Raw genomic sequence first — 57,671 nt, 5'->3', positions numbered from 1 at the left:
TGGGGACTCTGCGAGCCAGGCGCTCGAGGATCTTCGCAAGCTGGTGGCTGTCCTTAAAGCCGAGAAAAATGACTCACTGAACGGCGAGCTACCCAGCGCTCCCCAGTCGGAAGAGAATTTGCTGCTGGGCGACATCTCTCTTTCAGGGGAAACCACATCGTCTCTAGCCCTGACTCACGATTTACATAAAATATCTGATGCCCTAGAAAATGCAGGCTTTACGGTTACGCTGACCGTTGATGGGGATGTAAGCCTTATTCCTTTGGCATCTCGCCAGGCGCTAAGACGTACAGCTCGCGAGATAGGGACCAACATTCTCAAGCATGGCTCCCCTGAGGGACCTGTAAAAATAGACCTCACAGTGGATCAGCGTAACGTCACGCTATCCTCAGAGAACGTCATCTCTCATAACAAACCCGTTTCTTCATCTTTGACCGGGTTAGAATCAATGAAGGCTAGGTTTCATGATTTGGGTGGAACATCGTCTTATCAAAATGACCACGGTGTGTGGAAGATTCAGGTGAGCCTTCCCCTGCCTGAAACAGTGACCAAAGCTTTTTAAGCTGCCGCTCTAGCTCGTACAGACAGTGAAGGAACCATTCATGGTTAAAGTCCTCCTCGTAGATGATGAATCCCTTATTCGTAATATTTTGAAGGATTATCTTTCCTCCGATGAAAGCCTGGAAGTGGTGGGGGAAGCTTCAAATGGCAAGCTGGCAATTTCACAGGCAAGGGCCCTACAGCCAGATGTAATTTTGATGGATATGCAGATGCCTCTGATGGACGGTGTCGAGGCAACCCAGTATATTCATCATTCTTTCCCCGACATAAGAATATTGGGGCTGAGCACCTTTGCGACTGATCGCTATGTTGTTGAACTCTTGCGGGCAGGTGCCTCGGGGTACTTGGTAAAGGACTCCCGCCCCGAAGAGGTCACCAGCGCAATCCACACCGTCCATGACGGAGGATCAGTACTGTCCCCCGAGGTTACCCGCTATGTGGTGCAAGGGCTTGAGCAGTCAGTTCCTGCCGAAATTTCTCCCGACGAAGAACTCATGTCAGTTCTTACCGCGAAAGAAATAGAAGTCATTGAGCTTCTCGCGCGCGGTCTAAATAATAAAGAGATGGCCGCAGAACTTTTCGTTACTGAATCCACAATTAAAGCGCGTTTTATGAAAATTATGGAAAAAATGCAGGTGCGCGATAGGGTTCAGATTCTAGTTAAAGCTATTGAATACAATCTAATCAACCTAAAAACCTGGTAAACCCCATAGCTTTGCTATTTTTAGCCGAGATCGATTCCTAGCACAGCCCCGATAGGGTAGACGAGCCCAGCAAAGGCTGGGGCAAGATCTTCCAAGCTAAGGCTGTCGATGCGGTGTATATCTAGCAAAGCGTCAACACCCCAACCCATCACGCTGTACTGCGCTAAGAATCTCGCTAAATCATCGGGTGCCAGATGCGAGCGGCTAAGATTACTGAACGCAAATTTTTTGACCTGCTCAAATTCCGTCTCGCTATAAGTTTCAGGAATATTGACGATAGCTTGCGCCACGCTCCCTAGAATTTCTAATGTCTCTTTGCTTTCACCGTTGTCTCCGCTGAAGCTCCAGATGATGTGTGGTTTGCCTTCAATCAATGCGCGCATCGGCTGAAGGTTAATCCCGGCAGGTAGCCATGATGCTACGAGAGGATTCGCTGGGTTCATAAGCAAACACATGGCCACAAAGGTCTCAAGGCTCCCCGCCTTGGTTGCTGGCTCAGGGCCTGTGATAATGATGCGCTCTGTTGAGCCCTGCTGGTAGCGCTGGAGGTTAGCGGTCACTTCCACTGCCTGAAATGCAGAGGGTGCAGCAGGCTCGGGAAAGCTCTGGACCACAGTTTCAGGAGCAACAATAGCCACTGTAGCTTGAGCACTGGCAGTTTCAGCCTTTTCATCAAGAGCTTGCATAAAGTACTGCACCCAAGCCTGTGCATTTGCTGGGCTGAGCACAAAGGACGCTGACCCCGCCTGCTGATCGTTGTCCTGTTTAGTCAGTAGCGGCTGGTTACCAACACTTTGGTTGGTCTGCTCTGTCACTGCTGTCACGGTTTCTGCATAGTTTTTGCTAACGGCAGCAGGCCAGCCGATAGTTATAAAAGTATGCTCTGACCTGTGATCGATAGTAGCAACGAGAGTGTAATTATTTGGGGTAAACATAGTGGTGTTCCTCTTAGAGGTTAGTGCCAATTACTAAGGACGCGAAGGCCTGGTTTTCAAGGGTAACGGCAGCCTTGTTGGCTAGCTGTCGTACAGCGTCCAGCTGTTCTTCTATGCCACGGAGGCGCTCTGTCAAGGCAGGGATGTAGTGGGGGTCTCGTCGAATAACAGCATCACGAGCCATCACGCGCGAGGCCTTCTGATCGTTAGAAGTGTTGCTTTCTAGTCGAAGTATTGCCCGCTGGACAGCAAGTTTCATAGCACTATCCGGGGCTGTTTTGACTGAACTAAACCGATCGGCAGGGTCAAGCGGGACGTTGGTATCATCAACCAGAACAAACAGGTCATCGTAAGGGATATCAGCAACCCCAAAGATACCTGCGCTGGCATCCAAGGCTCGCACACCCGACAGGGTTTCTGTCACCAGCAAGGTACCTAGCAAGAGGGAGCTGATTGTGTCTGTATCGACAGTGCGGGTCACTGAAATCCTTCGTGAACCCCACTCTACAGGCTGCTCCAAATAGTTGGTGACACTCTGTTGAATAGACTGCCCAGCACCTTTTCGCTGACTTATTTTTACCAAAGAACCACTGTTTTCTGGGCGAGCCAACCCTAGGTTACCTAGAGCGCTTTCAACATAGCTGAATACTTGTTCAGCAGGCAGGGGACTAAGAATGACTAGAGCAGATTCATGCAGCTGGTAATAACGCCGATGGATGTCGATGAGGACGGTAGTGGTGGCTCGGTCTCGGAGATCCAGGTCGCCGCTACCATCATGCCCGTTGGCATAATCGGACCAGAACTGTCTGGTAAGGTGCGGCCATGGGAGGACTCCGCCGGGTGCTTTAGCTAACCGGTTAGAACGTTCGGTGGCTACCGCTTGAATCTGGTCGTCAAGCTGATGGAGCTTGAATGCAGGAAAAAATACCTGTTCCAGGAGTCGTTGTAGCGAGGTTTCCAGGTAAAACGGGCTACCTGTCTCGTAGAACTCAGTGTAGTCCATATGCGTATTACCGCCGAGAATACCTCCCTCACCTGAAATAGCGGCCGCCCTCTGAACGGCGGTTGAACCATGAGAATCCTGATAAATCATATGTTCAATGAGGTGGAAGAACCCTTCTTGACCAGGTTCCTCATCCCGCATACCAGCTGGTACCGCCAAACTGATGGAAAAGTTAGCTGCTTTTTGATCGTGGATAGCGATAACGCGTAATCCTTCGATTGTAAGCTCTTCGCACCCGTGGCTATCCAGGGATGTCCGGCTAAAACTCATAAGAAGTTACCTTCCTTTCGTACCTATCGATCAAGGTAGTTAGTGGCCAAGTCGATGAGAAGCTGGGCGGCTTGAAGATTTGCCCCCGCATAATGGTGCCAGTCATAAGCGTGATGAATGAGACGGAAGGCGATAGCCGAATTTAAATTATTTTCCGAAAAGTCCCCATACCCAGTAAGAAATCCTTGCTGAAGATCGGTTAGTTTCAGTCGTAGGTTGGGGTAGAAAGCGTATAGTTCAGCGAACTCCCCTAGAACCCACCCAATGTCATATTCTGGCAGGGCGTAACCAACATCTTCACCGGTTAGTAGGACTCCGGTGACCTGGTCAGCAGAAATAAGCCAGTTAATAAAGCCGGCATTTCCGTGGGAGACTGCTAGGTTTTCCCCCCTTGTGACGGCTTCGATCCACTGCCTCAGCTTTTCAAAATGTTCGGTAGCTAGAACTTTTGTGAGATATTCCCAGCCTTTTAGAAAAAGAGGGTTACTACCGCATAGCCTACTCCGCCGCCAACCAAGGCCAGCGCCAGGCTACGAGTCCAACGGCCAACCGCTGAGGTACCCTTTGAGGTAGTGGGGTAGGTAGTCTCGTTCTTGTAAGCAGTCATGTTATTTTTCCTTTCAATGATGATGGGCTAGTAGCCCTTGACGATGAATCAGGCAGAAAGCCCGATGTTAAGCCCCATTGTCTGAGGCAAATGATTGTTGCAGCGAAACCTTAGAGCCGGTTCGTAAAGCGTTGTTGCTGTATACACGGGTTGCCACCCAGAACAGCAGCGGAATAGTTACCCCAGCGATACTGGCAGCGGTCACCATTTCCCAGGTCTGCACGCCGTCCAGACCAAAGCGAATAGGCATCAGGTAGGAAGAGAAAAGCGGGACGAATGACAGCCCCCTAAGCCAAGCCTCTTCAAGATAGGTGGGTGTCAGGTACAGGGTGACCACCAGCAGCACCATCTGCAAAACCGACAGCGGCATCACTGCGGCACTCAGGTCCTCCTGTCGGGAGACCGTTGACGCCAGAATCGTGTTCATGGTTGCGAAGATGATGTAGCCCAGCAAAAACCATACAAGGAACCACAAGAGGGCTGCGCCTACTTCAAGCTCCAGCAGTGACCACCCGTCCACGAGGGTGAAACCCAGCAGACCAGTGCCGCCAATAAGAAGTAGCTGAACCAGCGTTATCGCGCCGATACCAATCATCTTTCCTGCCAACAGAGGTACAACACCGATTTTGGTGAGGAGGATTTCGACAACCCTCGATGACTTCTCTTCAACAACACCAGAGGTCAGGCTCTGGGATGAGTACACAAGAGAGCTGAGCAAAGCACTCACCATCGCTGTAGCAAAGAGCAGGCGGGTATCCAGCTGGAAGCTAGCATCCCCCATTTTCTCCCGCAAGAACCAACCGCCAACACCTGCTCCAATACCCACAGTCAGGGCAAGCAGCCCGGTAGCTAGCAGGATGGTCTTATTCTTGGTGCGGGTAAGAACCTCACGTCGAATGACGATTAACATTTCACGGTAAGCAGTGCTCACTGATTTTTCACCTACTTCATGCTGGGTAGTCTGCTGGGTCATGCCTTTAGCTTTCATCGTGTCTGACCTGCCGATTCAAGCTCTGCCTCACGGGCAGGGGTGATACTGCGGCCCGACGAAATATAATCCTGCGATAGGAGTGCGCCCAAGGACTGTTGCACAGGCTCAATACTGCGCAGCCCTCCAAATCGTGTGGCAGTTTCTAGTACGCTCTGGGGAACGGTTGCACCCCGTCCATCAACTGTGATGAAAACTGATGATTGGTTGCTCATCTTGAATTCGATATGGAAGGAAGCGACCAACGATAGTTCGGCAACGAATTCTCCGGCCGGGCGATCAAACTTTAGTTCCCACCGGGTCTGATCAGTACCTTGCAGCTCAGAGACAGCACCATCTGCCATCACTCTGCCTCGATCAAGTACGCAGACACGGTCGCATAGGCGCTCAACAAGCTCCAACTGATGCGATGAAAACAGGATGCCCACGCCCTGGGCTGCCTGTTGTTGGATAAGACCAGCCATTGTATCTACGGCTAGGGGGTCAAGCCCCGAGAAAGGTTCATCAAGTACCAGTAGTTCTGGGTTACCAACCAGGGAAACAGCTAGCTGAACTCGCTGCTGGTTACCTAGCGACAAATCTTGGATAAGGGTTTTCTCTCGACCCGATAGGCCCAGTGTAGCGATAAGTTCGTCAGCTTTTTCCTTCGCCTGCCCCAGGGTTTTCCCTTCAAGTAGAGCAAAGTGAACAATCTGATCTTTGACACTCATCTGGGGGTACAGGCCCCGCTCTTCCGGCATGTAACCGATTGACCTGCGGTTCTCGGTTGAGATGGGCTTCCCGTCCCAGGTGATATGCCCGCCGGTGGGGTTAAGCATTCCTAAAATGAGTCGCATGGTGGTGGTTTTACCTGCGCCGTTGCCACCGATGAAACCAACAATTTCACCGCGACGGACGCCGAAATCTACATCCTGCAGCACCTTGTGGTCACCGAAGCTGCGGCTAATCCCGTGGAGTTTGAGACCGTTCATTGCGCACCTCGCTTTTCTTTCTCTTGCGCCTTCACTAAAAACTCTAGTGAGGCGTTAGAGCTTGCCACATATACTTTCGTACAGTTCTGGGGTAGACGATAGTTCATGCATTTGTATGTTCGCTACCACACCTGCAACAATTGTTGAACAATCTGAGGTGGTCTCGCCCGGGTTGGCTTTCTTTTACAGTCGCTACCGTAAAGGAGGCGCATGCACTTGCTTTCCTGCCCCTCCCCCATGAACAAATGCTTCGATGCACTCGCAGTGCTGGTCGATTGCACTAACCTTGAAGTTGCACTGCACGTGTGCGCCCATCTGGTTGAACACCCTGCCACCAGACAGGTAGAACTAGTACCCGATGCGCGAACCGTCCTGGTCCACCTTGCCAGCATCAAACAGGCGCATGCCTTCATGTCCGCCCTCAGCCGGCCTCAGCGGCGATGTGCGTGCCCACAGGCAAACCATCACAATCGATGCAATCTATGACGGTCAGGATTTTATCGATGTTGCATCTCTGCTAAGCATTAGCCAGGATGCTGTGGTCATGCCCATACCACCGGGCATTGGTCGGCAACTTTTGTAGTCTTTGCCCAGGGCTTCTTCTACTTGCACCACCACGACGAAGCTCTGGAGGCGCCCCGCTAGCACTGGGGTCGGAGGCTAGTTCAACAACACGAAGAAGCAGGGCCTTTTGCTATAGATTTACTGTTCCCAGCTGCTGCCAGCTACCTGAGTGATAGCGGTAGACCGTCAGCTGGTCGATGGTGAAATTCGAAAGCTCAGGCGGAAGGCTCGCAAAGTCCTGCAAGGACGCCGCCAGGGCAGGGGCCGGTGCATGGTTGGCTAGGGTGAGGTGCGGCTCGTAGGGAAAAGGGGACACGGACTCCCCTACCGCCCTCTGGCAGGTTGCATGAATCAGGGTGAGCCTATCTGCCCCGGCAACAACGGGGAGGTAGGTTACGGGGGTAACAGGCTCAAAGGTTGCGGCCGGGCCCAGGCCCACCTGCACGGGGCCGATGCTGGCCACCACCTGCTCAATGGAGCGCCGGGGGTCGCCGCCGGCGTCCTCGCTAATCAAAATCGTAATGTGGCAGCTTTCTGCAACGGGGCCTACCATGCCCTGGCTCGCCCGCCAGCTGACCAGGCGCGCAGACACCGCCGCAGGTACCTCAGCAACAATGCTGAGGTACCTGCGGTCGGGGTCTATGGTCGGTGAAGAAGCCACCAGGCTAGGTCGTCTAACTCTTAGAGGGCGGGCAGGAAGCCTACCGCGTCATACACTTTCTTCACGGTCACAGAGGCAATCTCACGGGCCTTACCCGCACCGATAGCCAGCAGGCGGTCTAGCTCCGCCGGGTCGTCCATGAGTTCCAGAGCGCGCTCACGAATGGGCGATAGCTCCTCAACCACAATCTCGGCCAGGTCAACCTTGAGGTGGCCGTACATCTTGCCCTCATACTCAGCTACGATTTGGTCAATCGGCTTACCTGTCACTGCCGAGTAAATAGAAAGCAGATTCGAAACACCCGGCTTATTCTCCCGGTCATAACTAATCTCGCTTCCCGCATCGGTCACCGCCGACTTAATCTTCTTAGCGGTCTTCTTGGGGTCATCGAGCAACCAGATAATGCCCTTATCGGTGGTTGCCGACTTACTCATCTTGGAATCTGGAGTCTGCAAGTCATAAATCTTGGCAGTCTCCTTGAGAATCACAGGCTCAGGCACCACAAAGGTATCGCCAAAACGAGAGTTAAACCGCTGAGCCAGGTTACGGGTCAGCTCAAGATGCTGGCGCTGGTCCTCACCCACCGGCACAACATCGGACTGGTACAGCAAAATATCTGCAGCCATCAGAACCGGGTAAGTAAAGAGACCCACAGAGGCGTTATCGGTGCCCTGTTTAGCGGCCTTATCCTTAAACTGAGTCATACGAGCCGCCTCACCGTAACCGGTAATACAGTTCAAAACCCAAGCCAGTTGAGCGTGCTCAGGAACATGCGACTGCACAAACAAGGGGGTCTTGGCCGGATCAATCCCAGCCGCAATATACTGGGCTGCCGTCTTGCGGGTGCGCTCTAAGAGCACAGCAGGATCCTGCGGAACAGTAATAGAGTGCATATCCGGAATAAAGTACAGGCACTCGTGGTCCTTCTGCAGACCCACCCAGTTATTCACCGCACCAATATAGTTACCCAGGTGCATGGAATCAGCCGAAGGCTGCGCCCCCGAAAAAGCGCGAGGCACCCCCCTTGAAGCATTTGGGATAGCGGCTTTAGGATCACGGTCGGGTGTCTGTGAAGTAGTCACGGGTTCGTCCTTTGCTAGGAATACATCTGCGGGGCAGGCCTCTGCTGAAGTGACCCACCGGCCCACACTCAGCGGGCACAAAAATGAGGGAGAGATTAGGAGCCTTCGCGGGCCAGCTCCATACCGTTCTTCGCGGTGAAATTAATGGTGTCCAAGGCACGATTGATCATGTCACGAGAATTTTCATCGTTCACATCCAACTGCTCAGCAATCACCTTGGACTGCACCAAACAAATCTGGAAAGAATGCGCCAGTTTCTCGGTATGCACATCAGCCTCATATTCAGCGCGCTGGACAGCATGACCCTCATAGGCGCGGCGCTGAGCAGCAAGCGTACGGTTAACATTCACCAGTAGATAAACAGCAATACCGAGCCAGGCAGCGATAATACCGGCCAGAATCCAACCCAGCGCCGAAGTCTCATGAGCAGACTGAATAATCGCCCACACCAGCAGGACAACTAAAATACCCATACCGATAGCAGCACCAATCAAGACGGTCTTGGTGTTCTGTTCTTGAGCTGTTTTTTCTAAGCCGTTATATTGCATGGTTCCCATTATGTCAAAGGAATGCGGTCGCAGTGAACCTTAGACTAGTCCCACCGCGTAAAGTGGTGAGCATGATGGTAAGTGCCAGAGAAACCAAATACCAGGCAGTGGCCCGTCATATCTGCGACCGCTACCTCACCGATACTCAGCCACACTCCCCTCTTCCCACAGAAAGAGAGCTTCAAGACCGCCTCGGTGTCTCCCGCGATACCGTACGCCGAGCTATCCGAGAGCTCATCGACCGGCAACTGGTCTACAACATTCAGGGATCAGGTACCTTTGTCGCCCCCCAAGAATCACCATCACGAGCGCCATTGCTACGCCCCTTCACCCAAGACATGCTCACCAGAGGGCATACCCCGCACTCACTGACCCTCTCCTGCCACCTGGTCATAGCTCCCCTGCACGTCCAAAGAGACCTAGCCCTCGACCCAGACAGCAAAGTCATCGAAATTAGCAGGCTCCGGCAAGCTGACGGATCGCCCATCGCCCTCGAAACAGCCTACTTCCTGCCCGAAGCCTTTTCCCAAATGCAACCCGAAGCCTCCACTTCGCTCGATGCCCAAATGCGGGCCAGCGGCTACCAAGTAGAAACAGCCCAGGTCAAAGTCACCGCCACCAACCTCACCCAGGCAGAAGCCCACCACCTAGGTGTACCCCAGGGAGCGGCAGCCCTGCGAGTAGACAAGGTAGGCTACACCGCCCGAGGCCTGGCCGTTGAGAGCACCCACACCCTCTACCGGGGTGACCGCTACGACTACGAGTTCCAGCTCCACCGCAGGCAAACCCACCGCTGAGGCATCCTAACTCATCCCCCGATAAAAGAACCGGGGCCGCTCCTCCCCTCCAGGAAGTAACGGCCCCGTTTTGCTTGGTGACCCCTAAGCGGTTTCAGCCAAACGCTCAGCGGTCTCTACCACATTCACCAGCAACATAGCGCGGGTCATAGGACCAACACCACCGGGATTAGGCGAATACCAGCTCGACTTAGCGGTGGCCTCGGGAGAGATATCACCGGTCAGCTTCTTCTTACCGGTTTCGGTATCTTCTACGCGGGAAACACCAACGTCCAGGAGGACAGCACCCTCCTTGACCTGGTCCGCTGTCACCACATGAGCAAGACCCACGGCCGCCACAATAATGTCAGCCTGGCGCAGGGCCTCACTCACATCCTCGGTACCGGTGTGAACCAGGGTAGCCGTGGAGTTTACATCCTTGCGTGTCAGGAGCAGACTCAGGGGGCGGCCCACAGTAATACCGCGCCCCAGCACAGCGACCTTCTTGCCCTTCCAGGAGATACCGTGACGCTCTACCAACTCAATCACGCCGTTGGGAGTGCAGGGCAAAGGCGAGTTCAGAGGCTCACCCACATTCAAAACCAGGCGACCCAGGTTCATGGGGTGCAGGCCGTCGGCGTCCTTCTCGGGAGCAATTTTCTCAAGAACCCGGTTGGTATCTAGGTGCCGGGGCAGGGGTAGCTGCACGATATAGCCGGTACAAGCCGGGTCGGCATTGAGCTTATCCAGCTCGGCCTCTAGCTCATCCTGGCTGATATCCTCGGGGAGTTCAACACGGATAGAGGCAATACCCACCTCGGCACAGTCGCGGTGCTTACCGCCCACATAGGAACGGGAGGCCGGGTCATCGCCTACCAAAACGGTGGCAAGCCCCGGGGTAATCCCCTCTTCCTTGAGCTTGGCAACGCGCTGGGCCAGCTCACTCTTAATCTGGGCCGCTGTGGCAACCCCGTCAAGAATCTGAGGCACTCCTACCACTCCTCAATACCGGAGTAGAGCGGGAACTTCTCGCACAGAGCGGTCACGCGAGCACGCTGGGAGGCCACATCGACACCGGGCTTAAGAGTCTCAGCAATAATATCGGCGACTTCAGTAAAGGCCTCGGAATTAAAGCCACGAGTTGCCAGCGCGGGAGTACCGATGCGCAGGCCGGAGGTCACCATGGGCGGGCGGGGGTCATTGGGCACAGCGTTACGGTTGACAGTAATACCGGCTTCGTGGAGCAGATCTTCAGCTTCACGACCGTTAATCTGGGCATCGCGCAGGTCCACCAGAACCAGGTGAACGTCGGTGCCACCGGAGATAACCTTTACACCGGCTTCGGCCATATCTGACTGGTTGAGGCGGTCAGCCAGAATCTTTGCACCCTCTAAGGTACGAGCCTGACGGTCCTTAAAATCATCGGAGGAAGCAATCTTGAAAGCTGTTGCCTTACCGGCAATAGCGTGCATGAGCGGACCGCCCTGCTGGCCGGGGAAAACAGCCGAATCAATCTTTTTCTTGAGGTCTTCAACGCACATGATGAAACCTGAGCGGGGGCCAGCCAGGGTCTTATGTACGGTTGAGGACACAACGTGAGCGTGAGGTACCGGGTTGGGGTGTAAGCCAGCGGCGACCAGGCCAGCGAAGTGAGCCATATCCACCCAGAGATAGGCACCAATCTCATCAGCGATCGCACGGAAAGCCGCAAAATCAAGCTGACGGGTATAAGCAGACCAGCCCGCAATGATGAGCTTAGGCTTCTCAGCCAGCGCCAGCTCACGAACTTCGTCCATGCTGACCCGACCGGTTTCTTCATCTACACCGTAGGCAACAACCTGGTAAAGCTTGCCCGATACGTTCAGTTTCATGCCGTGGGTTAGGTGACCACCGTGTGCCAGGGACAGACCCATAATTTTGTCGCCGGGATTCAGCAGGGCATGCATGACAGCGTTATTGGCCTGAGCACCGGAGTGGGGCTGGACGTTCGCGTGCTCAGCACCAAAGAGAGCCTTGGCCCGGTCGATAGCGAGCTGTTCAAGGACGTCCACAAATTCACAGCCGCCGTAGTAACGGCGGCCGGGGTAGCCTTCAGCATACTTGTTGGTCAGTACAGAGCCTTGAGCTTGAAGAACAGCGCGGGGGGCAAAGTTCTCGGAGGCGATCATCTCGAGGGTGTTCTGCTGGCGGCTCTGCTCCTGGGCAATAGCCTGAGCGACTTCGGGGTCGACTTCGGCCAGGGGTAGGTTGGTGACGTTGGGTGAAAGGTTGGTCATGCCACTTCCTTGACTAGGGTGGATCGAGGTTTTCCTTTTGTGCGGCCTTGGTACCGCTCAAAGCCCGATACTTGGGGACTCACCCACCTTGGGGAGCCATCACCTTTAAAGTGTAAATTACCTCTAGGTGATGCAGGGCATATCTCTTCACATATAAGATTTTTTCTCTACACGTCCACCCCCACAGTGTATCTAAAATCACAGAAAGATAAGTGTGTGGTGCATCCAAGGGGAGCCGATGCCATAAGCCCCGCTTCTACGCCTGCTTGAGGATTGTTCGCGCGAACTCAAAGTAGCTATCAGGATCAAAATCTGTGACGGTCGCCGCCTGCACAAGGAAGCCGGTCACAACAGCCAGCACAGCCGACCCTATGGGGAAAGCCAGCTCTCACGTCCTGACTCGGTGATCTTAAGTTCGGTTGCGACCCAGCCCCGGTGGCTCTCAAGAATCCTCTTCCTCAGGTCTGTAAGTTGCTCCTGCGCTACCTTTTGGATCGCCGGCAAGGAATCTACTCTTCGCTAACCTTGGGCACCCATCCATCTTAAATCAGACAAGCTGCTTGCCCCGAAGAAAGCCCCCCGCAAACCGCTTTCTTGCTAGACTAGAGGGCGAACTAGCCGTAGTTACCTGTTCAAGTTACTACACAGGAGAGTTACCGGGTAGCGCACACCCGGATACCCCCATCTCGTCACCCATCACTCATGCATTAGGGAAGAGGCCTCACAATCGTGACCGAAACTCCAAAATCACGTCGCCAACAGCGCCTTGAACAACAGAAGAAGGCCAGCCGCAAGTGGATCGCAACTGGCGCAGCCGCAATTATCCTGCTCAGTGGCGGTGCTATCGCCTACGTCAACATGACCGGCGATAAGACCCCTTCAACCCCCAGCGGGCAGGCCGTCCCTGCAGCTTGCTCCACCACACAGTCTGTAACTGTTGCTACTACTGATGCCATGGCAACCGCACTTAAATCCATGCCGGTTGATGAGGACACCTGCGTAACCCTCGATATCACCACCACGAAGACCGCTAGCAACATCGTGACCGAAGTAGCCGGTGAGTCCGCCTCAACCAACCTGTGGATTCCCGATTCCAGTGTCCGTGCCCAGCTCGCCATGGCCGAAGCCAAAACAGAGCTAACCCCCATTGCTGAATCTCTGGCGAAGAGCCCCGGTGTTCTTGTATCCGAGAAAGACACTACCTACTCCAACTGGCTTGATGTCCTCAAGGCCCAGGACGCCGTTGGCATGGGCGATCCTAAGGTAGAAGCAGGCGCTTTCTCTGCGCTCATGGGCGGTATCTCCGAAGCTTCTAGCGGCACTGTCAGTCTTGAAGACCTCACTAGCGGTAGCGCCCTGCGCGCGCAGTCTATTGGGGTTGACGAACCAGCGCAGAACGCTTCTGAGCTCCTTGAGGCTGTTGATAGCGGCAGCAAAGACGCAGTGGTTGTCAGCGAAGCTGATTACGCAACCTACGCCGCATCGCACAGCGACTCAGGCCTTAAGGCTACCGTCCCCGGTGACGGCTCTTTTACCCTGGATTATCCCCTCTACCAGGCATCCTCTAGCACCAACACCACCGTTGATGAGGCAGCCCAGCAGATCGTTAAGTTCATGTCCAGCGAAGAGGGCAAGCAGGCTCTGGCACAGGCCGGTCTGCGCACCGCTGAGGGCACAGTTGTTAACAACGATAAGAACGTCGGTGACTACAAGGCGCTTGTTCCTAGTAACAAGGAAACCCTGGGCCAGATGTGGACTTCCTACTCCTTGCAGTCCGCTCCCCTGAACGCGCTGGTTGTGCTGGATGCTTCCGGCTCCATGCTCGATAAAGTAGCTGGTACTGATAAGACCCGTATGGATATTACCGTTGAGTCAGTGCTGGCTGGTTCTCAGCTCTTCCCGGCCCGTGACTCTATGGGCCTGTGGAAGTTCTCCCGCAACATTACAACCGCTGATGGTAAGGTCTCGGACTATGAAGAGCTGGTCCCTGTTCGCGGCCTTGAAGAAACCGTTGACGGCAAGACTCAGCGTGAGTTGCTTCAGGAGGCTGGTGCTGGTATTGCAGCTACCATTAACCCCGATGACCAGACCGCTCTGAACGATACCTTGCTGGCAACTTTCCGTTCTGCCAAGGCTAACTACCAGCCCGGCTCTGTTAACGCAGTCATTATGCTGACCGATGGCAAGAACGTTGATCCAGATTCGATTAGCCAGGAAGAGCTCATTAGCACTATCCAGGCTGAGCAGGATCCTGAAAACCCTGTGTTTGTGATTCTGATTGGCATTTCGGAAGAGGCTGATATGAACGCTCTGACAACCATTGCTCGGAGTGTTGGCGGTGAGGCTCACATCGCATCATCGCCCACCGATATTCAGCGTATTTTCGCTGAAGCTCTAACCGGCATCTCTGACGCCGCTAGTGAGGCCGCTGCTGCTCAACAGCATTAAGGTATCAGCCGGGTAGTTTTTGTTCCGGTATTCCGTTGATTCAGAGTCCCGCCCTACGATTCATCGTGGGGCGGGACTTTTGTGTGTGTTGGGTTGGGGTTTGGTGGAAGAAGTGGCGTGATGGAGGGCAGAATTCTGAGCGAGCGAAGATAAAAATTCTGCCCGTAATCGGTGCACGCCTCCCGAGGAAAGTTTTTAGTGGAAGAAGTGGCGTGATGGAGGGCAGAATTCTGAGCGAGCGAAGATAAAAATTCTGCCCGTAATCGGTGCACGCCTCCCGAGGAAAGTTTTTAGTGGAAGAAGTGGCGTGCACCGGTAAAGTACATGCTCACTCCCGCTTCTTGGGCGGCTTGGATGACTTCTTCATCGCGGATGGAGCCACCAGGCTGGACAAGAGCGCGGATACCGGCGTTAAGAAGGACCTGAAGGCCGTCTGCGAAGGGAAAGAAAGCGTCAGAAGCCGCTACGGAGCCGCGGGCACGTTCTTGGCCTGGGGCTAGGGTGTTGGCGCGTTCTACGGAGAGGCGGCAGGAGTCTACGCGATTAACCTGTCCCATACCGATGCCGACCGCGGCACCGTCCTGGGCGAGCAGGATTGCGTTGGACTTGGCGGAGCGTAGGGCTTTCCAGGCGAAGGCTAGGTCTGCCAGGGTCTGAGGATCAGCGGCTTGGCCGGCAACCAGCTGCCAGTTGGCGGGGTCATCGCCTTCGGCCTGTAGACGATCGGCATCCTGCAGAAGAGCGCCGCCGGAGATTTGGCGGTACTCGATGCTGTCGCGGGCAAAGTCTGCAGGGAGCTGGAGGATACGCAGGTTCTTCTTGCTCTGTAGAATCTCCAGGGCTTCGGTGGAGTATGAGGGGGCGATAATGACCTCGGTGAAGATACCCTTGACGGTTTGGGCCATTGCGGCGGTGACTTCACGGTTGGCGGCAATGACGCCGCCGTAGGCGGAGAGCGGGTCGCAGGCATGGGCCTTGGCGTGAGCGTCAGCAATGGGGTCGGCGGCCTTGGCGGCACCGACGGCAATACCGCAGGGGTTGTTATGCTTGATGATGGCTACAGCGGGTTCCTCGAAGTCGTAGGCGGCGCGTAGGGCGGCATCGCCGTCCACGTAGTTGTTGTAGCTCATGGCTTTGCCGCCAAGTAGCTCTGCCTGGGCGATACCGGGTGCTGCGGTTGGATCAACGTAGAGTGCTGCGGCCTGGTGGGGGTTTTCACCATAGCGCAGGGACTCACTGCGCTCGAAGGAGAGACCGGCGAAGGGGGGCCAGTAGTTGGCCTCCCCGTCTTTTTCGAACTGGGCGGCAGTCCAGGTGGCTACGGCGGTGTCGTAGGCGGCGGTGTGGGCAAAAGCGGCTGAGGCCAGGCGGCGGCGTTCTGCCAGGTTGAAGCCACCCTTCTGGGCAGCTTCAAGAACAGCGCCGTAAGAGGCCGGGTTAACAACGACCGCTACAGCGTCGTGGTTCTTAGCTGCGGCACGCACCATGGAGGGGCCCCCGATATCAATCTTTTCGATGATGGCGTCCTGGTCAGCGCCTGAGGCCACGGTATCGACGAAGGGGTAGAGGTTGACAACCACCAGGTCAAAGGGCTCAATGTCCATTTCTTTCAGGGTGTCAATGTGCTCTTGCTTGCGGCGGTCTGCCAGGATACCGGCGTGGATGCGGGGGTGCAGGGTCTTCACGCGGCCTTCAAGACATTCGGGGAACCCGGTGATATCGGAAACCTCAGTGACGGGCACTCCGGCGGCGGCGATGGTGGCGGCTGTTGAACCGGTGGAGACTAGGGCTACCCCAGCTTCGTGTAGGCCACGAGCCAGGTCTTCTAGCCCGGTCTTGTCATAGACAGAGATCAGGGCGCGTTTGAGGGGTAGGCGGTCAAGCTTAATGAGACTCACAGATCTTCTCCGTTTCGTATGCCGGCGAGGGGACCGGCAGGTTGTTACCTGAGTGTGAGTCGCTTTATCTGGAGCCCCGACCCTAGGCCCAGCCCCGAGTGGGGCTATAACTAGGGTTAGGCGGTGGGCTCTTGCGCCAGGGAGGCTATGGTGGCTACCAGGAGTTGGCGTTCTTGCACTTTGATACGTTCGTGCAGGCTCTCTTCGGTGTCACCGTCAAGAAGGGGAACGGCGGCCTGGGCCAGGATAGGGCCGGTATCAACTCCCGCATCGACCAGGTGTACGGTCACGCCGCTGATCTTGACCCCGTGGGCCAGGGCGTCACGCACGCCGTGGGCTCCTGGAAAGGACGGTAGCAGAGCCGGGTGGGTATTAATGATGCGCCCGGTGAAGCGTTCCACGAGCTGAGCATCGACGATCCGCATGAAGCCGGCAAAAACAATGTAGTCGGGGGCGTAGCTCGCTATTTTTTCTTCCAGCGCCCGGTTCCAGTCAGCGCGGGTGGAGAAGTCCGCAGGTTCTAGGAGGAAAGTTTCAATCCCGGCGCCCTGTGCTCGTTCTATGCCGAGGCAGGGCTTATCGGCTCCTACCGCCACAATATCGGCGGTTAGCTGACCATCTGCAAGGGAGTCAAGAATGGACTGTAAATTTGTGCCCGAGCCGGACACCATCACCACAATGCGCATGAACACCAGTGTATCGCACGCCACGGCTAACGATGGAGGCATGTCCATGATAATCAGCCAGGATGAGTGGGTTCTATCCTCCTCTGAAATTCTATGAAGTCCACTGAGGTTGTACAGTGGTGCTTATGTCAGAGAATCAGCAGGTTTCCCCCTACTCCGAATCAGCCCTTGAATCAGTCAAGGTCTGGTCGCGTTCTTCCTTCCTCCTGATAGTTGCTACGGTCAGTACCACCTATTTTGCTGGTACCCTAGCTGTTGCCACCTTGCTCTTAGCGCTACTGACCGTAGCCTGTGCTATCACGACCCTGGTCAAAATGGTTAAGGTCCGTTTCCCGGGGTTCTCCATCATGCTCATGGTCATGATTGTGCTCTGGTCCCTCTTCCTCAGTTTTGGGGCCGGTCTCCAGCTGATTTTTTCCGATGCCTCTTCTGCCTATTCAGAATGTCTGCAAGGGGCTTTGACGATTACCCGCCAACAGGAGTGTGCTCAAGAAATGAGCGACGGACTCTTCAAGCAGATGATGGGTAACTAGCCTCACCTGGGCACCATATGAGAAGCCCCGCCCCGCGGTGTGCGGTCTGGGGCTTCTTGAGCAGAGATTCTGCTGATGCGCTTATAATCTGGGTTCTTCCTCAGCTTGATCTTGAAGCTGCTGATTCCAACGGCGGCGCAAGGACTTAGGGCGTTTGACCACGGGGGCGGACTTCTTAGTAGGTTCCGCCTGCCTTTCTTCAGCATCGGCCAAGCTCTTAGGGGCCTCTGCCTCAGAATCAGTTTTTTCTGTTTCTTCGTCGTCCGTTTCGGGCTCTGTTTCAGGCTCAGCATCGGCTAAGTCTTTATCTGCCCTATCGGTCTGTTCTCGGGGAGCATCCACCGGGGAGTCCGAATGGGCTAGGTTTGGTTCGGTCTCAGGACTGTTTTCTGAAGCTTCCTCTTCCTCAGCCGCCGGGTATTCATCCTTCTCCCCCTGATCGTTGATCGCTGCCGTGGCTTTTTTCTTTTCTGCCCGTTCAGCGACACGCTTGGCCTTGGCTTCGGCCTTAGCCTGCTTCTTCTGGGCACGGGTGGGCTTCTGGTCGGCAAATCGCTCCAGTTCAAGGCTGCTATCACGGACCAGCAGATGAGCCAAGCCCAGGCCGATTATCAGACCCAGCACCAGCAGAAGGGCACCGCAAGCGCCGAACAGCAAGGGTGAAGGCCCGACCTCGGTAAAGCGACCAAGCCCCAGGGAACCGTGAGCGGCCCAGCCCAGAAGGAAGAGAAGAATAAAGGAGGGAATAAAGGTAAGCGCGGCAAGGCCCAGGGTGGACAGCGGCCAGGAGATCCAGCGGAAGCGAATCTTAAGAGAAAGCCACTCATCAAAGTGGTTTTCTCCCTCGCGGAAGAACCACCAGCCACCCACAGCACCTGCAATCAGCGGCACCGCCAACCCGATGTAGCCCCAGGGTTCAGCGGTATGCGGAAGAGCGCCCAGTACGGGGAGGGAGGGCATGACGCCCACGCTGGTGCCGGTGGGGCCTACGGAGGTCCCCACGCCCAGAGAGAAGCCTGCGCCGGAGCTCCAGGCCATAGAGTAAATCACCAGGTTCAGGAGCAAACCTAGCTGTAGGAGCGTCAGGGCAAATCCGCCCACTGCCCCGGAGTGCAAAGCCTGGTAAAGGCCCACCACCTTGTCCCAGTGCACAAAAAGACTGGTCACAAGGAGCAAAGAACCACCGGCAACATAAGCCATAACCCCCACCAGGGAAGCCCGAACCATAGCCCAAATATAGGATCCAGCCCAGCGTGAGTACTGGCTAAACTTCTTGACCCAGTCGGCGGCATCCACACCAATCATGGCAGCTAGGGACCGCGACTCAGCAAAGCCCCCGGCAAGAATACCCAGGGCAGTCACCCACAGGGGAATGATAGCCGCAAGCACCGGTGAGGTGGTGAAATAGTCATCGGTAGATATCAGGCTGATGCCGGCGCTAACCAGCGAGTAGGCCACCATGCCACCTACAAGAGGCTCCCAAAACTGGCCCTCGTAGCTAGCACGGGCCAGCCTGCGACCCGACCTGTAGCACAGGGCCAGCGGAATAAGAGTGAGGCCCAGTGGGACCAGGCTCATCGTCCCAGACACCGCCGAAAAGCTACCCTGCGCGGGTATGTTCATATTCAGGGGGACACCGTGGACCAGCAACCAGATATGGCCCGCCACGGACAGGGCGCCGGCAACGGTATCGGTATTAAAACCGTTGGTGTACCAGACCGCTGTGAGCATAAGCCCAACGGTGATATAGGAGACCAGGGCAACCAGAGCAAGTTCAACGGCGCCCTGAAGCCACAGGGGCATGGGAAAGGTTCTTTTGGGGTGCACGGTGGTATTCATCGCCTTTCATCATGTCATGTTTCCTGTCTCTACGCCTGGTCACGAACCGTAAGAATACTAGGTGCGGTGAAAATAACCTCAACCACGGCAGACAACGGACGATATTGCCGGGGAGTAGAGTGTCCCTATGAGTATCGAGAACACCTATGTTTTGGTCACCGGCGCTTCTGCCGGCATCGGTGCCGAGTTTGCCCGGCAGTACGCCGCAGCGGGCTATAACCTGGTGCTGACCGCGCGTAGGGAAAAGACCCTAGAAAATCTGGCTGGCCAGCTCCGCTCAACCTACAGGGTAGAGGTTGAGGTCATCCCCGCGGACCTACTGGTTTCCGGTGACGTTCAAAAACTCGTTGACCGGCTAGCTCAGGCTGAGCGCCCGGTGGAAATTTTGGTCAATAATGCGGGCTTCGGTTTGGGCCAGCTTTTTGAGGAGGCCCCCGCCCAGCGGCATCTGGATCAGGTGCAGGTCCTGGCAGCTGTCCCCCTCCAGCTCATGCACGCCGCAATCCTCGCCATGCTCCCACGGGGCAGGGGCCGCATTATCAATGTCGCATCGGTGGCGGCCTTTACACCAGGTGGCACCTACTCAGCAGTCAAACGGTTTATGGTGGTTGCCTCAGAGTCAGCAAATATCCAGTACCGGGACCGAGGTATTGATGTAACCGCCCTCTGCCCGGGCCTGACCCGCTCGGATTTTCATCATGCCATGGGGCAAGAACAGCCCAAAGTGCCGGGCGTATTCTGGCTCAGCCCCCAGCAGGTAGTTACCGAAGCCATAGCGGCGGTCAATGCCGGTAAACCGGTCTGTGTGCCCTCCCTGCCCTATAAGGTAGCAGCGGGTATCTCGCAGATTATCCCCCGCAGGGCAGTGGCGGCGCTGATTTCCCGCACACGGAACTATTAGAATCCACAAGCTGGGGGTGCCCTTCCCTGCTTAGTCCTCCCAAGGGTTAACAGCGCTAACCCCCCAGGTGCGGTAGACATCGGCTTTCCCCGAAATAATCTCAAGCCGGTGCACGGTCGCTGTAGCCGCCATCAGCCCCTCCAAAGCAGCCCTTGCCAGGGGAGCCTGGCACTCAGAGCCCACCGCCTGCAAGGGCCTCTCAGCATGACGACCAGCCCACTCCAAAGACACCCGCGTGTCCACCTCAAGGAGGTGGTCACCAAACCGGTCAATCAGCTCAGCCAGCCACCGTTCAGTCTCCGGGTAGGGGTAGAGCCCTTTAAGCTCGCCCAGGCTTAGCACCGAGACGTACATGGTGCGGTAGGAGTTCCGGCGCAGGCAGTTCACAACCTGCTGGTGAGGGGTAGCCTTGCGAATCTCGGCAAGGACATCAGAATCAAGGAGCAGACCGACGTGGCTCATGCAACTTTCAGCGCACCGTACTCAGGGGCTGGGATACCGCTGGGGTTAGGAGCCAGAAGGAAGTTAAGGAACTCACTGCGCTCATTCGAGATACGCGCATAGTCCTGAATACTGATAGCGACAAAACCACCGCAGGCAGGCGTAGCAGCTGCAGACCTGTTCTTTTGAAGAGTGACATGGGGGCGGGTGTTTGACATATCGCCGTTGCGCTTAAGGTGCGCATTCCTTTCGAAACTTGCTCTTGTCTACACCAAACAGCGCCAATATGCGCGATGAAGACCGCTTCGTCATCCGAGCCACCCGTGAACATGGGGTTGGCGTTCAACCAAGTCGGAGCTTGACAGTTGAATCTCTTGAAGCTGGTATAACCATAACTCACACCGCAGGCACCTGTAAACTCTTGCCCAGATTTTTTAAAACGTGACCTCCCTCTCATCTTCTGGTGCCAGCTTTCATCAGCGTGCGATACGCTAGAAGACTAGGTCTATTTACTCCGCACGCGTGAGGTTTTTTGTGGCAGATTCAGCACCATTTCCCGACATCCCAGTCACAGCACCCGCCATTATTCGGCAGGTGGGCTCAGGCACCTACACCCGGGGGCAGGGCGCTATGCGGAAAGGGAGCGTTATCCGCTACCACTACGACGAAAACGAACGGGTTCTCGAAGGCCAGGTAGCAGGCTCAACAGCCCAGCCCTACAGCACCCGAATCACTTTCCCGGCCCAAGTTGCGGCAGGCTCCTACCCCTTTTCTGCCACCTGTTCCTGCCCCGTGCTCCACAATTGCAAGCACGCTGTGGCGCTCATGCTGACCGCCATCGACCGTTCAGCCAAAGCCAAGCGGGCGCTCACGGCCTCATCAAGCACCTGGACCACCCGTGCTACTGAGAGCGGCCGCACCCGACCCAGCGCAGAAGCCATGCGGGAACTCGAAAAATTTGGCATCACCACCGCCTCATCTCTGGCTGCCCCCCAAGATAGCCTGCCCCTTGAGCAACCTGCTCCCGCCGACAGCACCCCGGACCAGAGCGCCCTACCCACCTGGCGGCGTACCCTGGCCCATTCCCTAGCCGCCCGCCCCGGCTACGACAACCGCAACCACGGAGTATCCGGTGCCCTTGACCTGCGCCTGACCGTCCCCGGCAAATATGGCTGGACCAAAAGCAGCGGCTCACCCCGTATCACCATTGAAGCTCGCCCCCTGATGATGGGTGCCCGTGACCGCTGGATTAAAGGCGGTCTAAGCTGGGAAAAGTTCTCGGGAAACGCCGCGGGCTCCGCCGGAACCGGACTGCTAGCTGAGCACGCCACCTGGTTCAACGAGTTCTACGCCGTCATTCGCGGCTCCCAATCCATATACACCTCCCACCGCGACTGGGCATCGCTTTCCACCGTAGATTCATCCCTACTCTGGCAGATGCTCCGGGCCGCCGACGATATCAACCTGCCCATTCTGCTCCACGGCAAAGAAACCGGGCTGGTCATTACCGACACCCCGCAGGTAGAACTGGAACTCACGCCCGTCCCCGAACGCGGCAGCTCCCAGGACGCCCTCCAACTCACTCCCCTGCTCCGCTGGGACTCCTACACCATTCCGGCAAGCTACACCCACAAGATGGGTACCAACCGGCAGGGCTTAATCGCCCTGGGTGGGAGTGCCCAAGCTAACTACGTAGAAGCTGCCGCCGCCGCCCGCTGGGACTCCGCCCTGCCCTCGGCACTAGCCCATGTGGAGGAAAGCGCCCCCATTCACACCGGCCAGCCAGAAACTCAACAGGCCCACCAGGCACCCGCGCCCCACCAGCACCGCCCTCGCTGGCTCAGCCCAGAAGCCGAGCTAGTCCTTATTCCGCTGGACGAACCGCTCGATGCCGTCGCCGAATCCCTGATGTCCAGTCAACCGGTCACCGTTCCTTCCAAAGACCTACCGGCCTTTTTCTCTGACTTCTACCCCGCCCTCACCCGCACCCTGCCGGTAGCGACCACCTCCGAAAAGCTGGAGCTCCCCACAGTACGCACCCCCTCCCTGGTTCTGACCATCACCTTTAGTGAACCCGGCCCGCCCTTTAGAGCAAGCACCGCCTGGCACTGGGAGTACCCCGCCAACCCCACCGGCACCGACGACGAAACCATCGTGCTCGATGCCCTGGGCTACCCCGGGGAAGACCGCGCCGATATCCGCGACACAGCCCACGAATATCGAGTACTCAAAGACGTCAAGCGAATCCGCCCCGGTGTGCCCTTTACCAAGCACATCACCGAAAACTGGGACACCCGAACCCTGCTCGAAACCTACCTACCCGCCTACCAGAAGATTGACGGGGTCAGGGTTCAGGTCCGGGGGCCACAGCCAGAGTTCAAGGAACTCGACCAGGCCCCAGACATTGTTGTGACCGTTGATGACACCCGCCGCCGAGACTGGTTCGGGCTGGGTATCGCCATCAAGGTCGGTGAATGGACTGTAGGCTTTGCCGACATCCTGGCCGCTCTGGCTAAAAACCAGACCCACCTGCTCCTGGGCAACGGCCAGTACTTTGCCCTGGACCGGCCCGAGTTCATGAAATTACAAGACTTGCTCCGTGAAGCCCAGCAGCTCACCGATAAGACAGGACCCCTGGAAATCAACCGCCACCAGGTAGGCCTGTGGGAAGAACTCGAAGAACTCGCCGCCGAAACCCACACCGTCACCGCCTGGGACGAGCAGGTCAGCGCCCTGCTTAACCTCGAACACCACCGTCTGGCGGAAGTACCAGCCTGCCTGCACACCACCCTGCGCCCCTACCAGGTAGAGGGCTACCAGTGGCTTACTTTCCTGTGGGAACAGTCCTTGGGTGGCGTGCTAGCCGATGATATGGGCCTGGGCAAGACACTGCAAACCATTGCGCTCTTTGTGCACGCCGCCGAGCAAGCCAGCGAGCGCCGGGAGCAGATGGCACCTTTCCTGGTAGTTGCTCCCACCTCCGTTGTACCCAACTGGGTACGGGAGATTAAGAAGTTTGCGCCCTCGCTGACCGTGGTAGGAGTCGAGGAATCTGTCCGTAAATCCAAACGCCCCCTGGAAAAGACCATTGCCGGGGCGCAGGTTGTGGTGACCAGCTACGCCCTCTTTAGACTCGATGAGGAAAGCTACTACTCTCTCGGTACCGCCCAGCCCTGGAACGGACTGATACTCGACGAGGCCCAGTTCGTTAAGAATGCCAAGACCAAGGCCCACCAGGCTGCCCGCGACTTACCGGCCCGCGTCAAAATTGCGGTCACCGGTACCCCCATGGAAAACAACCTCATGGAACTGTGGTCCATGTTCTCCATTACCGCGCCGGGGCTCTTCCCCTCCGCCCGCGCTTTTAAAGATTCCTACGCTACTCCCATCGAATCGGGCGAGGAAACTAAAGCTCTGGGCCGCCTGCGCCGCCGGATCCGCCCACTCATGAAACGGCGCACCAAGGAAGTTGTGGCCGCTGACCTACCTGAGAAGACAGACACCCGCATTGACGTCCCACTGGCCCCGGCTCACCGCAAGGCCTACGACACCCACCTGCAACGGGAGCGACAGAAGATTCTGGGCCTGCTACAGGATATGGACAAGAACCGTTTTACTATCTTCCAGTCCCTCACCACCCTGCGCCGTTTGGCGCTCGATGCCTCACTGATTGACCCCGAAAAGTACGCTCAGGTGGACTCATCCAAGCTGGACTACCTGGCAGAGAACCTGCCCGAGATCATTCACGACGGGCACCGGGCCCTCATTTTTAGCCAGTTCACCGGCTACCTGCGCAAGATTGCCGACCGCCTCGCAGAGTTGGGCATCCCCTACCTCTACTTGGACGGCTCAACCCGCAACCGGGGCGAGCTCCTGCGGTCCTTTGAAGAGGGCGCCGCCCCGGTCTTCCTCATTTCGCTCAAGGCTGGTGGCTTTGGGCTTAACCTGACCACCGCCGATTACTGCTTCATCATGGACCCCTGGTGGAACCCCGCCGCCGAACAGCAGGCTGTGGACCGGGTCCACCGCATCGGGCAGACTAAGAACGTTATGGTCTACCGCCTGGTTTCCGCCGGGACGATTGAGGAGAAGGTCATGGAACTCAAAGAGTCCAAGGCCGCCCTCTTTGATGCTGTTGTTGATGAGGGTGCCTTCTTTTCCTCCCAGCTCACGGCGGCACAAATCAGGGACCTGCTTACCGACGCGGAACCCACCAGCTAGGTAACCGGTGCGGGCTTTCCTTCCAGATGCGGGGGTACCGCGCGTGTTGAGCAGGAAACTGTGTATCTGGCACCAGGACAAGGGTACGAAAGGAGAATAAGGGGTGGCTAAACTGCTGATGGATCTGACCCCTCTGAGCTACTCCCCTGCCTTGAGGCGAATCTGGTTGGGCGGTATTTTCTCCACCGTGGGGTACTCCATTACCGGTGTTGCTATCTCGCTGGAAATCTACGCGCTGACCTCATCGGCGGCGGCAGTAGGAGCGGTTGGCCTGGTGGCGCTGGTGCCGCTTGTTCTGGGTGGCCTCTACGGCGGGGTTATTGCTGATACCTATGATCGGCGCAAGGTGGCCCTGGCCGCGACGCTGAGCTTGTGGGTGCTGACCGCGCTCATGGCCGCTCATTCCTGGCTCAATATCCACTCGGTCTGGGTGCTCTATGCTCTGATTGCCGCCGAATCCCTGTTTCAGCCCATTAACCAGGCAGCTCGCGGTGCCATTATTCCCCGGCTGGTCAAGCCCCGCCTACTGCCAGCGGCCAATACTCTCATGATGTCGGTGGGTACCCTGGGCATGAGCCTGGGCCCCATTCTTGGTGGTGTTCTGGTGGCGACTCTGGGCTATCAGCTGACTTATTCCATTAATGTTCTGGCTATGACGGTGGGTATCTGGGCGCTCTACCGGCTCCCGGCCATGAAGCCTGAGGGCACCGCCGAGCAACCACGGCGCGGCGGCCTGTCGTCCATTGCTGAGGGCCTGCGTTTTGTGCGCGGTAACCAGGTGGTGGGCATGTCCTTCCTCGTGGATCTTTTGGGTATGTTCTTTGCCCAGGCCCGCCCTATTATTCCGGCGCTTGCTGCCCTGTCCTTTGGTGGCGGTGAGATAGGGGCAGGGTTCCTGCTAGCGGCTGGCCCTATCGGGGCTCTCACAGGTATTGCCTTCTCGGGTTTCCTCAAAGACCTCTCGCGCCAGGGCCGCTTTTTGACTCTGAGCTATGCAGGCTGGGGGCTGGGCTTTACAGCTTTCGGTCTGATTGCCTGGGTTTTTGACGGCCAGGGGCAGGGGGCCTCGGTGCGCGAGAGCCTCCTGAGACTTTCGCTGGCGGGGCTTGCTCTTGCTTTTATGGGCTGGGCCGATGCCCTGGGCGGGGTCTACCGTTCTACCATTATTCAGACGGCTGCCCCCGACCATATTCGAGGCCGGATGCAGGGGCTCTTCATTATTACCGTGGTCGGTGGCCCCCAGTTGGGCACCGCTGGGGTGGGGTTTGCGGCTGAGGCTATGGGTGCCCCACTGACGGCGGTTATGGGTGGTGCTCTGGTGATTATCACGATTGCCCTGGCGACGGTGCGTGTGCCGGCCCTATGGCGCTATGTGCCTGAGCCGGTCCCTGATACCCGGCAAATTCCCTCCGTCTAGCCCAGCGGTCTAACAAACACCCGCCCTTTATCTCTTGCCCCCGGACTTATACACCGGGGGCAAGAGAGAAAGGGCGGGTGTTAGATGTAACGGGCCGATTTAGAAGTCAATGGTTGCCGGGTCGGGGCCGATGCGTCCCTCGGCAGAAGAGAGCGCATCAATGGCGGTGATGTCATCATCGGTAAGAGTGACCTTCAGTGACTCAAAGTTAGAGACAATACGCTCGGGGGTCACAGATTTAGGGATAGCCACAATGCCGTGAGCGCGATGCCAGGCCAGGATAACCTGTGCCGGGGTTGCGCCGTGAGCCTGAGCGATTTGACCAATGACAGGGTTTTCCAGCAGGCCAGAACGGTTACCCATACCCAGCGGGCTCCAGGCCTGGGTGATAATCCCCAGCTCTGCGTGCACCTGGCGCAAGCGCTCCTGGGCAAAGTAGGGGTGCAATTCAATCTGGTGAATCGCCGGGGTCACCCCGGTCTCGGCGATAATCTCGCGGAGCTGTTCTTCGGGGAAGTTGGACACACCAATCGACTTAGCCCTACCCTGCTTCTGAAGCTCAATCAGGGCCTTCCAGGTCTCCACGTAGAGGCCCTGAGAAGGCTTAGCCCAGTGAATCAGGAGCAGGTCAACATAGTCGGTGCCCAGACGTTCCAGGGATGCCTCCACAGCGGTCATAGCCTGCTCGTAGCCCTGCTCGTCGTTCCAGACCTTGGTGGTCACAAAAACTTCCTCGCGGGCAAGACCGGAAGCCGCGATAGCCTTGCCGGTGCCTTCTTCGTTCCCGTAGATTTTGGCGGTGTCGATGTGACGGTAACCGGCTTCCAAGGCCAGGCCCACCACCTTTTCGGCTACGTCGTTCTCTACCTGCCAGACACCGTAGCCTAGCTGGGGAATGGTCTTGCCGTCGTTAAAGCTTAGACGGGGTGCAGAAGTCATGGAAGGTATCCTTTCGCGGGGGGTTGGCTACCTCCCACTGTATGCCCGTGATCTGGCTCCCGGCTAGTAGTGTTCGGTAGTGGTGAACCAGATCTTAGGCTCAGGGACGTTTTTTACCTTTGTGCTGGGCGCCCCGCCCACGATGAGCCGGTCGGGTATCTTCCAGAAGCAGGGAAAGCGAAATACGGCGGCGCTGAGGGTCAGCCTCCACCACCCGCACCTGCACAATCTGCCCCGAGTGGACGATGGTGTGCGGGTCTGAGACAAAGTTTTCGCTCATCTGCGACACGTGAATCAGCCCGTCCTGGTGAACCCCAATATCCACGAAAGCACCGAAAGCAGCCACGTTCGAGACGGTTCCCTCCAAAATCATGCCCGGGGCCAGGTCCTTGATGTTTTCCACGCCCTCAGCAAAGGCGGCGGTGCGGAAGCAGGGGCGGGGGTCGCGCCCGGGGGCGCTAAGTTCAGCAAAGATATCGGTAACGGTGGGCAGGCCCACGCTCTCGGTCACAAAGTTACGGGGGTCAAGCTGGCTGAGGGCTTCTGAGGGCACCCGGCTACCGTCCAAGCCACCGGCGGCCTGCACGATGGTGCGGGCCAGCGGGTAGGACTCGGGGTGAACCCCGGAGGCATCCAGCGCTTCGCTCCCACCCACAATGCGCACAAAACCAGCGGCCTGCTCGTAGGCTTTAGGCCCCAGGCGGGGTACATTGAGCAGGTCACGGCGGCAGGTGAAAGGGCCGTGCTCGGTCCGGTAGGCCACAATATTCTCGGCAATCGTCTTATTGAGGCCAGCTACCCGCGCCAAAAGAGCCGGGGAGGCAGAATTGACCAGCACGCCTACCGCGTTCACGCAGTCCTCTACCACAGCATCTAGTGAGCGCGTCAGGGCTGCCGGGGTGACGTCGTGCTGGTACTGGCCCACGCCAATGGATTGGGGGTCAATTTTGACCAGCTCGGCCAGGGGGTCTTGCAGGCGGCGGGCGATGGAGACGGCTCCGCGCAAGGAGACGTCTAACCCGGGCAGTTCACGCGAGGCCAGTTCTGAGGCGGAATAGACTGACGCCCCGGCTTCGGAGACCACGACCTTTTGAACGCCCCGGTGTCCTGCGGCGGTCAGGCCTTGAATGAGCTGGCCGGCCAGCTTATCGGTTTCCCGGCTGGCTGTGCCGTTACCCACCGCAACCAACTCTACTGAGTGCCGGGTCACCAGTTCTTCCAGGGTGGTCAGGGCGGCCTCCCACTGGTTGCGGGGGGCATGCGGGTAGATCACGGCGGTCTCCAGCACCTGGCCGGTAGCGCCCACCACGGCCACTTTAACCCCGGTCCGCAGGCCGGGGTCCAGTCCCAGGGTGGGGCGGGAACCGGCCGGGGCGGCTAGCAGAACATCGCGCAGGTTAGAGGCAAAGACGGCAATGGCATCCTTCTCGGCCTGCTCAAAGAGCTGAGTACGCACCTGGCTGGCAAGACGCGGGAGCAGCCGTTGCCGCCAGGCCAGCCGCACCGTCTTGGCCAGCCAGCCCAGCACCATCTGCTCATCCGAGACAGTGTTGAGTACCTGGGCACCAATGCCCAGGGCCTCAGCTACGGTGCGTTCGTACCAGCCGCGCTCGCGCTCGTATTCCTCGGACAGGATCTCGGCGGCTTCGCGGGCCGCACCCTTGAGCTGGCTCTTGGGCGGGGGCAGAACATCTACATCGATATTGACTTTGACGGCCCCGGCTTTCTCCGCACGGAACAGGGCCAGCACCCGGTGGGAGGGGATCCGCCGGATTTCTTCGTTGAACTCAAAGTAGTCACTGAACTTAGCGCCGGTTTCCTGCTGTCCAGCAATGAGCCGGGAGGTAATCACACCCCTGCGAGTAAAGCGCTGGCGCAGGGTCTCTGCCAGGGTGGGGTCGCTCACGGCCTGTTCAATGAGCAGAGCACGGGCACCCTCCAGGGCATTCTCAACGGAGGCGACGGTGGCTTCTACGGTTCCGGGTTCAGCGCCTGCAAGCTCCGGCTCAACGTAGGCATCGGCAATATCTGCGGTGGGGGCAAAGGGTACTTCTAGCAGGTCCTCCACCAGAGAGTCCAGGCCGGCTTCGCGTGCTAGGTAAGCCAGGGTCTTGCGCTTGGTCTTGTGCGGGGCGTAGAGGGCTTCTAGCTCGTTCTTTGTCGGTGCCAGCGCCAAGGCCCGGGCTAGTTCCTCGGTCAGGACAGCCCGCTCGTGCAGGGTATTGACGATGGCTACCCGGCGCTCTTCCAGCTCGCGCAGGTAACGCAACCGCTCAGCAAGGGTACGAAGCTGGGTATCGTCTAACCCACCGGTCGCTTCCTTGCGGTAGCGGGCGATAAAGGGGACGGTAGCGCCGTCATCGAGCAGGGCAAGAGCCGCTATCACCTGCTCTGGCCGGACGCCCAGCTCCTGGGCAATCCGCTGCTCAATGGGGGAAAGTTCTGCCTCACCTGCTCTTGTCATAGTTTCTAGTTTCTCATTAAGACAGAGTGCCCAGAACCTATGCCGCTAGGCGGGCTATTTATACCGTGCTGACCGGCCAAGGCACCGCCTTGTACCATGGCAGGTTCGAGAGTCATAATGAGCTTATTTGTCTGTAACAGTTGGGCCTATGGTGGTCAGACAGGTGCCCAGCCACCTAAAGTGGTGTCAGGGGACTCAGGATCTCATATATCTATGGCCTAGCCTCAGCTACAGGTTTCTTCCCCCTCCAGTTCACCCGTCCCCTTTGCTTTGGAGAACCACGTGCCAGATGCAACCGATTTCGAATACGCCGACTTCTGCGAGAATTATGGCTCCTTGCTAACCGGCCTCGCCCGTATGGGGTGGACTGCATCTGAGGCCTTTAGCCGGATCGTTGTTCTTTACCCCAGCATTGACCGTGAGCTGCTAGAACGCGCTATCAACTCGGGCCGCTGGGTCTTTGAGGGCCGCAAAGAGCAGATTCACACCAATGTGCTGATGGCTTCAGCCCTCTGGTACGCGGTTGCTATCACCTACGACCTAGAAGCTGACTACGAGTACGCCGCGACGGGCCTTGACCCCACCATCGTCCAGGACCTGCCCCGCATGCTGGAATCTTTCTCAGTACCCGCTCAGGTGATCGCCGAGGTGGTGGGCCGCATCGGTGCCGCTCTCAAATACATGGCAGAGCACCCCTACACCGAGCTCGATGAGCAGACTTACGACGATTTTGTAGTCAACCTACCGGCAGAAGTTGATTACATCTCTCGGGACGACTTCGCCTGGCCGCCCTCTCGCGCCCTCATCGAAGACCGCCTGGGCAACCGTTCCTGGAGCAGGGCTCTGCTCAAAGTCGGCATCTGCCCGCCGCATGCGGACTCCCACGGGCTCAAACTGGCTGCAACGAGCCTGAGCGAACGCACCTTCCGCAATACCCTGGGCGATTTCCTCAGCTACTGCATCCGCTACGACCGTAAACCCTCCGTCTTGCTCTACGGTAGCTGGGCCGAAGACCCCGCCCGTACTGGCCGGGTGCCTCACCTGGGTGCTGTCCGCGCCAAATATGACTCTTGGAACCGGGCCCTACAGGTAGGCCGCCAGATGATTAGTGATGCCCTGAGCAGCGCGGCCGCCAGCATACCCGCTGGTGGGGGGCATCAGCAGGCTTCTACGCCCACAGGCTCCCTCAAAATCAAAGATATCCAGGCGCAGGGAATCGGCGTTGTCCGACCCAAGCCTCTCACCGACGATGAGCAGATAGCCCGTGCCTGGCAGGAACTCACCGATGTCATGCGTCAGCGCCTTGAAGAGCTCCCCTGGAACCTGTCCCTACGCCTTTACTACATCTCACCGGAGGTTGTAGAAACCGGTGACTACACCAGCTACGTCAATATCCTGCGCTCACCGGCTGGCTATTTCTGTGAACTCACCTCACCCGACGAGTTTGAGACAGTCCTGGTTCAGCTCGACACACAAGCCCTGCTCAACCGGGGCTGGACCGCCCCCACGGGCTCAGGTCGCTGGACCCGGAACTTCCTCTCTGTGGCAGACGCCGCCGATGGAATTATTAGCGCCATGCGCATGGGCATGGGGTGCGGCCAGCCTGACTACTACCAGTCTGATGACCCCACCGGTAGCGCCACCGTAGATGTTGCCCACCCTGGCACCGGGTCTATCCCCATGGTGCCGGTAACAGGCCAAGGCTACGTTGTGGTCGAGGACTTTAGCTAAAGCTCACCTCCCGCTCCGTTTGAGGTTCTGAGCCCTGCGCTTTCTTGCGCGCACCGCTAGAATGGTGTGCCTATGGCAATCTTCAAGAAGGCCCGCAGGGCACCGCGTCTTCCCGCTTCCGGTTTTACGGGCAAGCGCCGGGGAGTTTCTTCCTCCTCGGGATACAAGCCAACCCTGGCGATCATTCTTCTGGTTCTTCTGCTGGTCACCGGTGTTCTCTGGTTGCGATCCCATAACTGGGATCTCCGCACCGGTTTTGAGAGCATCACCGGTGGTGGACGACCGGTCAGCACCGGCTTCGCGGGCTCAGGGGTTGAAACCTACTCGACTGCCTCCCAGGTCCTTGAAACCATCACCGTGGCCAAACCCTATAGCGGGGGCGGTTACAAGCGTTCAGCTTTCGGCCAGGCCTGGGAGGATATTGACGGCAATGGGTGTGACCAACGCAATGATATTCTGGCCAGGGACCTCACCGACCTGGACCTATCTAAGAACTGTAAGGTACTTTCCGGGACCCTTACTGACCCCTACACCACCGAGATCATTAGCTTCAGGCGCGGTGAAAAAACCAGCGAAGCTGTGCCCATTGACCATGTTGTAGCGCTCTCTAACGCCTGGAGTTCAGGGGCCTGGCAGTGGAGTCTCACAGAGCGCACCCTCATAGCAAACGACCCGCTCAACCTCCAAGCAGCCGGGCAGTTCAGCAACACCACCAAGTCCAATAAGGACGCCGCTAGCTGGCTCCCCCAAACAGGCTACCGGTGCGAGTACGTTGCCCGGCAGATTTCAGTCAAGGCTGCCTATCATTTGACCATCACTTCAGCGGAAAAACGAGCCATGCAGGGGGTCCTGGCAACCTGCCCAGATCAGCCCGCCTACCGTTCCAGCTTTGCTCGTGGCTAGCGCTTTGACCGGCTTGCCGGTGTGTCACCCAGCGCAATAAAGACACTCACAGAGATCTCCCCGGTTAAGGTTAGATGTGCCACCTGTCACCGAGGCCCGGAGGAAGACCTTGACCTACACCTTTGAAGGCTACCGGGGCGGAAGCCGTGAATACCGGCGGCTGCTCACAGCCCTCTTTGCTGCGGGGGTCGCAACCTTTGCCCAGCTCTATTCCCCCCAACCACTGATTCCCCAGATAGCCCGCGACCTGGCTATCTCAGCGGACCGCGCCGCTCTCACCATCTCCTGCTCCACCGCCGGTCTTGCCCTCTGCACCCTCCTGTGGGCGGCATTAGCTGACCGTTGGGGGCGGGTGCGCACCATGACCCTAGCTCTGTGCGGGGCAACCCTTCTGGGGCTCATAACACCCTGGATCCAGCTCTACCCTCTGCTCCTTGTTCTTCGAACATTCGAAGGGGCCTTTCTGGGCGGTGTTGCGGGGCTGGCGGTAGCCGTCATTGTGACAGAAGCCCATATTTCGGTCCGGGCTGCGGCCGCCGGGCTTTATATCTCAGGAACCAGCGTGGGCGGGCTCATCGGTAGATTACTCTCCGGGGCACTGACCGAACTGTTAAGCTGGCGGGTAGCTATGTTCTCGGTCTCCTTCACCGGCTTCATGGCCGCGCTAATCTTTATCGTACTCATGCCTGCCTCACATGACCGGCCCTGCCAAAGAGCTGCAGCCTCTGCCCCCTACGCTGACAGCTCCTGGGCAAAAGTGGGGGCACTGCTGCGCAACCGTCAAGAAGTAACCCTCTTCACCGCAGGGTTTGCCCTCATGGGTGCCTTCGTCAGCATCTACAACTACATCGGCTTCAAGCTCCAGGCCGCTCCCTACCACCTCTCACCGTTCCTGCTCTCTTTTATCTTTCTGATCTACCTACTGGGTACAGTTTCGTCGGGGTTTGGCGGTAAGCTGGCCCAGCGCGGAGGGCTCAAACGGGTTTTCCTGGCGGCCTGTCTGCTCATGGCTGGAGGAATCCTACTCACCCTGGCCCGCCCCCTGCCACTGGTCATAGCTGGCCTAGCGCTTCTGACTGCGGCTTTCTTTGCCGCTCACGCGCTTGCCTCCGGCTGGGCAGGTGCGCTGGCTGGCCCTGCAAAATCGCAGGCGACTGCGCTCTATAACTCCTTCTACTACGGGGGTTCAGCTCTTATCGGTTGGGGGGCAGGGCTACTTCTGCCCCATGCAGGCTGGGAAGGGCTGGCGCTGAGCTGTACCGCCCTGGTTTTCTTCTGCTGTCTGCTCTCTGCGCTCTATCTCCCCTCTCAAGGGGCAGACACTGCGGGATAAGAACTTGTATGCCATCAGCTAGGGCAAAGGCCCGCCACCGGGTGTACCGGTAGCGGGCCTCAGCAACTTACCCTCTAGGGCCTATTGAGCTGATGAGTCATGTTCCTGGTGCTCCAGCGCCTTCTGGCGGGCACGGGCTTTCAGAGTTGTTCCCTGGTTGTTACGGTGAATGAAGAACCAGCCAAGGGCAAGCAAGGCGTACCAGAAAGGCATAGCAATCAGGGCCTGGCGGGTGTCTTCATAGCTAAAGAGCAGGACAATAACACCCACGAAGAAAGCCAGAACAAGGTAGCAGGTGTAGATGCCGCCGGGGAGCTTATAGACAGATGACTCGTGCAGTTCGGGGCGGGTCTTACGGTACTTAATGTAGCTGACCATAATCAGAGACCAGGTTACTACGGTGAGCACCGAGGCCACGGTGGTCACCAGTGTAAAGGCCTCAATTAAGGAGTCTCCCGAGTAGAGCAGGATAATGCCTGAGAAGAGTAGCACCGTGGTGAGGAAAAGGCCATTGCGCGGTACACCGTTCTTGGAGAGGCGGCCAAAGATAGCCGGGGCGCTACCGGTCTGAGCCAGACCGAAAATCAGGCGGGAGGTAGAGAAAATACCCGAGTTGGCCGATGAGGTAGCGCTGGTCAGCACCACAAAATTAATCAGGTGTGCGGCAATAGCTAGCCCTGCCAGGGTGAACATTTCAACGAAGGGGCTCTGCTCAGGGTCAATAGTGCGCCAGGGTGTGACCATCAGAATAACTGCCAAGGTCAAAACGTAGAAGACGATAATACGAAGAGGCACCGCGTTGATAGCGCGGGGAAGGGTCACAGTGGGGTTCTTGGTTTCGGCAGCTGTAGTGCCTATGAGCTCGGCACCCAGGAAAGCGAAAATACCGATCTGGAAGGCCGCGAAGAAGCCGCTGGCGCCCATGGGGAAGAAACCGCCGTCATTCCAGAGGTTTTCCACCGATGCCCGCTGTCCGCTGGGTGAGGTAAAGCCGGCAATTACCATAATCGCTCCCACGATGATAAGAAGGACGATGGCAACAATTTTGATCAAAGCGAACCAGAACTCGATTTCGCCAAAGTTCTTGACGCTGGGCAGGTTCAAGGCAAGGAGCAAGCCAATCAAGCAGACAGCGGGAATCCAGGCGGGTAAATCAGGCCACCAAAAGTGGACATAGCCGGTAATGGCGATAATATCGGCAACGCCGATGACAACCCAGGTAAACCAGTAGGACCAGCCCATGAGAAAGCCAGCACTGGGCCCCAGGATATCGGTGATGAAATCGTTGAAGGTTTTATAGCTCAGGTTAGAGAGGAGTAGCTCTCCCATGGCCCGCAGAACCAAGAAAATGACGACCCCAATAATCGCGTAGACCAGAAGCAAGGATGGGCCAGCCAGTGAAATCGTTTTGCCGGAGCCCATGAAGAGGCCGGTACCAATCGCTCCACCGATAGCGATGAGCTGAATATGCCGGTTGGAAAGCCCGCGTTGCAGGCCTTCCTTTTCTTCTAGGCCCGGTGTGTTCTCGGTTGTTGCCATAAGCACCCCCTGATGTTGTTGTGTCCTGCCTGCTTTTGCCCTCTTCATCCGGGGCCAGTGGGTCCCTGGGAGGGATGATCAGGCTCATAAGACTAAGTGGTTATGGTCAAGTCTAAGCCCTCTTGCTCCTCATATCTTTCAGTACCGGGTAGTAGGTAGGATTCATGATAAATTGATGAAAGTTCGCTCACTCCAAAAAACATAATTTAGATGGGAAAAATCGCGTGGACGCTCTCCAGCAGGTACTCGATGAAACCAGCCGTATCATTTGGGGTCCCTGGCTTTTGCTACCGCTTCTCGTGGGCACCGGCATTTTTCTGACTGTCCGCCTGGGCCTAATTCAAATCAGACTTTTTACCAAGGCAATGAGCCTGCAGTTTGGTCGCCGAGCCAGGCAGGAGGGCGCAAAAGGTGACATTTCATCCTTCCAGGCTATGAGCACGGCCCTGGGGGCAACGGTGGGTACCGGCAACATTGTGGGTGTCGCTCTCTCCCTGAGTATCGGTGGCCCCGGGGCGCTCTTTTGGATGTGGGTTACCGCTATTATCGGCATGGCCTCTAAATACTCAGAATGTTTTTTGGGTGTCCGTTTCCGTCACCGTGACAAGATGGGGGAACTAACAGGAGGCCCCCAAGCCTACCTGCAACGAGGCATCCCTAACCGCTTTGGCAAGTTCCTGGCAACAATGTTTGCTATCTGCTGTGTTTTCGCCTGCTTTGGCATTGGTAACATGACCCAATCCAATGCTATCTCCGCTAACCTGGAGCACTCCTTAGGGGTACCATCCTGGGCTACCGCCCTTGTCCTTGCCCTCCTAACTGCCTTGGCTCTTTTGGGTGGCATTAAGACAGTCTCGAAGATTGCCGCTTTTTGTGTTCCCCTGATGATTCTGCTTTATCTAGGCTTCGGTGGCTACATTGTGGCACGTAACGCCGCTATGATCCCGGAGGCCTTTGCCATGATTCTGCGGGGAGCTTTCACCGGGCAAGGAGCCCTGGGCGGGGCGGTCGGTGCAGGAATGATTTTTGCCCTACAGGTCGGTGCCCAACGCTCCCTCTTCTCTAACGAGTCAGGGATGGGTACCGCCTCTATCCCCGCTTCAGTTGCCACGACGTCGCACCCTGTGCGCCAGGGCCTGGCCTCCATGACCCAGACTTTCGTGGATACCCTTGTGGTGATTTCCATGACCGGTTTCATTCTGCTGACCACGGGCACCTGGACTAACTCCGAACCGGCTACTGCCACCGCCCAAGCATTTTCCTCCGGTATTCCTGGGCCCTGGGGCGGCTATGTGGTAACCCTCTGCCTGGTGCTTTTGGGGTATTCAACCGTGCTGGGCTGGTCCTACTACGGTGAGCGCGCCCTTGAGTCCCTGGGCGGCGGTAAACGAGCCATTACTGGCTACCGCATGGTCTTTGCCCTCATGTGCGGGCTGGGCGCAGTCGCTCCCCTGTCCGTAGTTTTTACTTTCTCCGATATCATGAACGGCCTGATGGCTATCCCCAACCTCATTGGCCTCATCCTGCTCTCAGGCCTGGTCGCCCGTGAAACCAAGAAGTACCTGACCCACGACCCCAACTTTGTTGCCACGGTCGATACTATTGACGGCTTCATGTACGGCCTACCCGGTGGCTTGGATGCCCAGATTGACCACGAGGTAGACCTCAGCCAAAACGAACCCGCCCTAGAGCACCCCGACACCACCCGCCTCAAAGTAATCACTCAGAAGATGATTGAGGAAGACCTTATGACCAAGGAAGATTCCAAGGTCTACGATGTGTCCGTTGAGCAGGTGCATACCGGGAGCATCCCCCTGGTCACTGGTTCTCTGCCGATTATCCAGCAGGCCAAACCCACCTTTGGCTCCCCCACCGATCCCAGGGCAGCAGAGCCACCTCAATCCTAATTAGGGGGCGGGGTCTATAATGGGTGCCTTAGCTACCGGTGGCGCTTAGAGTTTCCGCGAGCACCGGCTACCCTTTCAACCTCGCAAGGAGAGTTATGGAAACCAATAAGCAGAAGCAAGACCTCGAGCAGAAGGCAGCACGCACCGCTGCCGGGGAAGATTTAAACGCTCCGGTGCCCGAGAAGTTCCACCGTCAGCCCTACTCTTTTGTTCGTCGCGGTGACCGCCTGACCGCCCGCCGCCAGAAAGCCTGGGATGCTTACGCCCCCACCCACCTGCTGGACCTCCCCCGTAATATTGGTGACACCTCAGTTGCCGAGGGTGCCGTCTTTAACCCGGAAGAGCTCTACGGCCGCGCCGGTGCGCCCCTGGTCCTTGAAATCGGCTCTGGCCTGGGTGAGGCCATTGTCCACCGGGCAAGTCAGGTCCCCGAAGCCAATTTCCTAGCTGTTGAGGTTTACACCCCCGGCATTGCCGACCTGCTGCTCAAGATGGGCCAGGCCGGGGTAGAGAATGTGCGTGTAGCGCAGGCTAACGCCCCAGAGCTACTCGATAACCTGCTTGAAGAGAACTCTGTCGATGAGCTGTGGGTTTTCTTCCCCGATCCCTGGCATAAGGCTCGCCACCACAAGCGTCGCCTGGTCTCCCCGGCTTTTGCCGATAAGGTAGCCCGCGTGCTCAAGCCCGGCGGTACCTGGCGACTGGCAACCGACTGGGAAGAATACGCCCTGGTTATGCGTGAAGTTCTCGATGCCCACCCCGACTTTGTGAACGCTCACGCCGGTGAGAACACCAGTGAGGACGACCCCGTTGGCGGTTGGGCTCCCCGCTGGGAGGGCCGTGTGGTGACTTCCTTTGAGCGTAAGGCCGGTGAGGCTGGCCGCCGCGCCCACGACCTGACCTATATCCGCCGCTAAAGCTCGGCATCCTCTACTTTTTGATACCCCCGTCCTTTCTCTCTTAGCCCCGGTGTTTAGAACCGGGCACAAGAGAGAAAGGACGGGGGGTTAGGCAAGAAGAGGTTAGCGGGGGCGGTAGAGCACCACGGCCTGGGACTTGGGGCGGGGTGCCGGACGCTGTCCGCGCGCCAGGTGCACCGCACCGCCAGACGTCCCGGCGGCAAACACACGAGCGCCCTCCTGTAGGCGGTGGCGTAGGACCTCATTCTTACGCAACAGCTCCGCGTTACGGGCCTTGAGGGCCTCTACCCGGTTCTCCAACTGCATGATGCGTTTAATCCCCTCGAGGGAGACACCGGACTGGGAAAGCTCCTGAATCTCTTGGAGCTTGAGCACATCCCGCTCCGAGTAGCGGCGAGCCCGGCCCGGAGCTCGTGAGGGCTGAACCAGCCCCATGCGGTCATACTGGCGCAGAGTCTGGGGGTGCATACCCGCCAACTCTGCGGCCACAGAAATCACAAAGACCGGCCGGTCAGATTCAAGTTCCATGGTTACTCAGCCGCCTTCCGCAAAAGCTCAGCCCGTAGGTTAACCTGAGGTGCCAGCGCCAGGAAGTTATCCAAGGCATCAGAGGCCTCCTGACTCAGGTCGGTAGGTACCTGAACCTCGGGAATGACCAGTAGGTCGCCGCTACCCTTCTTGGTGACGAAGCCCCGCCCCTTGGCCCGCAGTTTCCGGCCGGCTGGTGAGCCGGCAGCCAAGCGGAGTTTGACGGTAGAACCATCGAGGGTGGGCGCTTCAATAACACCACCGTGCAAGGCTTCTTGCAGGCTGACAGGAACCTTGACCAGCAGATGATCACCCTGGCGTTCAAAAACGGGGTGGGCATCGACTCTCACCCTAACGATGAGGTCGCCCGCTCCCCCGTGACCGGGGTGGCCTTTGCCGCGCAGGCGGACTTTCTGGCCGTCCTTAACTCCGCGGGGCAGACGGACCGTGGTTTGGGAGCCTCCGGGGCGGAAGACCGATACTTCACCGCCCTGGTAGGCCTGTTTCAGAGAAATGCGGACGCTAGTGGTGGCATCCTCGCCCTTGGGAGCCGGAGCGGAGAAGCCGCCGGGGAAGCCGCCCCCGCTGCTGGCGCCGAAACCGCCGCCACCGAACATGCCCCCAAGTAGGTCCTCAATATTAATGTTGGCGCCGCCGGAGGAGGTATGAAAGCCACCGGCGCCTGCGGGAAAGCCACCGGCGCTTCCAGGAAAGCCACCTGCGCCTGCGGCGCCTGCGGGAAAACCCCCGGGGAAACCACCACCAGCCCCTGCGAAGCCTGCAGCCCCGTACTTGCGGATCTGGTCGTATTCTTCTTTTTGCTTGGCATCTGAGAGGACGTCGTAGGCTTCGGAGACCTCTTTGAACTTCTTTTCTGCGGCCGTGTCCCCTGGGTTCTGGTCGGGGTGGTACTTGCGGGCTAGCTTGCGGTAGGCCTTCTTGATGTCTGCCTCGGAGGCAGACTCAGCTACGCCCAGTACCTTATAAAAATCTTGATGGAGCCAGTTTTCGCTCGCCATTGCCTCTCCTTCCGAGGTAGATCTTAAGTCTTTTATGCTGTGCTTATTATCTTGGGGTCTTGCTCACGGCAAACCCCTCTTCATGTGTACAGGTAGGGGCAACCCAGTATTCTGGTTCCCTGCCTGGTGTAAAAGGCGGGCACCCAACCTGATCTATCAGGCCGGGCGCCCGCCCCTTGTCTGTTTTATTCGGCAACTGCCACAGCTACCTGGGCGGTGCGGACCAGGCGGTCCTTGACCCGGTAACCGTTGCGCAGAACCATAGAAACCGCGTTCGGTTCAACCTCGCTGGTCGGTTGCTGCAAAACAGCCTCGTGAACCTGCGGATCGAAAGGCTCCCCCACCTCGCCAAAGCGTTCCAGGCCCTGCTTAGCAAGGGTCTCTTCCAGCTTGGTGGCAATAGCGGCAAAGGGGCCATCTTCCAGGTCGCCGTGTTTGCGGGCGGCATCAATATCGTCAATCACCGGCAACAGCGCAGAAACTAGGTCAGCAACCACGAAGTCGCGGAGCTGTTCCTTCTCCTTGACCGTGCGGTTCTTGAAGTTGGTGAACTCAGCCTTGAGGCGAAGCAGGCCTTCCAAACGCTCAGCCGCTAGGGCCGCATCGGGGCTAACCTCAGCTTCTGATTCCGCTTCGGCGGCGGCAGACTCTTCGCCTGCCGCAGCCTGAGCGGAAACACCGTCGGGCTCAGGGTGGCCCTCAGCAGCAGGTGCCTGGAAGACTTCTTCCAAGGGGTCACCGCCCTGGGGTTCTGTGGGCTCTTGGGTGTTCTCAGCCATGATTAGTTCTTCTTCTCGTCGTCTTCATCGATTACTTCGGCATCAACAACGTCATCGTCTTCAGCCTGTTCCCCCTCGCCGGCGGCGGCATCAGCCTGAGCCTGAGCGTAGAGAGCTTCACCCAGCTTGGTCTGTGAAGCCTGCAGCTTCTCGAAGGCGGTCTTGACGGCTTCGTCGTCTTCACCTTCAAGGGCAGCCTTCAGGGCGTCAACGTCAGCCTGAACCTCGGTCTTGACATCCTCGGGCAGCTTGTCACCGTTTTCCTTGATGAGCTTCTCGATGGAGTAAGCGGAGTTCTCGGCGGCGTTGCGGGTCTCGGCGGCCTCGCGGCGTGCCTTGTCCTGCTCTGCGTGAGCCTCGGCGTCCTTGACCATGCGGTCGATGTCGTCCTTGGAGAGTGAGGTACCGCCGGTGATGGTCATGGACTGCTCCTTGCCGGTGCCCTTGTCCATAGCGGAGACGTGAACGATGCCGTTAGCGTCGATGTCGAAGGTGACCTCGATCTGGGGTACGCCGCGAGGAGCGGGGGCGATACCGGTCAGTTCGAAGGTGCCCAGGTTCTTGTTGTCGCGGGTGAACTCGCGCTCACCCTGGAAGACCTGAATCGATACGGAGGGCTGGTTGTCCTCAGCGGTGGTGAAGGTTTCAGAGCGCTTGGTGGGTATCGCGGTGTTGCGCTCAATCAGCTTGGTCATCACGCCGCCCTTGGTCTCGATACCCAGGGAGAGGGGGGTGACGTCAATCAGCAGAACGTCCTTGCGCTCACCCTTCAGCACACCGGCCTGCAGGGCTGCACCCATGGCGACAACCTCATCGGGGTTAACACCCTTGTTGGGTTCGCGGCCACCGGAGAGTTCCTTGACTACCTCGGTTACTGCGGGCATACGGGTTGAGCCACCGACCAGAACGATGTGAGCGATGTCCGAAACCTTGACGTCTGCCTCAGCGATAACGTCGTTGAAGGGCTTCTTGGTGCGCTCGATCAGGTCGCTGGTCATGTCCTGGAACTTGGCGCGGGTCAGCTTCTCGTCCAGGTGGATGGGGCCCTCGGGGGTAACGGAGAGGTACTGCAGGGAGATGTTGGTGGAGGTTGCAGAAGAGAGTTCCTTCTTGGCCTGCTCAGCGGCCTCGCGCAGACGCTGGAGAGCGATCTTGTCCTTGGACAGGTCGGCACCGGTCTTGGACTTGACCTGCTCCAGGAGCCAGTCAACGATGCGCTGGTCCCAGTCGTCGCCACCCAGGCGGTTATCGCCCGAGGTTGCGCGAACCTGGATGGTGGAGAAGCCGTCTTCGTCCTTACCAACTTCGAGCAGGGAGACGTCGAAGGTACCGCCACCGAGGTCGAATACCAGGATCAGTTCGTCTTCGTTGCCCTTGTCCAGGCCGTAGGCGAGTGCTGCGGCAGTGGGTTCGTTGACGATACGCAGGACGTTGAGGCCGGCGATTTCACCGGCTTCCTTGGTGGCCTGACGCTCAGCGTCGTTGAAGTAGGCGGGAACGGTAATAACTGCGTCGGTGACCTTATCGTTCAGGTAGGCCTCCGCGTCACCCTTGAGCTTCATGAGGGTACGAGCTGAGATTTCCTGAGCGGTGTAGGGCTTGCCGTCGATCTCCTGGGTCCAGGTGGTGCCCATATGACGCTTGACGGATGCGATGGTGCGGTCAACGTTGGTGACTGCCTGACGCTTGGCGACGTCGCCTACCAGGACTTCGCCATCCTTGCTGAAGGCAACGACGGAGGGGGTGGTGCGGGCGCCCTCGGCGTTTGCGATAACGACGGGCTCGCCGCCTTCGAGGACTGATACAACTGAGTTGGTGGTACCGAGGTCAATGCCTACTGCACGTGCCATGATGTGTTCTCCTATTGAGTTGGGTTACTTGAAAGTCTTGCAAACATCTTGAGTCAAATAGGCTCAATCCGTTTGGCTCACTCTCTAGTCTGACAGATTTGAAACAGAAGTCAAGAGAGTTGAGTGTAAAAGACTCAACTTTTTTGCAATAAATTTATTCATCTGCAGCGGGCAGTCAGGCCACCCCAGGCAAAACACCCACTTCTCAGCTCTACAGGCTTCACGACCCCAGCACCCCGTTACTTGATTTAATACCCCTGGGGGTATAATTATTTGTGAAAGATTCCTCGCTTTAGGAGAAAATAATGTGCCGTCCTGTTAACTGCAAGCTGTGTTCTAAGACCACTTGGGCTGGCTGTGGTCAGCATATAGATACCGTGAAGGCTTCAGTCCCTCCTGGACAATGGTGCAATGGCAAGCATACTGAAGCAGAGAAAGCGGTAGCTGTACCAAGCGGTGGCTTCTTCGCCAAGCTCTTTGGGCGCTAACCTTGCTTGTCCGATTCTAAGTGTGTGCCGGGTAGTTACCTAGTATCTTTCTGGACAACGCAAAAGCCCCGTAGGTGTGTGGCCTACGGGGCTTTCGTCATCTCGAAAGAACTCAAGAAACTGGCGTATGGATACTCAACAGCTCACTGCTGTATGAACCGGAAGCTAGACAACCTCTCAAGAGCACCCATCAAGTGTGTGTACCTGTGTATTATACACAAGCCATCGAAAACTCTCAGCGACAGGCGCCTACAGCGCCGCCAAAAGGAGCTTTTTACTCTTTGCTCTCAACCAGGTTTCCACCCAGAGTTTTTTGAGCCAGCTCCTTAGCATCATCTACATTAGAGAACACACCCCAGTGATCATCGGCCAAAGACCATTGCCCATCTTCTAATTCACCTAGGTCACCAAAATCTTCTCTGGTAAATTCACTCGCCGAGAAGAGCCCCACCATCATTTTAGGATTCTGAGACATATCAGCAGACATCAGGGTCTCCAAGCTAGTCATATCCACCGAGGAGCAGAAAAAGACCTGAGTGTCATCAGGAATATCTTCAACCTGGTCCAGGGGCTTAGCGTCATTGAGCACAGTGTCCTGATAGTCAGCGCAGAACTCCATCCCTTTCTCTTTACCTATTTCTGTCATGCCCTGAGTAAGGTCCTCATAGGTCTTGGTCTTTGGGCCAGACAGCAGAAAGAAACTACTCGCAAGAGCAATGACCACGCCCAGGACCAGCAGAAGACCAATCATCAAGCCTTTTTTACTCTTCGGGGCAGGCTCCCCCACTCCAGGCTGAGCCGGCGCAGGAGGCAGATTACTCTCGTGCTGGGGCAAATCTGCCCGCCCCTCAGCCAGGGACTCCTGGCCAGGGGTAACTCCCTGCTCAGGATGAGGAGTATTAGTCTGCTCAAGCCCAGGAGTAGTTTCAGGATGATCGGGGTTCTCCGGGTTCTGCGGGTTTTGCGGAGACTGGGGATTATAGGGATTTTGAGACACAGCTTGCCTTCTCTCTCTTCTTATAACCAGGGCATCTGAGATGACCTAGAACGTCCCTGTAAAACTATCATCTTCTCTTCCGGCTGGAGAACAATATTACTTATCGCTCTGACTAGCCTGGTCACCAACAGACACTTCCAGGGGCCGGTTATCCTCTCCTCCTAGGTCAGCTTGGGTTCTCGGATCATCTTGGGTTCCCTGGTCATCCTCCAATGATCGGTTGGATTCCAAACCCAGGCGTGCACGCTCTTCGGCAATAATTTGCGAGGCCATCTTGGAGTCTGAAATATCCACGGACTCGGCGGCTGAGTCCTTGGCCGCCGAGATGCGGGCGTATTCGTCAAAGAGCTGGGATTTGATACCCAGCAAGTCAATCATGCGTTCGTCCACGGTATCTGCGCCGAGCAGGCGGAAGACATCCACGGTGTGGGTTTGGCCCATACGGTGAGCTCGGGCAATAGCCTGAGCTTCAATAGTGGGTTTGAACTGGGGTTCAGCCAGCACCACAATAGATGCGCTTTGAATGTTCAGTCCAGCACCGGCAGCGGTAATTTGGGCCAGTAGGACGGAGCCGGAGGGCGCGGTGGCTAGGCCGTCAACGGTATCTTGGCGGTCGGTGGGAGGCATAGCGCCGGTAATAAGGCCGACAACCTTGTCACCAAGGGCGGCTTCGAGACGGGAGAGCACGCTCAGGAAGAAGGAGAAGACCAGGACCTTGCGGTCGGCGGCGGTGGCTTCTTCTACGATTTCGAGCAGGCGCGTGAGTTTGGCGGATTCATCGGCGGACCAGGCGGCGCGGCGCATAAGGGAGAAGTTTCCATCGGCTACGGCCTGGCGGTAGGCATCGGTGTCACCGGGGGTGAGTTCGAGCCAGTCGCGGTGCTCGGTCATATCCGGTAGTTCGGAGAGCACGTCTTTTTGGTTGCGTCGTAGGTAGGCGAGGGCAATGCGGGCCCGGAATTCGCTGGCTAGGAGGCTGTCCATGCCGGCTTCGGCTACCAGCTGGGGTTGCAGGTAGTCCACCAGGGTGACGAACTCACTGACCTTGTTTTCCATGGGGGTACCGGAGAGGAGGACGGCGTATTCGGCACTGCGCACCAGGGCGGATACTGCCTGTGAGCGCTGGGCATCCTTGTTTTTGATGAGGTGGGCTTCGTCGGCCACCACGGCGTCGGCGCGCCAGGTGCCGTCGGAGTAGAGGCGGGCACCGTCGTAGGTGGTAATCAGCAGGCCGCCTTTAGCTTTCCAGTTGGAGAGGGCTTCTTCGCGGCTGTCGCCGTGGGCCAGGTAGGTACTAATGGCGGTGAATTTTTGGGTTTCGCGCTCCCAGTTGATGACGAGAGAGGCGGGGCAGACCACGATGAAGTGAGTTTTGCCCTTATTGGCCAGGTGGGTGAGGGCGGCAAGAGTTTGCATGGTTTTACCGAGGCCCATTTCGTCGCCCAGGATAATTTTCTTTTGGGCCAGCATGAATTTAGTGCCGTAGTTTTGGTAGCCGCGGAGGGTGGCCTTAAGGCCGGTAAGGTCGAGGGGGAATTTGCGGATGCGTTCGAAGATTTCAGCGGGCAGATAGGCGTCGCCGATGGTTTCGTTACCCAGGTAGTGGGCAAGGAGGGCCTGGTGGGCGGCAGGATCAGCTAGGTAGCCTGCCCAGGCTTGGTCGGCGGTGAGCCAGGTGGCCGCAGGTACGTTCAGGGGCGCATGGGTGCGGCACCATTCTAGGTCGGTGAGGAGTTGCTGGTAGTCGGTGGGATCATCGCCCACAGCGATGAAGAGGGGGCCGGTGGTGGGCACGGGCTGAGTGAGGAGGGGCGCATAGCTGCTCAAGCGATCCAGCAGGTCGCTGTCGCCGATAGTGGAGTCAATGACGCGCAGACGGTCGAGGCCGATGAGGATGCGCTCGGCGGCCGGGGTGCGGGTTTGGCCCAGGTTTTCTTTTTCTTGGCCTGCGGCTTCGTCGAGCAGGCGGGTGGCGGCCGCGTAGATTTGGGCGGCGGTGGTTTCCCCTACCCCGGGGATTCGGGTGAGGGCGGCAGGTGAACCTTGGGAGAGAACCTGGGCGACGGTAGTGATGCCGGCTTGGGTGAGTGGCGCGGTGCGCACAGTTCCACTGGTAATATCCCGGAGCTTATCTACGGGCATATCGGCCAGAGTCAGCTGGGCACGTTCTGCTTTGAGAGCCTGCATATCCCTTCCCATGCCGGTCATCAGCTGAGCACGTTCGGGAGTGTTAATGGCCTGCCAGATGGCCAGGTAGGCGGCATGGGCCTCTACAGGTACTTCTTCAAAGACAGGGTTTTCCCACTGCTCACCCGCAAAACGGGCAACAGCACGGGCAGCTACGTCCCTGAGGCCCAGCTTGTTCTCGGCTAGGGCAGCTTCGGGGCTGATGGTATCGAGCTGGGCTAGCTGCTCAAAGAGGGGCTGGAGCCTGCTCACAGCCGATGAGGTACTGACTACGCGTTCGGAGAGAGCGGCGGTAGCGGCCTCAGCGCGCCGTTTCTTCTCACCGCCACCGAAGAGCTTACTGACCAGACCGCCGGAAGCGGCCTGAATATCTGCGGTCATCTGGGCCAGCCCAGCATCGGCAGCGGCTAAAGCACGCAAATCATCCAGGGTCGCGGGGCTCTGCTGACGCCAAAACTGCTGGTGAAGCCAGGAACTCAACCCCGCAATACTCTGGGGCGAGAGCGGCGCAAACCGGTAAAGGGACCCGCTATAGCCCTCGGGCAAGCTAAAACGCGGTGCGGTTGGCTGGCTCAGCTCGTCCAAGGCCTGGCGGCTACGCTGGGCATAGCCCTGAAGTATCTCTGCCTGGCGCAAAAGATCAGCTGTCATGGGGTCTCCTTAAAATTTATGCCTTGCCCCAGAGTGTGAAGGGCCGGGGATAGGTGCTCTGAGTCCCATTATGGCCCAGCAGACCGGCACTGTGCGATAGCCTGGAGCAAAAGGAAAGGAAACCTTTGTGCCCACATTCACCAGCGCCGATGATTTAGGTAGCTTCATGCTGGAGGCCCATGCGCAGGCCACCCAGCTGGGCAAACTGGCTCAAGGCCCCTACCTGGTAGCTATCGACGGGCGGAGCGGCTCAGGCAAAACTACCCTGGCCCGCCAGATACAAGATATTCTGGCAACCGCCGGAACCACCGTTGAGCTCTTCCACCTCGAGGACCTCTACCAGGGGTGGGACGGCCTAGCTCAGGCTGTGCAGACCTGGCAGGAATTAGCGCTCAGCCTGACCGGGGACGGCACTGACCCAGGGCCCACTCCCCTCTGGTACGGCTGGGACTGGCAGAGCGGGCAAGCAACCGGCCCGCATATTTTTACCCCAGCCCAGGCACCGGCCGGCAGTATTGTCCTGGCCGAAGGGGTTGGCGCGCTCTGCGGTACCCACGACCTGGGAGTCCTCATAGAGCTAGATACCCTCACTCGCAAAGACCGCGCTCTGATCCGTGACGGTGACACCTACCGCCCCTACTGGGACAGGTGGGCCCTGCAGGAAGAAGCCCTCTATAGCCACTACCGCCACATCTACCATGCGGTACAGGTCACCTACCGCCCAACTTCAAGCTGACTCTAGAGAGGTAGCTGATATGGGCAAGTGTGGAAATTCGTGTGGTACCGCCCCCTCTTAGTATCCACACCAAGCTAGTACCCCCTAGCCTTATGCACTGAACATGCATGTCAGCAAAAACACACGCTTCCCCCCCTACTTCAAGCTTGCCCCATACCATAGACTGTTCCCACCTAAAAACTATCTGATAGGAAAAGACGAAGCATGCCCCCAAAACAACAAGCCCACCCACAGGCAGATAGCCCCTCAGCAGGGCTCCCGCTGATCGCCATCTTCACTCTTGCTTCCCTAACCGCCGTGGCTCCTCTGGGTATCGACATGTACCTGGCAGCCCTACCGACCATTGCAGAAGAATTTTCTAGTAGCGCAGCGCTGACCCAGTTCACCTTAACTTCTTTCATGCTGGGCATGGGTAGTGGCCAGTTTTTGGTGGGCCCGCTCTCAGACAAAATAGGCAGATTACTGCCTCTGCGCATCGGTGTTTTCTGCTGTGCGCTAGCTACCCTTGCCTGCGCCTTCGCGCCCACTATTCAGACCCTGATTTTAGCCAGGTTCTTCATGGGGTTCGCAGGTTCTATCGGCCTGGTACTTTCACGAGCTATCGTCACCGATAGCACCAGGGGCAAAGAAACAGCTCGCCTGATGAGCATTATGATGATGATTAACGGCCTAGCCCCGGTGCTAGCACCCATCCTCGGGGGAATAGTTCTTAGTTACGGTAGTTGGCAAGATATTTTTAAGCTCCTGGCTCTGATCATCACCCTGTCCATGATCCTGGTTCTTGCCTTTATCAAGGAATCCCTGCCCCTAGAACGCCGACGTCGCGGCAGCCTAGCTTCCACCTACAAGGGCGTGATTGAAGTAGCCCAAAATCCCTCCTACCGGGGCTTTATGCTGACTATGGTCCTAGCCTTCGGCGCGCTCTTTGCCTATATTTCTGGCTCCTCCTACCTGCTACAAAAGGTGCTAGGGCTAGATGCGGTTCATTTCACCTACGTCTTTGGTTTGAACGCTCTGGGCATTGTTATAGCCTCAACGATTAGCTCCCGCCTGGTGAGCCGTTTTGCCCCGGTTAGGTTGCTGACCTGGGGTGCCTGGTCTCTGCTTGCCTCCTCAGCCTTACTTACGGTGCACTTTTTAGCGGGAGCCTCACTGCTACCGACCCTGATTCTGCTCTTTACTTTTACCAGCTCCCTGGGCTTAGTCCTGGGTAACGCTTCGGCTCTAGCGCTCAGCCAAGTCCGGCAAGAAGCTGGTGCAGGGTCCGCTCTACTGGGTACAACTCAGGCCCTCATGGGTGCTTTAGCGTCTCCGCTCGTAGCCCTAGGCGGTAGCCAGGCTTACCTGCCCATGGCTGTGACCATGTTCGGCTTCGCGCTGTTGGCGGTTCTGGCTCTGATGAGAACACCCCGGGAAGCTAAGAACTAGGTTCTCCTTGCCCGGAGTGCCGCGCTCTCTAGTATTGGACGCTGTCGGTTAGCCTGCCAAGTAACCCATCAACTCATCAGTCAGGGCAGAATCCAGCGCTAAGGGCGTACCGTTCAGGTGGGTCACCGGCGCCAGCAGACGCACCGAGGAAGCCAGCCACACAGCATCCGCTTCGAGCAGGTCTTGGGGGTAAAGAGGGCCATAACCCAGCTCCCAGCCAGCTTGACGGGCCCCCTTAAAAATTGCCCCCTGGGTAGTACCGGGTAGGATGCCGTGGGCAGGCTCAGGGGTATAGAGCACCCGCTGGTCACCGCTTCGCTTGGCAACAATGACAGAGGAGGTAGCGCCCTCCAAGATACGGCGGTCATCGGTCACCCAGATAGCATCATCTGCACCGTGCTTACCCACATAGCGCAAGACCGACATGTTCACAGCATAGGAGAGGGTCTTAGCCCCAGCTAGAAGCCAGGGGTAGGCAGAGTCGTCGGCGGGGTCGTGGCCGCGCGGTAGCAACATGGCCCGCACGCCCTCCTGGCGCTGGCGAACAATGGTAGGTGAGGAGGGGGCCACTGTCACCCAGGTATGAGCACCCTCTTCCGGGGTTCCCCGCGAAATAATGATTTTGACGGTGTGCTCTTCGCCCAGTACCGTCTGGGGGCCGGCAAGAGCAGAATCAACGGCCAGTTGCACCGCAGAGCGAAGTTTCTCTTCCTGCGGCAGAGGCAAATCAAGGATTCGGGCTGATCCGGTCAAACGGCTCAGATGGGCCTCGAACTTACGCACCTTGCGGTTGGCAGCCAGCATGGTTTCAAAGACACCGTCGCCGCGGGTGAGGCCCTGGTCTTCAATATTAATCAGCGGTGTGGAGGCATCAACCAGCTCCCCTGCGGGGTTCTGCTGGGTCAGCATTACTACGGTTGTATGAGTCATAGTCTTAAGCCTACTCCTGACCAGGCCCCCAGTAAGAGCGAGATAGCTGGCTTACTGCCAGACCCAGGTCAGGTTCCCGGTGTAAGCGGCCAAAAGATAGCCGCAGACCAATAGCCCAAGGGTACCCAGGGCGAACCAGAGGTCTGCCCACCGGTAGCTGGGCACGCGCGCCCAGGTGCGGGGTCCCGGGCCAAAGCCACGCGCCTCCATAGTGGTCGCTAACCGGCTCCCGCGCCGGATGGCCTGCACCAGCAGAGCGAAGGTCTGCCCGCCCAGGGTGCGAGCGCGAAGCCAGAGCGTATCTTGGGACCCCAAACCTCTAGCCCTTCTAGCCTGCCCCAGGGTATTCCATTCGGCCATCATCAACCCCACCAGCCGCAGGGCTGCCAGGGCACCGAGCACGAACCTGGCCGGTAGCTTGAGACTCTGGGCTAGGGAGTCTGCAATATCGGTCGGGTCGGTGGTTGCTATGAGGAAGATGCCGGGCAGTAGCATAGCTAGCCCGCGAAGCATCAGGGCTATGCCTACCGCCGCTGATCCGGTGCTCACCCAGAGAGGGCCAAAGTGCAGCAGGGTGCTGCCGGTTTTTTCTGCTAGCAGGGAGGTGGACCAGCCCGAGAGCAGGGCGCCAAAGAGCACGGGCCAAAAGCGACCCAAGAGTGCCAGGGGGCTAAGTCCCAGCAATCGCAGGGTCAGTAGCTCTAGGCAGAGCACCGTCAAGGAGGTAACCCAGTCCTGAGTTAAAAGTAGCCCCAGGGTCAGGGCGAAGGTCGCCCCCAGTTTGACTCCGGCGTTGATTCTACCGAGGGCGCCTTGCCGCTCAGCGGTGGCGGCAAAGGGATCATAGGCCACGGTTTCCCCCTCCTTCTAGGCTGTAGGTATCCCCGCCCAGGGCGGCAACATAGTCGGCATCGTGAGTGATAGAGATGACTGCCGTACCTGCTTGGATCAGCTCTCGGATGAGGGTGACCAGTTCCTTCCAGGTTCGAGCGTCCTGGCCGAAAGTGGGCTCATCCAGTACCAGGATTTTAGGCTGGGTCGCTAGCGCGGTAGCCACCGAGAGCCTGCGCTTTTCACCACCGGAGAGCGTGAAGGGGTTGGCCTCTTGCAGGTGGGTAAGCCTCAAGCGTTCTAGGAGCTGGTCGGTAGCCTGGGCCAGGGAGGCTTCATCGAGGCTTTGCTTGCGGGCACGTGCCAGGTGGCGGGGGCCAAACTCCAGTTCAGCTCTAACAGTGGGTGCGATGAACTGTTGCTCTGGGTCTTGGAAGACCAACCCAATTCGATCGGCCAGTTCAGCTGCTGGCCAGCTGGCTATGTCCGACCGATAGCGCTCAGCCAGATCACCGGTCAGGTGGGGGTGGGCAATGACCTGCCCGGCCACCGGGTAGAGCAGGCCGGTCAGGGTCAAAGCCAGGGTTGATTTGCCACAACCGTTGGGGCCTAGCAGGGCTAAGTGACTGCCAGCGTAGAGCTGAAGGTTGATACCCTCAGCAACTACAGGTAGGTCTAGGGTAGGTTTTTGACCCGATGCCAGGGCGCGAGCGCGGTGCTTGAGCTGGCGACGGCTGGGGTAGGCGCGAGTAAGGGTCAAGTCACGGGCTTCTAGCACAAGTGGACCCAGCGCAGGGCTGTCCTTTGTGGGTGCCGGTGGGTGCGGCTGGTAGCCTGGCACCCAGACACCAGCATCAATGAGTTCCTGGCCTGCCTGGCTGAGCACGCGTTCAGGTGGACCATCGTGGCTGATACCGCCCTTGGCGCCGAGCACTATGATCCGGTCCATGTGCCGAGCCCAGATATCCAGGCGGTGTTCGATAACAACAAGGGTTGAGCCTGTCTCTTGGCAGGCTGCCACCACAGCGTCTCGAACCTCTATGACACCTGCTGGGTCCAGGTTGGCGGTTGGCTCATCGAGCAGCAGGGCGCCTGGGTGCATCGCTAGGATGCCGGCTAACCCCAGCCGTTGCTTCTGCCCGCCGGAAAGGGCCGATGTTGACCGGCTGTAGTCTAGGTGGCCTAAACCCACGGCCTTGAGGGCGCTTTTGACCCGCTCCCAGATCTGGGTGCGGGGGACGGACAGATTCTCGGGGCCAAAAGCGACGTCATCACCAACCCTGGCTAGGACCACGGAGCTTTCCGGGTCCTGTTGCATGAGCCCGCAGGTCCCGCGTGATTGGGCGGGAGTCAGGCCGTTAACGGACAGCTCCCCCAACTGGGATTGGCCGTCTTCGTCTTCTAGCAGGCCACCTAAGGCCTGGAGCAGGGTGGTTTTACCAGCACCGGAGGGGCCCACCAGGAGCACCTTCTGACCGGGTTCAATCTCGAAGGTCAAGTTAGAGAAAGTGGGCTTGGGCCGCCCCGGGTAGTGCCACCCGAACTCCCGGGCCCGGAAGTGGGCCCCCCGGCCTCTTGACTCTGGGCCGGGGGACGCAAGCTGATGATCTTCTGCGGTCAACGCCCTAGCCCTTTGAGCTGGCTGGTCCGCCCCGGCGGGAAGGCCTGCGAGCGGCCCGCCCTGCTGCCAGGGAATCTAGCGCGCCGGTTGAGACCAGACCGCGCACCAGCAACCAGGAGACCAGACCGGCCAGAACCAGGCCCGAGATCATAGAGCACAGAACATAGATGACTGCTTTTTGACCCACCATCTCACCGGCATAGTAGATGATGATTTCTGAGATCCCCATAGCGGCACCTGAGGCTAAACCGGCCAGCATGGCGGTGGCGAGGTTCCAGACCTTGTAGAAGAAGATCAGGAATATCAGCTCAGCACCCAGGCCCTGAACTAGGCCAGAGATTACTACAGTGAAGTTGTAGTGGGTGCCCAAGAGGGCCTCGATGACTGCCGCCAGAATCTCGGTGTAAAGGGCTGCACCGGGTTTGCGGATGACCAGGGCCCCCAGCAGACCCGCAAGTAGCCAGACACCCCCGGCTAAGGGGGAGTATTCAGGGGCCAGGGCTAGGGTGGTAGTGATGGCGGAGTAGCCAAAATTTGACCAGAGCCAGAAGATCAGGGCGCAAGCTACGGCCAGCACCGATGCTACGACGATATCGTTGACGCGCCAGGTGAGCGCGGATTTCTTGGACATAAAGCCTTCCTTTGGTGAGAACAGCAAAGGGGGCATGCACCGGCGCACCTGGGTACGCCTATTTACTTCGACTCCCTAGCGCCGGTACTAACCGGATCAGGTTGGAGGGTCTGCATGTGCACTCTCAGCGCCAGTCTGGCGCTCCCCTGTCGTTTATGGTTACCCGCCGGTCATAGAGCGGGGTCCCAAGCATGGAACCCTTCCAGTATAGAGCAAGCCGGGATACCCACGAAAAATGAACAGTTATCCAGGCTGCGGGACTTCCCTAGTGTCTTTGTGCATAAGCTACAGCAATCATGAGGTGGCTCATGATCCCATCGACGGTAAGGAAGGTGAACTGCCGCGCCCTCCACATTCCACTACAGCGGCTGAATAAAGGCCCCCAGCACAACACTGGTTACTATCCATTCATTCCAGGCATTGTGAAAAAATAAGACCGAAACTGGGAGTTTCTATTTTTATAATCAGACTCGTGTCTATAAAAACTACTCTTTAAATACTCTAGGGCTAGCAATTATCTTGCCTATCACACCAAGGGGTAGTTCCTGGAAGGTACCTCCTATTCTTAGCGACAAGTCTATAAACGGCCTCCATGCAGGAACCCAGCAAGGGAAAATTATAGATTCTTGAGAACAGCGACAGGCCGGTAATTCTATCTAAAAACTTCATAAAACCCCTTGCCCCAGTAAAATACTGACGGTTCTCTATGTAAACAATAGATTTACTAAAATCACACGCATATTCTTGCTCGCTAGATTTTTCAAACACCTGGTAAGGAATAAAATCCACCAGCTTATTTCTGTCTAGTTTAATAAGATAATCAACGGTTTTTGTACAAAAACCACAATTTCCATCAAAGATAAACAATTCTTTCATCTAAAAACCTCCATCTTGTTTATCAGCCTAGGCCATACATCCATAAAATACAGGGCATGGCCCCACCAGGAGCACCGTGAGGATCCCCCCTTACCCGAACACCTACCTAAGCCCTGATGAGCTCTTCAGTCATCATGAGCAGACCGCGCTCACTTTGCCTGCCCTATACCCCAACCCTAGCGGGCAACTCACACCCTAACAATAAGTACTGATAGTCTTAGGGCAAGGGGCCATCCGGCCCGCCACACCAACAGAAGGGATCCCTCATGAACCCCCTCACAAAAATTGCAGGCTCGGCCGCCTCTCTAGGCGGTATCGCCCTGGCCAACAAGGTACTAGCCGCTAGCTGGGTTCGCATCACCGGCAACGAACCGCCAGAAAACAACCCAAATGAGGAAGAACGCTGGCGCGACATCATCCTCTGGTCACTGATCACCGGCCTGGTAGGCACCCTCATCAAGGTGTCCATCACCCGTGCCCAGCACAAGATTGAGACCAAGTCAAAGCTCAAAAACGGCGGGCAGGCAGAAGTCTAAGGCTGACCAGCTCAACTTTTTATCCGCCTTCTTAAACCGGCTCTGCGCCCGCAGGGCCGGCTTTTTTACGCCACCATCCACAGAAAACACTGTTGCACCTGGTGAGGCAAGTATCATAGACCCATGACTTCACCACACACCGGTAGCTTAGAAGCCAAGCCCCCAGCCCCCCGCTCCACCGTCTTCGCCTGGACCCTCTGGGACGTTGGGAACGCCAGTTTCAACGCGATTATGACCACCTTCGTCTTCGCGGTCTACCTCACCAGCAATACCGGCTTTGGCGATAAGGAACACAGCTCCGCTGTCCTCTCTTACGGCCTAACTATCGCTGGATTCTGTATTGCTCTTTTGGCGCCGGTTTCGGGCCAGCGAGCCGACGCCAGTGGCCGACGAGCCCTGTGGCTAGGCGTCAACAGTATGCTCCTGGCGGCAATTATGGCCCTCTGCTTCTTCGTCGCACCCGCTCCCCAATATCTCTTACTGGGCGTTGCTTTACTTTCCTTAGGTAATCTGGTCAACGAGTTTGCGGTGGTCAACTACAACGCCATCCTGCCAGCAATTTCTACTAAAGCAACCATCGGCAAAATTAGTGGCTCAGGATGGGCCGCAGGCTATATCGGTGGCATTGTTGCCCTGGGCATCGTACTCCTAGGTTTCGTCACCCCCGGCCTGCTGGGCATCCCCACAGACCAGGCCTACAACATTCGTGCCGTAGCGCTCTTCTCAGCGGCCTGGGCATTTATCTTCTCCCTACCGCTCATGCTCAAAGCCCGTTCACTGCCCAAACCCGAACGCGCACCCCAGGAAAAGGCAAGTCTTCTCGACTCCTACAAGGAGCTCTTTGCCACGGTCAAGAAGCTCCGCAAGGAAGCACCCACCACCCTCTACTTCCTGGTCTCCTCAGCGGTCTTCCGTGACGGCCTCAACGGCATCTTTACCTTCGGTGGTGTCCTGGCAGCAGGCTCCTTCGGATTTAGCACTAACCAGGTCATTATCTTCGCGATTTTCGGCAACATTGTCGCCGGTGCTGGCGCTATGCTAGGGGGCTACCTCGATGACGCTCTCGGCCCCAAACGGGTCATCATTTTCTCTCTGAGCGCTCTCATCGCTGTCTCCCTCCCCCTGCTCATCTGGCCCTCCACCACCATGTTCTGGGTCTGCGGGCTCACCCTCTGTGCCTTCGTAGGACCCGCCCAGTCAGCCGCCCGCTCCTACCTGGGCAGGCTCACCGAGGAAGGCAAGGAAGGCGAGATTTACGGCCTCTACTCCACCACCGGACGCGCCGCCAGCTTCCTGGCACCGGGTCTCTTCGGGCTCTGCGTGACCCTGACCGGCAACCAGCTCTGGGGCATTTTAGGTATCACCCTCGTCCTCTTTGTAGGCCTGCTTCTGATCATCCCCATCAAAGATCCCAAAGTCAGAAAATCAGCCAGCTCAGCTAACAGCTAGGACCAGGCAAGGTAAGCTCACAACAGCGCCGGAGCTAGCCCCCCAGAAGAACAAGCCCCGGCTACTTTAGGCCCTAGACAGCCTGAGATACCGGTCCCGGTATAGTGCCCAAAAAAATTCAACCGACCAGCTCAATAATTCCAGCACCCACCAGGTGCTCAAGAGCCCTATCAAACTCAGGGCGAGGCACCGGGCCATACAGCGTCACCATCACAGCGTGTAAATCATCGGCGCTCAAGGGGTGCGCCAAGGCCTCCCAGATATCCCACCCAATCAGAGATGTCCGGGTGAGCTTGCCCTGAGAAGCCACCAAGAAATCCTCCCCCGTTTCAAGCCCACTCGTGCCCGGTGCACGCCGGTAGCAGACCCCAGAAACCGAATTCACCTCAGTCTGCCCGGTTTCTACAAAGGTGTAGTCAGCCTGATGCGAAGCCAAATCCAGCTCACCGGCAAGCAGATCCTGAAAGAAAACCAGAGTATCAGTAATCTCACTGTAGGTTAGCCGAATAGCGCCACCCACCGAATTCACCAGATCCGCAAACTGCGCCAACCCCCGCGGCATTCTCTGAACACCAGACGACTGCTCCACCAGGGCAAAGAGCGCCTCAGCCAGAGGCACCCGCTCCCAAGACAGGGCCGCCTTACCCGCTTTATCCCGATCCAGAATCACCAAGTAACCAAGCCTAAAATCCTGGTCCGGCTCAGCCACCGTCAAACCGCGCTCAGCGGGGTCATACTGCTTCTTAGCCTGCCCCACCTCCTCAATAACCGACAGCGGCTTAGGGTAAGGGCTAACCCGCAAAGTACCGACATCAATAACCGCTGTCTCATCACTCAAATAGGTAAAATGGCGCCCCAAAAAGCGTGCGGCGGTCGTCTTACCTGTCCCTGATGCCGCCACCAGAGCCACCGTCTGCCCGGTCTTAGGGCTAGCCAAGGCAGCAGCATGAAGCAAATGCTTACGCCCCGCATAAGCTTTGAGCAGGTGCATCGTGACCTGCACAGTCAGCGTTTCAGCGGCCCAGGCAAGATTGCGCGAATTAATAACACTCACCTCTAGAGCCCTCGCATAATCCGCCTGAACCTCACTATCCGATCGAGGGCTCAAGACCACCAGACGGATACCATCAATGACCTGGGCGATACCGTCCTCAATCTGCTCAGGCTCCAGAGAAGCCCAGGCCTCACACGCACCGTCCCAGAGCTGAGGGTTAGGATCCTCAAAGCAAATCAAGACCGGAACACCGGCAGGACGAATCAGCAAACCGCGCATATAAAACCTCCGCTAGCTCTGGTCAGGGGCAAGAGGAATAGTAGTGCGGTGAAAGTTCATATAACTCCGTGAAGCAGTAGGCCCACGCTGCCCCTGATACCGGTTCCCATAAGCGCCCGAACCGTAAGCATGCTCAGTGGGGCTAGTCAGTTTAAAGAAACACAGCTGGCCCACCTTAGAACCAGGCCAGAGCATAATCGGCAGGGTAGCCATATTCGACAGTTCAAGGGTCACATGCCCCGAAAAACCAGGGTCAATAAAACCCGCCGTAGAGTGAGTCAAAAGGCCCAGACGCCCCAGGGACGACTTACCCTCCAAACGGGCCGCCACGTCATCGGGCAGGGTAACCTTCTCGTAGGTTGCGCCCAGCACAAACTCGCCGGGGTGCAAAACGAAAGGTTCGTCGGGGGCAACCTCTACCAGTCGGGTCAAGTCTTCTTGAGCTTGGCTAGGGTCAATATAGGGGTACTTATGGTTATCAAAAAGCCTGAAAAAGCGGTCAATACGAACATCAACCGAGGCAGGTTGAATCATTGACTCATCGTAAGGTTCAAGGGCTATACGCCCCGCCTGAATTTCTTTGCGGATATCCTGATCAGAAAATAGCACACTTCCAAAATACCGCACACAGGTGCTCAATGAGCTCTCCAACAAGGTACAGGTATCGAAAGGTTGCGTGAGGCCACCAGGCCACCAGGTCACCAGGCCACCAGGCCACCAGGTCACCAGGCCACCAGGCCACCGGGTAGGCATGGTGCCTGCCAACCTCCCTTAACGCCAGCCCCGAGCCAGTTG

At 57.6% G+C, this 57,671-nt stretch carries 49 protein-coding genes and 2 riboswitches (1 of these 51 running past the window's edge); of the genes, 18 read left to right on the top strand and 31 right to left on the bottom strand.

All coding sequences use genetic code 11. The features are described 5' to 3' along the window. Positions 1 to 562, top strand: the 3' portion of a protein-coding gene (locus ACN08V_RS02265; RefSeq protein ID WP_419104386.1) for a sensor histidine kinase. 677 nt of this gene lie to the left of the window's left edge; the window shows 562 of its 1,239 coding nt (coding positions 678–1,239); the start codon falls outside the window, past its left edge; it ends in the stop codon at positions 560 to 562. A 40-nt stretch (positions 563 to 602) separates the two neighbouring features. Next, on the top strand, positions 603 to 1,265 hold the full coding sequence (locus tag ACN08V_RS02260) for a response regulator (RefSeq protein ID WP_419104385.1): 663 nt from the start codon (positions 603 to 605) through the stop codon (positions 1,263 to 1,265). A gap of 20 nt (positions 1,266 to 1,285) precedes the next feature. Here ACN08V_RS02260 and ACN08V_RS02255 read toward each other — a convergent pair whose 3' ends face one another. From ACN08V_RS02255 to ACN08V_RS02235, 5 genes are all read right to left on the bottom strand, one after another. Then, positions 1,286 to 2,200, bottom strand: coding sequence for a hypothetical protein (locus ACN08V_RS02255; RefSeq protein ID WP_419104384.1), 915 nt, complete (start codon positions 2,198 to 2,200; stop codon positions 1,286 to 1,288). Positions 2,201 to 2,213: 13 nt separating this feature from the next. After that, complete coding sequence (locus ACN08V_RS02250) at positions 2,214 to 3,473, bottom strand: M16 family metallopeptidase (RefSeq protein ID WP_419104383.1); 1,260 nt, start codon at positions 3,471 to 3,473, stop codon at positions 2,214 to 2,216. Between the two features lie 469 nt (positions 3,474 to 3,942). Further along, a complete protein-coding gene (locus ACN08V_RS02245; RefSeq protein ID WP_419104382.1) occupies positions 3,943 to 4,080 on the bottom strand; it encodes a hypothetical protein in 138 nt (45 codons plus the stop codon). 67 nt (positions 4,081 to 4,147) lie between these two features. Then, entirely contained in the window at positions 4,148 to 5,053 is a 906-nt protein-coding gene (locus ACN08V_RS02240; protein ID WP_237222377.1) for an ABC transporter permease, read from the bottom strand. Between the two features lie 11 nt (positions 5,054 to 5,064). After that, positions 5,065 to 6,039, bottom strand: a complete 975-nt coding sequence (locus ACN08V_RS02235) for an ABC transporter ATP-binding protein (protein ID WP_419104381.1) — start codon at positions 6,037 to 6,039, stop codon at positions 5,065 to 5,067. A gap of 403 nt (positions 6,040 to 6,442) precedes the next feature. On the opposite strand from ACN08V_RS02235, the gene ACN08V_RS02230 reads away from it, so the two are divergent. Continuing rightward, positions 6,443 to 6,622, top strand: a complete 180-nt coding sequence (locus ACN08V_RS02230) for a hypothetical protein (RefSeq protein WP_419104380.1) — start codon at positions 6,443 to 6,445, stop codon at positions 6,620 to 6,622. A 111-nt stretch (positions 6,623 to 6,733) separates the two neighbouring features. On the opposite strand, the gene ACN08V_RS02225 is transcribed toward ACN08V_RS02230, so the two are convergent. From ACN08V_RS02225 to ACN08V_RS02215, 3 genes are all read right to left on the bottom strand, one after another. Continuing rightward, on the bottom strand, positions 6,734 to 7,264 hold the full coding sequence (locus ACN08V_RS02225; protein WP_419104379.1) for a 2'-5' RNA ligase family protein: 531 nt from the start codon (positions 7,262 to 7,264) through the stop codon (positions 6,734 to 6,736). A gap of 20 nt (positions 7,265 to 7,284) precedes the next feature. Then, positions 7,285 to 8,346 carry a tryptophan--tRNA ligase gene (trpS, locus tag ACN08V_RS02220; protein WP_419104378.1) on the bottom strand — a complete coding sequence of 354 codons (1,062 nt, stop codon included), beginning with the start codon at positions 8,344 to 8,346 and terminating at the stop codon, positions 7,285 to 7,287. 95 nt (positions 8,347 to 8,441) lie between these two features. Next, positions 8,442 to 8,894, bottom strand: a complete 453-nt coding sequence (locus ACN08V_RS02215; RefSeq protein WP_419104377.1) for a hypothetical protein — start codon at positions 8,892 to 8,894, stop codon at positions 8,442 to 8,444. Between the two features lie 71 nt (positions 8,895 to 8,965). On the opposite strand from ACN08V_RS02215, the gene ACN08V_RS02210 reads away from it, so the two are divergent. After that, positions 8,966 to 9,691, top strand: coding sequence for a GntR family transcriptional regulator (locus ACN08V_RS02210; protein ID WP_419099940.1), 726 nt, complete (start codon positions 8,966 to 8,968; stop codon positions 9,689 to 9,691). An 84-nt stretch (positions 9,692 to 9,775) separates the two neighbouring features. Here ACN08V_RS02210 and ACN08V_RS02205 read toward each other — a convergent pair whose 3' ends face one another. Together ACN08V_RS02205 and glyA are read right to left on the bottom strand one after the other, a co-directional pair. After that, a complete protein-coding gene (locus ACN08V_RS02205; RefSeq protein WP_419099941.1) occupies positions 9,776 to 10,660 on the bottom strand; it encodes a bifunctional methylenetetrahydrofolate dehydrogenase/methenyltetrahydrofolate cyclohydrolase in 885 nt (294 codons plus the stop codon). Between the two features lie 2 nt (positions 10,661 to 10,662). Next, on the bottom strand, positions 10,663 to 11,946 hold the full coding sequence (gene glyA / locus ACN08V_RS02200; protein WP_419104376.1) for a serine hydroxymethyltransferase: 1,284 nt from the start codon (positions 11,944 to 11,946) through the stop codon (positions 10,663 to 10,665). 729 nt (positions 11,947 to 12,675) lie between these two features. On the opposite strand from glyA, the gene ACN08V_RS02195 reads away from it, so the two are divergent. Beyond that, entirely contained in the window at positions 12,676 to 14,394 is a 1,719-nt protein-coding gene (locus ACN08V_RS02195; protein WP_419104375.1) for a substrate-binding domain-containing protein, read from the top strand. Positions 14,395 to 14,684: 290 nt separating this feature from the next. Here ACN08V_RS02195 and purH read toward each other — a convergent pair whose 3' ends face one another. Both purH and purN read right to left on the bottom strand, forming a co-directional pair. Then, positions 14,685 to 16,292, bottom strand: a complete 1,608-nt coding sequence (gene purH / locus ACN08V_RS02190; RefSeq protein ID WP_419104374.1) for a bifunctional phosphoribosylaminoimidazolecarboxamide formyltransferase/IMP cyclohydrolase — start codon at positions 16,290 to 16,292, stop codon at positions 14,685 to 14,687. Between the two features lie 116 nt (positions 16,293 to 16,408). Then, complete coding sequence (gene purN, locus ACN08V_RS02185; protein WP_419099945.1) at positions 16,409 to 16,978, bottom strand: phosphoribosylglycinamide formyltransferase; 570 nt, start codon at positions 16,976 to 16,978, stop codon at positions 16,409 to 16,411. Between the two features lie 125 nt (positions 16,979 to 17,103). Between purN and ACN08V_RS02180 the strand changes: the two genes are divergently transcribed. Then, positions 17,104 to 17,511, top strand: a complete 408-nt coding sequence (locus ACN08V_RS02180; protein ID WP_419104373.1) for a hypothetical protein — start codon at positions 17,104 to 17,106, stop codon at positions 17,509 to 17,511. Between the two features lie 81 nt (positions 17,512 to 17,592). On the opposite strand, the gene ACN08V_RS02175 is transcribed toward ACN08V_RS02180, so the two are convergent. Then, complete coding sequence (locus ACN08V_RS02175) at positions 17,593 to 19,314, bottom strand: DUF6350 family protein (RefSeq protein WP_419104372.1); 1,722 nt, start codon at positions 19,312 to 19,314, stop codon at positions 17,593 to 17,595. A gap of 163 nt (positions 19,315 to 19,477) precedes the next feature. Between ACN08V_RS02175 and ACN08V_RS02170 the strand changes: the two genes are divergently transcribed. Next, positions 19,478 to 20,251, top strand: coding sequence for an SDR family NAD(P)-dependent oxidoreductase (locus tag ACN08V_RS02170; protein ID WP_419104371.1), 774 nt, complete (start codon positions 19,478 to 19,480; stop codon positions 20,249 to 20,251). A 30-nt stretch (positions 20,252 to 20,281) separates the two neighbouring features. Here the strand turns inward: ACN08V_RS02170 and ACN08V_RS02165 are convergent, their stop codons facing one another. Further along, positions 20,282 to 20,713 (bottom strand): plasmid stabilization protein, encoded by a 432-nt coding sequence (locus tag ACN08V_RS02165; protein ID WP_419104370.1) that lies wholly within the window; start codon positions 20,711 to 20,713, stop codon positions 20,282 to 20,284. Continuing rightward, the gene (locus tag ACN08V_RS02160; protein WP_419104369.1) at positions 20,710 to 20,910 is read right to left on the bottom strand and encodes a nuclease PIN; all 201 of its coding nucleotides are present in this window, start codon (positions 20,908 to 20,910) and stop codon (positions 20,710 to 20,712) included. Before ACN08V_RS02160 ends, ACN08V_RS02165 begins: the two co-directional genes overlap by 4 nt. Before the next feature lie 35 nt (positions 20,911 to 20,945). Next, a riboswitch (SAM riboswitch) is annotated at positions 20,946 to 21,072 on the bottom strand. Between the two features lie 154 nt (positions 21,073 to 21,226). Here ACN08V_RS02160 and ACN08V_RS02155 point away from each other — a divergent pair. Next, the gene (locus tag ACN08V_RS02155) at positions 21,227 to 24,913 is read left to right on the top strand and encodes an SNF2-related protein (RefSeq protein ID WP_419104368.1); all 3,687 of its coding nucleotides are present in this window, start codon (positions 21,227 to 21,229) and stop codon (positions 24,911 to 24,913) included. Between the two features lie 103 nt (positions 24,914 to 25,016). Next, entirely contained in the window at positions 25,017 to 26,330 is a 1,314-nt protein-coding gene (locus tag ACN08V_RS02150; protein ID WP_419104367.1) for an MFS transporter, read from the top strand. Positions 26,331 to 26,429: 99 nt separating this feature from the next. Here the strand turns inward: ACN08V_RS02150 and ACN08V_RS02145 are convergent, their stop codons facing one another. Beyond that, the gene (locus ACN08V_RS02145) at positions 26,430 to 27,269 is read right to left on the bottom strand and encodes an aldo/keto reductase (protein WP_419104366.1); all 840 of its coding nucleotides are present in this window, start codon (positions 27,267 to 27,269) and stop codon (positions 26,430 to 26,432) included. Between the two features lie 100 nt (positions 27,270 to 27,369). Beyond that, a complete protein-coding gene (locus ACN08V_RS02140; RefSeq protein WP_419104365.1) occupies positions 27,370 to 29,733 on the bottom strand; it encodes a Tex family protein in 2,364 nt (787 codons plus the stop codon). A 282-nt stretch (positions 29,734 to 30,015) separates the two neighbouring features. Here ACN08V_RS02140 and ACN08V_RS02135 point away from each other — a divergent pair, with 282 nt between their 5' ends. From ACN08V_RS02135 to ACN08V_RS02125, 3 genes are all read left to right on the top strand, one after another. Next, positions 30,016 to 31,464: a TY-Chap domain-containing protein gene (locus ACN08V_RS02135; protein ID WP_419104364.1), complete on the top strand. Its 1,449-nt coding sequence runs from the start codon at positions 30,016 to 30,018 to the stop codon at positions 31,462 to 31,464. Positions 31,465 to 31,536: 72 nt separating this feature from the next. Beyond that, a complete protein-coding gene (locus ACN08V_RS02130; protein WP_419104363.1) occupies positions 31,537 to 32,367 on the top strand; it encodes an HNH endonuclease family protein in 831 nt (276 codons plus the stop codon). Positions 32,368 to 32,443: 76 nt separating this feature from the next. Further along, positions 32,444 to 33,700 carry an MFS transporter gene (locus tag ACN08V_RS02125; RefSeq protein ID WP_419104362.1) on the top strand — a complete coding sequence of 419 codons (1,257 nt, stop codon included), beginning with the start codon at positions 32,444 to 32,446 and terminating at the stop codon, positions 33,698 to 33,700. An 81-nt stretch (positions 33,701 to 33,781) separates the two neighbouring features. Here the strand turns inward: ACN08V_RS02125 and ACN08V_RS02120 are convergent, their stop codons facing one another. Beyond that, the gene (locus tag ACN08V_RS02120) at positions 33,782 to 35,239 is read right to left on the bottom strand and encodes an amino acid permease (protein ID WP_419104361.1); all 1,458 of its coding nucleotides are present in this window, start codon (positions 35,237 to 35,239) and stop codon (positions 33,782 to 33,784) included. Between the two features lie 224 nt (positions 35,240 to 35,463). Here ACN08V_RS02120 and ACN08V_RS02115 point away from each other — a divergent pair, with 224 nt between their 5' ends. Both ACN08V_RS02115 and trmB read left to right on the top strand, forming a co-directional pair. Further along, positions 35,464 to 37,146, top strand: coding sequence for an alanine/glycine:cation symporter family protein (locus tag ACN08V_RS02115; protein WP_419104360.1), 1,683 nt, complete (start codon positions 35,464 to 35,466; stop codon positions 37,144 to 37,146). A gap of 95 nt (positions 37,147 to 37,241) precedes the next feature. Continuing rightward, positions 37,242 to 38,063, top strand: coding sequence for a tRNA (guanosine(46)-N7)-methyltransferase TrmB (gene trmB / locus ACN08V_RS02110; RefSeq protein ID WP_419099960.1), 822 nt, complete (start codon positions 37,242 to 37,244; stop codon positions 38,061 to 38,063). 105 nt (positions 38,064 to 38,168) lie between these two features. Here the strand turns inward: trmB and ACN08V_RS02105 are convergent, their stop codons facing one another. From ACN08V_RS02105 to ACN08V_RS02080, 6 genes are all read right to left on the bottom strand, one after another. Beyond that, positions 38,169 to 38,594 (bottom strand): heat shock protein transcriptional repressor HspR, encoded by a 426-nt coding sequence (locus ACN08V_RS02105; protein ID WP_419104359.1) that lies wholly within the window; start codon positions 38,592 to 38,594, stop codon positions 38,169 to 38,171. Positions 38,595 to 38,596: 2 nt separating this feature from the next. Beyond that, positions 38,597 to 39,613: a DnaJ C-terminal domain-containing protein gene (locus ACN08V_RS02100; protein WP_419104358.1), complete on the bottom strand. Its 1,017-nt coding sequence runs from the start codon at positions 39,611 to 39,613 to the stop codon at positions 38,597 to 38,599. Positions 39,614 to 39,798: 185 nt separating this feature from the next. Next, the gene (locus ACN08V_RS02095; protein ID WP_419104357.1) at positions 39,799 to 40,392 is read right to left on the bottom strand and encodes a nucleotide exchange factor GrpE; all 594 of its coding nucleotides are present in this window, start codon (positions 40,390 to 40,392) and stop codon (positions 39,799 to 39,801) included. Between the two features lie 2 nt (positions 40,393 to 40,394). After that, on the bottom strand, positions 40,395 to 42,242 hold the full coding sequence (gene dnaK, locus ACN08V_RS02090) for a molecular chaperone DnaK (protein ID WP_419104356.1): 1,848 nt from the start codon (positions 42,240 to 42,242) through the stop codon (positions 40,395 to 40,397). 762 nt (positions 42,243 to 43,004) lie between these two features. Continuing rightward, positions 43,005 to 43,727: a hypothetical protein gene (locus tag ACN08V_RS02085; protein ID WP_419104355.1), complete on the bottom strand. Its 723-nt coding sequence runs from the start codon at positions 43,725 to 43,727 to the stop codon at positions 43,005 to 43,007. 96 nt (positions 43,728 to 43,823) lie between these two features. Continuing rightward, a complete protein-coding gene (locus tag ACN08V_RS02080; protein WP_419104354.1) occupies positions 43,824 to 46,565 on the bottom strand; it encodes a DEAD/DEAH box helicase in 2,742 nt (913 codons plus the stop codon). A gap of 127 nt (positions 46,566 to 46,692) precedes the next feature. On the opposite strand from ACN08V_RS02080, the gene ACN08V_RS02075 reads away from it, so the two are divergent. Together ACN08V_RS02075 and ACN08V_RS02070 are read left to right on the top strand one after the other, a co-directional pair. Next, positions 46,693 to 47,301: a hypothetical protein gene (locus ACN08V_RS02075; protein WP_419104353.1), complete on the top strand. Its 609-nt coding sequence runs from the start codon at positions 46,693 to 46,695 to the stop codon at positions 47,299 to 47,301. Between the two features lie 204 nt (positions 47,302 to 47,505). Continuing rightward, positions 47,506 to 48,729: a multidrug effflux MFS transporter gene (locus ACN08V_RS02070; protein WP_419104352.1), complete on the top strand. Its 1,224-nt coding sequence runs from the start codon at positions 47,506 to 47,508 to the stop codon at positions 48,727 to 48,729. A 48-nt stretch (positions 48,730 to 48,777) separates the two neighbouring features. Here the strand turns inward: ACN08V_RS02070 and ACN08V_RS02065 are convergent, their stop codons facing one another. The 5 genes from ACN08V_RS02065 to ACN08V_RS02045 all read right to left on the bottom strand — a co-directional run bounded on the left by ACN08V_RS02065 (position 48,778) and on the right by ACN08V_RS02045 (position 53,618). Then, entirely contained in the window at positions 48,778 to 49,659 is an 882-nt protein-coding gene (locus ACN08V_RS02065; RefSeq protein WP_419104351.1) for an aminotransferase class IV, read from the bottom strand. A gap of 51 nt (positions 49,660 to 49,710) precedes the next feature. Then, a complete protein-coding gene (locus ACN08V_RS02060; protein ID WP_419104350.1) occupies positions 49,711 to 50,511 on the bottom strand; it encodes an energy-coupling factor transporter transmembrane component T family protein in 801 nt (266 codons plus the stop codon). Then, positions 50,501 to 52,111: an ABC transporter ATP-binding protein gene (locus ACN08V_RS02055; protein WP_419104349.1), complete on the bottom strand. Its 1,611-nt coding sequence runs from the start codon at positions 52,109 to 52,111 to the stop codon at positions 50,501 to 50,503. The genes ACN08V_RS02060 and ACN08V_RS02055 overlap by 11 nt, the downstream gene beginning before the upstream one ends. A 4-nt stretch (positions 52,112 to 52,115) precedes the next feature. Beyond that, entirely contained in the window at positions 52,116 to 52,742 is a 627-nt protein-coding gene (locus ACN08V_RS02050; RefSeq protein WP_419104348.1) for an ECF transporter S component, read from the bottom strand. Positions 52,743 to 52,797: 55 nt separating this feature from the next. After that, a riboswitch (TPP riboswitch) is annotated at positions 52,798 to 52,900 on the bottom strand. Positions 52,901 to 53,249: 349 nt separating this feature from the next. After that, on the bottom strand, positions 53,250 to 53,618 hold the full coding sequence (locus ACN08V_RS02045; protein ID WP_419104347.1) for a thiol-disulfide oxidoreductase DCC family protein: 369 nt from the start codon (positions 53,616 to 53,618) through the stop codon (positions 53,250 to 53,252). A gap of 266 nt (positions 53,619 to 53,884) precedes the next feature. On the opposite strand from ACN08V_RS02045, the gene ACN08V_RS02040 reads away from it, so the two are divergent. Both ACN08V_RS02040 and ACN08V_RS02035 read left to right on the top strand, forming a co-directional pair. Then, positions 53,885 to 54,154 (top strand): DUF4235 domain-containing protein, encoded by a 270-nt coding sequence (locus ACN08V_RS02040; protein WP_419099974.1) that lies wholly within the window; start codon positions 53,885 to 53,887, stop codon positions 54,152 to 54,154. A 123-nt stretch (positions 54,155 to 54,277) separates the two neighbouring features. Beyond that, positions 54,278 to 55,603, top strand: a complete 1,326-nt coding sequence (locus ACN08V_RS02035; RefSeq protein WP_419104346.1) for an MFS transporter — start codon at positions 54,278 to 54,280, stop codon at positions 55,601 to 55,603. A gap of 118 nt (positions 55,604 to 55,721) precedes the next feature. Here the strand turns inward: ACN08V_RS02035 and ACN08V_RS02030 are convergent, their stop codons facing one another. Then, a complete protein-coding gene (locus tag ACN08V_RS02030; RefSeq protein ID WP_419104345.1) occupies positions 55,722 to 56,876 on the bottom strand; it encodes a hypothetical protein in 1,155 nt (384 codons plus the stop codon). 12 nt (positions 56,877 to 56,888) lie between these two features. Then, positions 56,889 to 57,485, bottom strand: a complete 597-nt coding sequence (dcd, locus tag ACN08V_RS02025) for a dCTP deaminase (protein WP_419104344.1) — start codon at positions 57,483 to 57,485, stop codon at positions 56,889 to 56,891. Between the last annotated feature and the right edge of the window lie 186 nt (positions 57,486 to 57,671).

This window comes from Rothia sp. P5766 (assembly GCF_048513555.1).
GTDB lineage: Bacteria > Actinomycetota > Actinomycetes > Actinomycetales > Micrococcaceae > Rothia.
The sequence above is the reverse complement of the archived record's forward strand: the minus strand, read 5'-3'. Positions and strand labels throughout refer to the sequence as shown.

Coding starts and splice junctions, on each gene's coding strand:
- ACN08V_RS02065 (WP_419104351.1), bottom strand. CDS start 49,659: ATGACTCATACAACCGTAGTAATGCTGACCCAGCAGAACCCCGCAGGG.
- ACN08V_RS02045 (WP_419104347.1), bottom strand. CDS start 53,618: ATGAAAGAATTGTTTATCTTTGATGGAAATTGTGGTTTTTGTACAAAA.
- ACN08V_RS02180 (WP_419104373.1), top strand. CDS start 17,104: ATGTCAGAGAATCAGCAGGTTTCCCCCTACTCCGAATCAGCCCTTGAA.
- ACN08V_RS02160 (WP_419104369.1), bottom strand. CDS start 20,910: ATGTCAAACACCCGCCCCCATGTCACTCTTCAAAAGAACAGGTCTGCA.
- ACN08V_RS02080 (WP_419104354.1), bottom strand. CDS start 46,565: ATGACAGCTGATCTTTTGCGCCAGGCAGAGATACTTCAGGGCTATGCC.
- purN (WP_419099945.1), bottom strand. CDS start 16,978: ATGCGCATTGTGGTGATGGTGTCCGGCTCGGGCACAAATTTACAGTCC.
- ACN08V_RS02120 (WP_419104361.1), bottom strand. CDS start 35,239: ATGGCAACAACCGAGAACACACCGGGCCTAGAAGAAAAGGAAGGCCTG.
- ACN08V_RS02030 (WP_419104345.1), bottom strand. CDS start 56,876: ATGCGCGGTTTGCTGATTCGTCCTGCCGGTGTTCCGGTCTTGATTTGC.
- ACN08V_RS02235 (WP_419104381.1), bottom strand. CDS start 6,039: ATGAACGGTCTCAAACTCCACGGGATTAGCCGCAGCTTCGGTGACCAC.
- ACN08V_RS02145 (WP_419104366.1), bottom strand. CDS start 27,269: ATGACTTCTGCACCCCGTCTAAGCTTTAACGACGGCAAGACCATTCCC.
- ACN08V_RS02230 (WP_419104380.1), top strand. CDS start 6,443: ATGCCTTCATGTCCGCCCTCAGCCGGCCTCAGCGGCGATGTGCGTGCC.
- ACN08V_RS02100 (WP_419104358.1), bottom strand. CDS start 39,613: ATGGCGAGCGAAAACTGGCTCCATCAAGATTTTTATAAGGTACTGGGC.
- ACN08V_RS02140 (WP_419104365.1), bottom strand. CDS start 29,733: ATGACAAGAGCAGGTGAGGCAGAACTTTCCCCCATTGAGCAGCGGATT.
- ACN08V_RS02215 (WP_419104377.1), bottom strand. CDS start 8,894: ATGCAATATAACGGCTTAGAAAAAACAGCTCAAGAACAGAACACCAAG.
- dnaK (WP_419104356.1), bottom strand. CDS start 42,242: ATGGCACGTGCAGTAGGCATTGACCTCGGTACCACCAACTCAGTTGTA.
- ACN08V_RS02165 (WP_419104370.1), bottom strand. CDS start 20,713: ATGAGCCACGTCGGTCTGCTCCTTGATTCTGATGTCCTTGCCGAGATT.
- ACN08V_RS02105 (WP_419104359.1), bottom strand. CDS start 38,594: ATGGAACTTGAATCTGACCGGCCGGTCTTTGTGATTTCTGTGGCCGCA.
- ACN08V_RS02250 (WP_419104383.1), bottom strand. CDS start 3,473: ATGAGTTTTAGCCGGACATCCCTGGATAGCCACGGGTGCGAAGAGCTT.
- glyA (WP_419104376.1), bottom strand. CDS start 11,946: ATGACCAACCTTTCACCCAACGTCACCAACCTACCCCTGGCCGAAGTC.
- ACN08V_RS02130 (WP_419104363.1), top strand. CDS start 31,537: ATGGCAATCTTCAAGAAGGCCCGCAGGGCACCGCGTCTTCCCGCTTCC.
- ACN08V_RS02070 (WP_419104352.1), top strand. CDS start 47,506: ATGCCCCCAAAACAACAAGCCCACCCACAGGCAGATAGCCCCTCAGCA.
- ACN08V_RS02095 (WP_419104357.1), bottom strand. CDS start 40,392: ATGGCTGAGAACACCCAAGAGCCCACAGAACCCCAGGGCGGTGACCCC.
- ACN08V_RS02035 (WP_419104346.1), top strand. CDS start 54,278: ATGACTTCACCACACACCGGTAGCTTAGAAGCCAAGCCCCCAGCCCCC.
- ACN08V_RS02245 (WP_419104382.1), bottom strand. CDS start 4,080: ATGACTGCTTACAAGAACGAGACTACCTACCCCACTACCTCAAAGGGT.
- ACN08V_RS02050 (WP_419104348.1), bottom strand. CDS start 52,742: ATGTCCAAGAAATCCGCGCTCACCTGGCGCGTCAACGATATCGTCGTA.
- ACN08V_RS02260 (WP_419104385.1), top strand. CDS start 603: ATGGTTAAAGTCCTCCTCGTAGATGATGAATCCCTTATTCGTAATATT.
- ACN08V_RS02210 (WP_419099940.1), top strand. CDS start 8,966: ATGATGGTAAGTGCCAGAGAAACCAAATACCAGGCAGTGGCCCGTCAT.
- trmB (WP_419099960.1), top strand. CDS start 37,242: ATGGAAACCAATAAGCAGAAGCAAGACCTCGAGCAGAAGGCAGCACGC.
- ACN08V_RS02040 (WP_419099974.1), top strand. CDS start 53,885: ATGAACCCCCTCACAAAAATTGCAGGCTCGGCCGCCTCTCTAGGCGGT.
- ACN08V_RS02175 (WP_419104372.1), bottom strand. CDS start 19,314: ATGCCCCTGTGGCTTCAGGGCGCCGTTGAACTTGCTCTGGTTGCCCTG.
- ACN08V_RS02170 (WP_419104371.1), top strand. CDS start 19,478: ATGAGTATCGAGAACACCTATGTTTTGGTCACCGGCGCTTCTGCCGGC.
- ACN08V_RS02240 (WP_237222377.1), bottom strand. CDS start 5,053: ATGACCCAGCAGACTACCCAGCATGAAGTAGGTGAAAAATCAGTGAGC.
- ACN08V_RS02255 (WP_419104384.1), bottom strand. CDS start 2,200: ATGTTTACCCCAAATAATTACACTCTCGTTGCTACTATCGATCACAGG.